This window comes from Leucobacter chinensis (genome assembly GCF_019049105.1).
GTDB classification, from domain to species: Bacteria; Actinomycetota; Actinomycetes; order Actinomycetales; family Microbacteriaceae; genus Leucobacter_A; species Leucobacter_A chinensis.
The window spans coordinates 1-57,671 of sequence record NZ_JAHQZR010000008.1 but is presented as its reverse complement, the minus strand read 5'-3'; the positions used below and the strand labels follow the sequence as shown (position 1 = coordinate 57,671).

General features: G+C 61.6%; 49 protein-coding genes (1 of these 49 running past the window's edge). 14 read left to right on the top strand and 35 right to left on the bottom strand.

Annotation, left to right across the window (positions count from 1 at the left end):
* On the top strand, window positions 1-711 hold the 3' portion of the coding sequence (locus KTJ78_RS09845; protein WP_217135201.1) for a class II fumarate hydratase. The gene continues 693 nt to the left of window position 1, outside the view; 711 of the gene's 1,404 nt are visible here — the last part of the coding sequence; its start codon lies off the left edge, out of view; the stop codon is at window positions 709-711.
* Between the two features lie 70 nt (window positions 712-781).
* On the opposite strand, the gene KTJ78_RS09840 is transcribed toward KTJ78_RS09845, so the two are convergent.
* Window positions 782-1,837, bottom strand: coding sequence for an AsnC family transcriptional regulator (locus tag KTJ78_RS09840; protein WP_217135199.1), 1,056 nt, complete (start codon window positions 1,835-1,837; stop codon window positions 782-784).
* Between the two features lie 108 nt (window positions 1,838-1,945).
* On the opposite strand from KTJ78_RS09840, the gene KTJ78_RS09835 reads away from it, so the two are divergent.
* Window positions 1,946-3,241, top strand: coding sequence for an amidohydrolase family protein (locus tag KTJ78_RS09835; RefSeq protein ID WP_217135197.1), 1,296 nt, complete (start codon window positions 1,946-1,948; stop codon window positions 3,239-3,241).
* Window positions 3,242-3,280: 39 nt separating this feature from the next.
* Entirely contained in the window at window positions 3,281-4,723 is a 1,443-nt protein-coding gene (locus KTJ78_RS09830) for an MFS transporter (protein WP_217135195.1), read from the top strand.
* 68 nt (window positions 4,724-4,791) lie between these two features.
* On the opposite strand, the gene KTJ78_RS13970 is transcribed toward KTJ78_RS09830, so the two are convergent.
* Window positions 4,792-5,955 carry an acyl-CoA dehydrogenase family protein gene (locus tag KTJ78_RS13970; protein WP_217135193.1) on the bottom strand — a complete coding sequence of 388 codons (1,164 nt, stop codon included), beginning with the start codon at window positions 5,953-5,955 and terminating at the stop codon, window positions 4,792-4,794.
* Window positions 5,956-6,260: 305 nt separating this feature from the next.
* Here KTJ78_RS13970 and erm point away from each other — a divergent pair, with 305 nt between their 5' ends.
* On the top strand, window positions 6,261-7,028 hold the full coding sequence (gene erm / locus KTJ78_RS09820) for a 23S ribosomal RNA methyltransferase Erm (protein ID WP_217135191.1): 768 nt from the start codon (window positions 6,261-6,263) through the stop codon (window positions 7,026-7,028).
* Here the strand turns inward: erm and phoH2 are convergent.
* Both phoH2 and KTJ78_RS09810 read right to left on the bottom strand, forming a co-directional pair.
* Window positions 7,025-8,353, bottom strand: coding sequence for an RNA 5'-3' helicase PhoH2 (gene phoH2 / locus KTJ78_RS09815; RefSeq protein ID WP_369808064.1), 1,329 nt, complete (start codon window positions 8,351-8,353; stop codon window positions 7,025-7,027). The genes erm and phoH2 overlap by 4 nt on opposite strands.
* 213 nt (window positions 8,354-8,566) lie before the next feature.
* Window positions 8,567-9,355, bottom strand: coding sequence for an isoprenyl transferase (locus KTJ78_RS09810; RefSeq protein WP_217135185.1), 789 nt, complete (start codon window positions 9,353-9,355; stop codon window positions 8,567-8,569).
* A 105-nt stretch (window positions 9,356-9,460) separates the two neighbouring features.
* On the opposite strand from KTJ78_RS09810, the gene trhA reads away from it, so the two are divergent.
* Window positions 9,461-10,147, top strand: coding sequence for a PAQR family membrane homeostasis protein TrhA (trhA, locus tag KTJ78_RS09805; RefSeq protein ID WP_217135183.1), 687 nt, complete (start codon window positions 9,461-9,463; stop codon window positions 10,145-10,147).
* Between the two features lie 25 nt (window positions 10,148-10,172).
* Here the strand turns inward: trhA and KTJ78_RS09800 are convergent, their stop codons facing one another.
* On the bottom strand, window positions 10,173-10,487 hold the full coding sequence (locus KTJ78_RS09800) for a hypothetical protein (RefSeq protein ID WP_217135181.1): 315 nt from the start codon (window positions 10,485-10,487) through the stop codon (window positions 10,173-10,175).
* Window positions 10,488-10,515: 28 nt separating this feature from the next.
* On the bottom strand, window positions 10,516-11,388 hold the full coding sequence (gene mca, locus KTJ78_RS09795) for a mycothiol conjugate amidase Mca (protein WP_217135179.1): 873 nt from the start codon (window positions 11,386-11,388) through the stop codon (window positions 10,516-10,518).
* Window positions 11,389-11,476: 88 nt separating this feature from the next.
* Between mca and KTJ78_RS09790 the strand changes: the two genes are divergently transcribed.
* Entirely contained in the window at window positions 11,477-11,899 is a 423-nt protein-coding gene (locus KTJ78_RS09790; protein ID WP_217135177.1) for a DUF4307 domain-containing protein, read from the top strand.
* A gap of 117 nt (window positions 11,900-12,016) precedes the next feature.
* Here the strand turns inward: KTJ78_RS09790 and greA are convergent, their stop codons facing one another.
* From greA to KTJ78_RS09760, 6 genes are all read right to left on the bottom strand, one after another.
* On the bottom strand, window positions 12,017-12,508 hold the full coding sequence (gene greA / locus KTJ78_RS09785) for a transcription elongation factor GreA (RefSeq protein ID WP_217135175.1): 492 nt from the start codon (window positions 12,506-12,508) through the stop codon (window positions 12,017-12,019).
* Window positions 12,509-12,599: 91 nt separating this feature from the next.
* Window positions 12,600-13,838, bottom strand: a complete 1,239-nt coding sequence (ilvA, locus tag KTJ78_RS09780; RefSeq protein ID WP_217135173.1) for a threonine ammonia-lyase — start codon at window positions 13,836-13,838, stop codon at window positions 12,600-12,602.
* Window positions 13,835-15,076: an AI-2E family transporter gene (locus tag KTJ78_RS09775; protein ID WP_369808061.1), complete on the bottom strand. Its 1,242-nt coding sequence runs from the start codon at window positions 15,074-15,076 to the stop codon at window positions 13,835-13,837. Before KTJ78_RS09775 ends, ilvA begins: the two co-directional genes overlap by 4 nt.
* Window positions 15,077-15,158: 82 nt before the next feature.
* Complete coding sequence (locus tag KTJ78_RS09770) at window positions 15,159-16,556, bottom strand: aldehyde dehydrogenase family protein (protein ID WP_217135171.1); 1,398 nt, start codon at window positions 16,554-16,556, stop codon at window positions 15,159-15,161.
* A 32-nt stretch (window positions 16,557-16,588) separates the two neighbouring features.
* Entirely contained in the window at window positions 16,589-16,879 is a 291-nt protein-coding gene (locus KTJ78_RS09765) for a hypothetical protein (RefSeq protein ID WP_217135169.1), read from the bottom strand.
* Window positions 16,876-18,207, bottom strand: coding sequence for an inorganic phosphate transporter (locus KTJ78_RS09760; RefSeq protein ID WP_217135167.1), 1,332 nt, complete (start codon window positions 18,205-18,207; stop codon window positions 16,876-16,878). The genes KTJ78_RS09765 and KTJ78_RS09760 overlap by 4 nt, the downstream gene beginning before the upstream one ends.
* 191 nt (window positions 18,208-18,398) lie before the next feature.
* Between KTJ78_RS09760 and KTJ78_RS09755 the strand changes: the two genes are divergently transcribed.
* Window positions 18,399-18,662, top strand: a complete 264-nt coding sequence (locus KTJ78_RS09755) for a mycoredoxin (RefSeq protein ID WP_217135166.1) — start codon at window positions 18,399-18,401, stop codon at window positions 18,660-18,662.
* Window positions 18,663-18,684: 22 nt separating this feature from the next.
* Here KTJ78_RS09755 and KTJ78_RS09750 read toward each other — a convergent pair whose 3' ends face one another.
* The 6 genes from KTJ78_RS09750 to truB form a co-directional block, all read right to left on the bottom strand.
* Window positions 18,685-19,719, bottom strand: coding sequence for a 6-phosphofructokinase (locus KTJ78_RS09750; RefSeq protein ID WP_217135164.1), 1,035 nt, complete (start codon window positions 19,717-19,719; stop codon window positions 18,685-18,687).
* Window positions 19,720-19,745: 26 nt separating this feature from the next.
* A complete protein-coding gene (locus KTJ78_RS09745) occupies window positions 19,746-22,037 on the bottom strand; it encodes a DEAD/DEAH box helicase (RefSeq protein ID WP_217135162.1) in 2,292 nt (763 codons plus the stop codon).
* A gap of 159 nt (window positions 22,038-22,196) precedes the next feature.
* A complete protein-coding gene (locus tag KTJ78_RS09740) occupies window positions 22,197-23,126 on the bottom strand; it encodes a bifunctional riboflavin kinase/FAD synthetase (RefSeq protein ID WP_217135160.1) in 930 nt (309 codons plus the stop codon).
* The gene (locus KTJ78_RS09735; protein ID WP_254259582.1) at window positions 23,123-23,506 is read right to left on the bottom strand and encodes a hypothetical protein; all 384 of its coding nucleotides are present in this window, start codon (window positions 23,504-23,506) and stop codon (window positions 23,123-23,125) included. Before KTJ78_RS09735 ends, KTJ78_RS09740 begins: the two co-directional genes overlap by 4 nt.
* Before the next feature lie 101 nt (window positions 23,507-23,607).
* Complete coding sequence (locus KTJ78_RS09730; RefSeq protein ID WP_217135157.1) at window positions 23,608-23,982, bottom strand: hypothetical protein; 375 nt, start codon at window positions 23,980-23,982, stop codon at window positions 23,608-23,610.
* Window positions 23,979-24,980: a tRNA pseudouridine(55) synthase TruB gene (gene truB, locus KTJ78_RS09725; protein WP_217135155.1), complete on the bottom strand. Its 1,002-nt coding sequence runs from the start codon at window positions 24,978-24,980 to the stop codon at window positions 23,979-23,981. Before truB ends, KTJ78_RS09730 begins: the two co-directional genes overlap by 4 nt.
* Before the next feature lie 94 nt (window positions 24,981-25,074).
* On the opposite strand from truB, the gene KTJ78_RS09720 reads away from it, so the two are divergent.
* Window positions 25,075-25,962, top strand: coding sequence for an iron-sulfur binding domain-containing protein (locus KTJ78_RS09720; RefSeq protein WP_217135153.1), 888 nt, complete (start codon window positions 25,075-25,077; stop codon window positions 25,960-25,962).
* A gap of 8 nt (window positions 25,963-25,970) precedes the next feature.
* Here the strand turns inward: KTJ78_RS09720 and rbfA are convergent, their stop codons facing one another.
* The 6 genes from rbfA to rplJ all read right to left on the bottom strand — a co-directional run bounded on the left by rbfA (window position 25,971) and on the right by rplJ (window position 32,148).
* Complete coding sequence (rbfA, locus tag KTJ78_RS09715) at window positions 25,971-26,399, bottom strand: 30S ribosome-binding factor RbfA (protein ID WP_217135152.1); 429 nt, start codon at window positions 26,397-26,399, stop codon at window positions 25,971-25,973.
* Between the two features lie 69 nt (window positions 26,400-26,468).
* Window positions 26,469-29,264 carry a translation initiation factor IF-2 gene (gene infB, locus KTJ78_RS09710; protein ID WP_217135150.1) on the bottom strand — a complete coding sequence of 932 codons (2,796 nt, stop codon included), beginning with the start codon at window positions 29,262-29,264 and terminating at the stop codon, window positions 26,469-26,471.
* Window positions 29,265-29,340: 76 nt separating this feature from the next.
* Window positions 29,341-29,601: a YlxR family protein gene (locus tag KTJ78_RS13965; RefSeq protein ID WP_369808060.1), complete on the bottom strand. Its 261-nt coding sequence runs from the start codon at window positions 29,599-29,601 to the stop codon at window positions 29,341-29,343.
* A gap of 12 nt (window positions 29,602-29,613) precedes the next feature.
* Complete coding sequence (gene nusA / locus KTJ78_RS09700; RefSeq protein ID WP_217135146.1) at window positions 29,614-30,609, bottom strand: transcription termination factor NusA; 996 nt, start codon at window positions 30,607-30,609, stop codon at window positions 29,614-29,616.
* A gap of 576 nt (window positions 30,610-31,185) precedes the next feature.
* Window positions 31,186-31,569, bottom strand: a complete 384-nt coding sequence (gene rplL, locus KTJ78_RS09695; RefSeq protein ID WP_217135144.1) for a 50S ribosomal protein L7/L12 — start codon at window positions 31,567-31,569, stop codon at window positions 31,186-31,188.
* Window positions 31,570-31,638: 69 nt separating this feature from the next.
* Window positions 31,639-32,148 (bottom strand): 50S ribosomal protein L10, encoded by a 510-nt coding sequence (rplJ, locus tag KTJ78_RS09690; RefSeq protein WP_217135142.1) that lies wholly within the window; start codon window positions 32,146-32,148, stop codon window positions 31,639-31,641.
* A gap of 216 nt (window positions 32,149-32,364) precedes the next feature.
* Here rplJ and KTJ78_RS09685 point away from each other — a divergent pair, with 216 nt between their 5' ends.
* On the top strand, window positions 32,365-32,526 hold the full coding sequence (locus KTJ78_RS09685) for a hypothetical protein (RefSeq protein ID WP_217135140.1): 162 nt from the start codon (window positions 32,365-32,367) through the stop codon (window positions 32,524-32,526).
* Here the strand turns inward: KTJ78_RS09685 and KTJ78_RS09680 are convergent.
* Genes KTJ78_RS09680 through KTJ78_RS09660 form a run of 5 tightly spaced genes read right to left on the bottom strand, consistent with a single transcriptional unit; the run spans window position 32,523 to window position 35,944 of the window.
* On the bottom strand, window positions 32,523-33,218 hold the full coding sequence (locus tag KTJ78_RS09680; RefSeq protein ID WP_369808059.1) for a response regulator transcription factor: 696 nt from the start codon (window positions 33,216-33,218) through the stop codon (window positions 32,523-32,525). The two genes, KTJ78_RS09685 and KTJ78_RS09680, sit on opposite strands and share 4 nt — an antisense overlap.
* A 2-nt stretch (window positions 33,219-33,220) precedes the next feature.
* The gene (locus KTJ78_RS09675) at window positions 33,221-33,817 is read right to left on the bottom strand and encodes a YqaJ viral recombinase family protein (protein ID WP_254259575.1); all 597 of its coding nucleotides are present in this window, start codon (window positions 33,815-33,817) and stop codon (window positions 33,221-33,223) included.
* Between the two features lie 10 nt (window positions 33,818-33,827).
* Window positions 33,828-34,307: an SgcJ/EcaC family oxidoreductase gene (locus tag KTJ78_RS09670; protein WP_217135132.1), complete on the bottom strand. Its 480-nt coding sequence runs from the start codon at window positions 34,305-34,307 to the stop codon at window positions 33,828-33,830.
* A 45-nt stretch (window positions 34,308-34,352) separates the two neighbouring features.
* Window positions 34,353-35,072 (bottom strand): PH domain-containing protein, encoded by a 720-nt coding sequence (locus KTJ78_RS09665; RefSeq protein ID WP_217135130.1) that lies wholly within the window; start codon window positions 35,070-35,072, stop codon window positions 34,353-34,355.
* 14 nt (window positions 35,073-35,086) lie between these two features.
* Window positions 35,087-35,944 (bottom strand): biotin--[acetyl-CoA-carboxylase] ligase, encoded by an 858-nt coding sequence (locus KTJ78_RS09660; protein WP_217135128.1) that lies wholly within the window; start codon window positions 35,942-35,944, stop codon window positions 35,087-35,089.
* A gap of 114 nt (window positions 35,945-36,058) precedes the next feature.
* Between KTJ78_RS09660 and KTJ78_RS09655 the strand changes: the two genes are divergently transcribed.
* Genes KTJ78_RS09655 through KTJ78_RS09645 form a run of 3 tightly spaced genes read left to right on the top strand, consistent with a single transcriptional unit; the run spans window position 36,059 to window position 38,738 of the window.
* Window positions 36,059-37,654, top strand: a complete 1,596-nt coding sequence (locus KTJ78_RS09655; RefSeq protein ID WP_217135125.1) for an acyl-CoA carboxylase subunit beta — start codon at window positions 36,059-36,061, stop codon at window positions 37,652-37,654.
* 35 nt (window positions 37,655-37,689) lie between these two features.
* Window positions 37,690-37,965, top strand: a complete 276-nt coding sequence (locus tag KTJ78_RS09650) for a hypothetical protein (RefSeq protein WP_217135123.1) — start codon at window positions 37,690-37,692, stop codon at window positions 37,963-37,965.
* Window positions 37,966-38,006: 41 nt separating this feature from the next.
* Complete coding sequence (locus tag KTJ78_RS09645) at window positions 38,007-38,738, top strand: NUDIX hydrolase (RefSeq protein ID WP_217135121.1); 732 nt, start codon at window positions 38,007-38,009, stop codon at window positions 38,736-38,738.
* A 113-nt stretch (window positions 38,739-38,851) separates the two neighbouring features.
* On the opposite strand, the gene KTJ78_RS09640 is transcribed toward KTJ78_RS09645, so the two are convergent.
* From KTJ78_RS09640 to KTJ78_RS09625, 4 genes are all read right to left on the bottom strand, one after another.
* Window positions 38,852-48,733: an isopeptide-forming domain-containing fimbrial protein gene (locus KTJ78_RS09640; protein WP_217135119.1), complete on the bottom strand. Its 9,882-nt coding sequence runs from the start codon at window positions 48,731-48,733 to the stop codon at window positions 38,852-38,854.
* 230 nt (window positions 48,734-48,963) lie between these two features.
* Window positions 48,964-50,586 carry a chaperonin GroEL gene (gene groL / locus KTJ78_RS09635; RefSeq protein WP_217135117.1) on the bottom strand — a complete coding sequence of 541 codons (1,623 nt, stop codon included), beginning with the start codon at window positions 50,584-50,586 and terminating at the stop codon, window positions 48,964-48,966.
* Between the two features lie 164 nt (window positions 50,587-50,750).
* Window positions 50,751-51,350, bottom strand: a complete 600-nt coding sequence (locus KTJ78_RS13610; protein ID WP_217135115.1) for a LytR C-terminal domain-containing protein — start codon at window positions 51,348-51,350, stop codon at window positions 50,751-50,753.
* A 50-nt stretch (window positions 51,351-51,400) separates the two neighbouring features.
* The gene (locus KTJ78_RS09625) at window positions 51,401-52,531 is read right to left on the bottom strand and encodes a heme/hemin ABC transporter substrate-binding protein (RefSeq protein ID WP_217135113.1); all 1,131 of its coding nucleotides are present in this window, start codon (window positions 52,529-52,531) and stop codon (window positions 51,401-51,403) included.
* A gap of 137 nt (window positions 52,532-52,668) precedes the next feature.
* Between KTJ78_RS09625 and KTJ78_RS09620 the strand changes: the two genes are divergently transcribed.
* Both KTJ78_RS09620 and KTJ78_RS09615 read left to right on the top strand, forming a co-directional pair.
* On the top strand, window positions 52,669-53,733 hold the full coding sequence (locus KTJ78_RS09620; protein ID WP_217135111.1) for a FecCD family ABC transporter permease: 1,065 nt from the start codon (window positions 52,669-52,671) through the stop codon (window positions 53,731-53,733).
* Between the two features lie 2 nt (window positions 53,734-53,735).
* Entirely contained in the window at window positions 53,736-54,554 is an 819-nt protein-coding gene (locus KTJ78_RS09615) for a heme ABC transporter ATP-binding protein (protein ID WP_254259574.1), read from the top strand.
* A gap of 49 nt (window positions 54,555-54,603) precedes the next feature.
* Here the strand turns inward: KTJ78_RS09615 and KTJ78_RS09610 are convergent, their stop codons facing one another.
* Together KTJ78_RS09610 and KTJ78_RS09605 are read right to left on the bottom strand one after the other, a co-directional pair.
* A complete protein-coding gene (locus tag KTJ78_RS09610; RefSeq protein WP_217135109.1) occupies window positions 54,604-55,554 on the bottom strand; it encodes an HtaA domain-containing protein in 951 nt (316 codons plus the stop codon).
* 26 nt (window positions 55,555-55,580) lie between these two features.
* On the bottom strand, window positions 55,581-57,671 hold a 2,091-nt coding region (locus KTJ78_RS09605), incomplete at its 5' end, for an HtaA domain-containing protein (RefSeq protein WP_217135106.1).

Here is a 57,671-nt window from a genome sequence, read left to right as displayed (position 1 = left end):
ATCAACACCCCCATCGGGTTCCCCGAGAAGGTCATCGCCGAGATCGCCGCTTCGAGCGGCCTGCCCATCACCCAGGCGCGCAACCTCTTCGAAGCCCAGTCAAACCGTGACGGCCTCGTCGAGGCATCGGGCGCACTGCGCACCATCGCCGTTTCACTCACGAAGCTCACCGACGACATTCGCTGGATGGGCTCAGGCCCGAACACCGGTCTCGGCGAACTTCACATTCCCGACCTGCAGCCCGGCTCGTCGATCATGCCCGGTAAGGTGAACCCCGTTGTTCCCGAGGCCGTCATGATGGTCTGCGCCCGCGTCATCGGTAACGACGCAACCGTCGCATGGGGTGGCGCACGCGGCAACTTCGAGCTCAACGTCATGATTCCCGTCATGGGCACCGCGCTGCTCGAGTCGATTCGTCTGCTCTCGAACGCAACCCGCGTACTCGCCGACAAGACGATCGCTGGCCTCGAGGCAAACATCGAGCGCATGGCAACCCTCGCTGGCATGAGCCCCTCGACCGTGACCCCGCTCAACCGCCTCATCGGCTACGAAGCTGGCGCGAAGATCGCAAAGCACGCCGTCGCCGAGGGCGTCACCGTGCGCGAGGCAACCATCGCACTCGGCTACGTCGAGCGCGGCGAACTCACCGAGGCCGAGCTCGACAAGGCGCTTGACCTGCTCTCGATGACCCACCCGGGCGTCGCGAAGTAACGCACCGTTCAACGAAAGCTCGAGGGGCGCGGATCACGATGATCCGCGCCCCTCGTCTTTTTCTGAGCGATTAAAACATCGGTACGCCGAAAAATGCAGGAGCGCTCCCCTGCTCCTCAATGGGGTTAGGCACTTCGCCCGCTGCTGACCGGCGTCGACCCCGCTGATCAAGCAGAACGCCCAACCGCTTACGGGCGACGATCTGAGGCCACCGGTCGAGCACGTTCACGGCAGGAACCGACTTCACGAGCACCTGCTCAAATACCGAGATATGGTCGAGGCCAGGCAGCCAAACCGAGAGCAGCACGTTCGATCGAGAGACCACTGGCATGGCGAGCCGAACACCGTGCGAACGGCGCACGAAACGCATGAGGTCGGGCAGGTGCACAGCACTGCATTCCACCCAAAAGTACACCGCGGTGAGACCAAAATCATTGACCGAAAAGTCGATACGCGACATGTACCAAGGAGCCGACTGCAACACCGCTATTTGCCGCTGCACGTGCGCACGTGAAAGCCCCGTCTCACGCGCAACTTCTGCCGCCGGGCGACGCACGTCGGCCGCAAGGCTCTGAGCGATCTCGATTTGTGAAGGCGTTGGTTGAGTCGAAATGTTTCGCCTGGGTGGCACCAATGAACCAAGCTTGCTCGACTGTTGCTCGGTCAGGTCACCAAGCCGAAAGGCCGAACCCTCAACAGCAACACCGCTCACATAGGTTGTCAGCGCCCGCTCGACCCCCTCAATCGTGACCACATGCTCGTGAATGTATCGATCCATCTCGAGCATTGACTCGCCAGCGACCATCACCGCGAGGTCGTGTGCGCCCGCGCAGATCGCAATGCTGAACACGTTAGGCAGCTTCGAGAGCTCATGAATAACTGACTCCCTCGTTCCTGTCACACAGCGAATCTCGATAAAACAGCCTTGTCCAAGCAACAACGGGCGGTCTGGCAAGATACCCGAGCTTGTCCACACCACCCCATCTTCAATGAGCTGATCCCAGCGGCGCGAAAGGGTGCTCTCTGACGTTTGCAAAACCGGTGAAAGCTGCGCCCAGCTCGCCCGCGGATAAATCTGTAGCGCACTCACGATCGAACGATCGAGCCAATCAATATCTCTTTTCATGCATCAGCCTCGTTGTTAAAGATACTTTCTTGCAAGCTTACTGTCTGATCACACACATTCCCATTGCCGAGGATAGCCTGCCTGGAGTCACAACAGAAAGGCCTGATCATGACAACCGCACGCATTCCACAGGTTCCGACCAACGAAACGCCTCTTCGCATCGTTGGCGCGACAATTATCGACGGCACTGGAAAAGAGCCTCTGCCCAACGGTGAGGTTGTCATCATCGATGGCAAAATTGACTATGTCGGGCCACGCCGTGACACAGCGGTCGAGGGTGCAACAGAGGTCGATCTGACCGGCAAAACGATCATGCCCGGCTTCTTCGACGTTCACGTGCACATGGGCATGGGCATCGAAACCGGCTTTGCCACCATGGCCGCACAATTTGCCGAAGAGCGCCACTACGCGGCAGCAGAGACCATGCGAGATACGCTCATGGCCGGCGTCACGACGATTCGTGACCTCGGCGGGCTCACCCCTGGTTTCCGGAACCTCGTCACGAAGGGCAAGCTCCTCGGACCCCGCGCTCACCTCGCAATCTCGGTCATCTCTCCCACCGGCGGACACGTCGATTTTCACCTCGCCAACGGCAACCAGATGGTTCCGATGGACGAGGGCTTTCGCATCGTCGACACCGATGACGAGATGCGTGTAGCGGTTCGTGAGCTTATTCGCACCGGTGCCGATGTCATCAAAGTGTGCACCACCGGAGGGGTTTCAAGCCCGTCAGACACCCCGCACGACCTCGGCGTACCTGCGCACCAAGTGGGTATCGCCGTCGAAGAAGGCAACCGTCGCCAGGGCCAACCCGTCACCGCGCACGCACAGGGTTCGGCAGGCATTCTCGAAGCGATCCACGGCGGCGTCGCGAGCGTTGAGCACGGCTACGAAATCGATGACGAGGGCATTGCTCTCATGATCGAAAAGGGCACCTATCTCGTACCAACGCTGAGCTCAGCGCTTCGCGTTCCCGACCCAAAACTCGTGCCGCCCTTCCTCTATGCGAAAAAAGTCGTGTGGTCAGACATTGCTCGTAAGCATGTAGCAAAAGCCATTCAGGCAGGCGTCAAGGTCGCCCTCGGAACCGATGCTGGCGTGTGCCCGCACGGAACTAATCTCACCGAGCTCGGCCACATGGTGTCACTCGGCATGGCCCCTATCGATGCCATCACAGCAGGCACCTTGAACGCGGCAAAGCTCATGCGTGTCGACGATGCGCTCGGTTCACTCGAGCAAGGCAAGCTTGCCGACCTCGTCATCACCGATGTCGATCCACTCGCCGAGATCGATCGTCTGGCTGAACCGAGCGAGATCAAGGTCGTCATTCAGGGTGGCCGCGTTGTCAAAGACCTCGATAATGCCATGCCTGTTGCCCGCGCTCACTCAGCGCTCGCCTCTTAGCGTTTCTTCACCCCAACCCACATCACAGAAAGACACGACATGTCAGAGCGTCCAAAGGCGGAGGCCCATTCGATTGCCCCAGAGACGAAGGGAGTCGCCGCGATCGTCGGCTTCTTGCTTTTCGTCGAATTGAGCAGTGGCTTCTTGCAGGGGTATTACACCCCGCTCTTCTCTAATCTCACCGAGCACTGGGGCATCACCGATGCCTCGATCACCTGGTTCGTTACCGTGCAAACCCTGGCCGCGAGCGTGTGCGTTCCGGTGCTTTCAAAGCTCGGCGATATTTTTGGCCACCGCCGTATGCTGCGCATCGCCGTCATCGCGGTCGCCGTCGGCTCACTCCTCGTCGCGCTGGCTCCTTCATACCCGCTGGCACTCGTTGGTCGTGTGCTCGTCGGTCCTTTGGCGGTTTGGCTACCGCTAGAAATTGCGATCGTGCACAGCCGTCTCACGCAGACCTCAGCTCGACGCGCGATCGGCATGCTCGTCGCGAGCATCACGGTCGGAGCGATTCTCGGCTCGGTCGTGGCGGGAGTAGCCGGCGGACTGTCGAGCATGACGATGATTCTTGCCATTCCTGTCGTCATTCTCATTCTCTGTGTCATCGCCGTGTTTGTCGCCGTTCCTGAATCGACCGAGCGCGCACGCCCGAAGATTGACACGATCGGTTTCATCGGACTTGCCGTGACAATGCTGCTCATCATGGGTGGCCTGCAGGTGGCAAGCCGTCAGGGCTTTACACTCACCGCGATCCTGCTCATCGTCGCAGCGCTGGCGATCGGCACCGCCTGGGTGTGGTGGGAGAAACGCGTCGAAGCACCAGCAATCGACATTCGTATCGTGACCCAGCCGCAGCTGTGGCCCGCGTACCTCATCTCGTTTGTGCTCGGCATGATGGTGCTCGGTTCACAGACGATCCTGATGACGTTCATGGGCGCAAAGCCCGAGGTCGCCGGCTATGGTTTCAGCTTCGCGCCGTCACAGCTTGCCATTGTCACGATCGCTTCGGTCGCCCCGGCAACCATTGCATCGTTCCTCATTGCGAGGCTCGCAAAACGTATCGGTTTGCTCGGTGTGCTCACGACGGGCCTCGTACTCGCGATTGGCGGGCACCTCATGCTGATCTTCTTGAACGGCTCGCTCATGCTCATCATGATCGCAATCATGGTCAACGGTTTCGGCAGCGGCTTCCTACTCGCGGCCCTGCCCGCACTTATCGCAGAAGAATCACCAGCAGACTCGACCGGCATCGCAACGGGCATCTACAACTCGTTGAAAACGCTGGGTGGAGCACTCGCGAGTGCCGCATTCGGCATGATTCTGGCATTCTTCACGCTTGAGGGCGTAGGTGCATCGTCACGAACGGGCTACGTAACGATCTGGGTTGTGAGTCTCGTCGCGGTAATTCTCGCGCTGCTCAGCCTCGCGACGATCCGCAAGAGCCGCCCGGTCACCGCCTTCGTCAGCGTGCCCGAAGAGTAAACCGGCACCAAAAACCGCCCGGGTGAGATGCGCATGAGCACTGAGCATCTCACCCGGGTTTTTCGTTATTAGCTGATGAGTGAGGCGCGCACCGCGGCCGCGAGCGAGCGAGCCGAGCGCGGGTGGAAAATGCCGGCAACAACGTCGCGGTACATGCGAGCAAGCTCGTGGTCAGCGTTGAAGGCGCGAGCGCCAAGGGTGCGGATCGCTGCCTCGACCGCATCCCTCGCTTCATCGGTGACCCGATTTTTCACGGCGGCGATCGCGAGCGACCAGTCGTCGCGCGGCGCTTCGGCGTCGATGTCACTCGCGATGAGCTCAAGCATGTCGACCGAAGCTCGGTGCTCGAGTACCGCCTCAGAAACCATCTGTGCGACCTGCGGATCGTCGAGCTTGATACCGTCGCCCATGGGCTCGTTGACGGCCTCGCGGGCGATCTCCAGCGCGCGGTCACCAATGCCCGCGTACACCGAAGTGGTCAAGACGCCAAAGGTCAACGAGACCGCGCTGATGATGAGGTCTTGCATGTCATACGGCTCGTAGCTCGTGACGACGTCGCCGCCCAGTAGTCGCGCGTCGGTCAGCTTGGTGTTCCAGCTCTGGGTGGCACGCATGCCGAGGGTGTTCCAGGCGTGCGGGTATTCGATGCCCTCGCCACCGTTGTCCTGGCTGCGCGGCTGCCCGCCCTCGAGCGCCTCGCGCCTCATGAAGCCGACCACGATGCGTCCGTTTTCTCCCTCAGTACGGGCATGCATTCCAAGCCGCGTCCACACCGGCGAGAGCGTCGTGAAGATTTTCATACCGTTGATGAGGTAATCGTCACCGTCAGCGGTTGCCGTACTGCTCGAGTCGAGAAGCACAGAGTCGTTGCCAGCCTCAGAGATACCGAAGGCGAAAATCTCGCCGGCGACCATGTCGTCAAAGACCCAGTCAAGGCGGCTGTCGCCACGGTCGCTCATAAACTTGGCCACCGCGCCCCACAGAAGATGCATATTGACGGCGAGCGCCGCGGCAGGCGATGCCCCGGCGAGGCGTCGCTGAGCAAGTGAAAGCTCCGAGAGACTGAGCCCCCCGCCGCCGCGTTCGGCCGGAACGCCGGCCTTCAGATACCCGGTCGCTTTCAACGCGAGCAGGTCATCAATGCAGAATTCGTTGCGCTCGTCGTAGCCGCGGGCACGGTTTCTGATCTCGGTTAGTAGGTCGTCTGGCAAAAGCTCGTTGATTCCACTCACACCCAGCAGTCTACTTCGCTGAACTCAAGAGGTCACGATGTTTACAGAGCCACGGTGCATCAAAGCGTCAAACGTTGCCAGCCCACTGCAGGCGATGGTATGGTTTGCGCGTGATGACATTGATTAACGCTCAGTGCGGCTCGTTCAGCGCCGCAGTGCGTTTACGTAACCGCTAAGCGGGCTTTCGCGCACTCGCGAATAAACGATCCGCACCTCCGAGACCCATGCGCCTCGGCAGGTTTACTGAGCATACGCTTGTTATCACCTTCTTGGGGCGCTCCCCTCACGTACTCTGGAGCGCTATTTTGCACCGTTCTCTTCACGGCGGCCGGCACGAACTCGGCCAAAACTTCCTTACCCACACCCCGACCATCAAACACCTCACAACGCTCGTTGCTGCAACCGAAGGCTCAATCATCGAAATCGGAGCGGGCGGAGGTGCGCTCACCCGCAGCCTGGCAACGCTCAATCGGCCACTCACAGCAATCGAACTTGATGAGCACCGAGCCAAAGCACTTTCGGCTTCACTTCCCGGCATCACGGTCGTGCGTGCTGATGCCCTCGCGACACGCTACGATCAACCGGTCGTTGTGGGCAACATTCCGTTTCACCTCACCACCCCACTCTTACGGCGACTGCTCACCACTGGCTCTTGGAACGACGGAATCGTCCTCACCCAGTGGGAGGTAGCACGCAAGCGGGCCGGCGTAGGCGGGGGCACCCTACTGACCGCCCAGTCCTGGCCGTGGTTCGAGTTTTCGTTGAGCGGTCGCGTCGCTGCGACCTCTTTCACTCCGCGCCCCAGCGTCGACGGCGGCATTCTTGTGATGCGAAGGCGTGCGCAGCCACTCGTGCCCCAGCACGAGCGAAAGGCCTATGCTGATTTCACGCATGCAATGTTTACCGGACGAGGCCAAGGCTTGACCGGTATCGTGCAGCGGTACCTCCGGTGTAGCGCTGCAGCGTCTCGCAACGTAGTCGGTCTCGCGGGAGTCTCCCGTTCAGCGCTCCCGCGAGACCTCTCAGCACCTCAGTGGGCTTCACTGTGGCGCGAGGTGAAAAGGGAGAGTTAAAACTCCAGCCGCTCACTCACGAGCGCCGCGATCGCGCTTCGTTCTGAACGCTGCAGGGTGACGTGGCCGAAGAGGCTGTGTCCCTTGAGGCGCTCAATGACGACCGAGATGCTGTCGTGGCGGCCCACCATGAGGTTGTCCCGCTGGGCAATATCGTGGGTGAGCACGACCTTTGACTGCTGGCCGATACGGGTCAGCATCGTCGTGAGCACACCGAGTTCGAGCGATTGCGCCTCGTCGACGATCACGAAGGCATCGTGTAACGAGCGACCTCGAATGTGGGTGAGCGGCAGGACCTCGATGAGGTTGCGCTCGGCAATTTCTTCGCGCACGTTCGGCGAGACGATTGACCCGAGGGTGTCATACACTGCCTGGCTCCATGGACCCATCTTGTCGTCGTGATCACCTGGCAGGTAGCCAAGTTCTTGGCCGCCCACCGCATAGATGGGCCTGAACACCAAGATCTTGCGCTGCTCTTGACGCTCGAGCACCGCTTCGAGCCCCGCGGCGAGCGCGAGCGCCGACTTGCCCGTGCCCGCACGACCGCCGAGTGAGACGATACCCTTCGAATCGTCGAGCAGGAGGTCAATCGCGAGACGTTGCTCAGCGCTTCGACCGGTGACCCCAAAGACCTCCCGGTCGCCCCGTACGAGCGTGAGCGAGTGGTCAGCTTGCACGCGCCCGAGCGCCGAGCCTCGGGGCGACTGCACGATCACGCCCGTGCCTGCGAGGAAGGCCTCGCTCTCCTGCGTTGCGGGCAGCGCCCCATCGCTCCAGAGGTCGTTCATCGCCTCCTCTGAGACGCTGAGTTCAGCGACACCCGTGTACTCGCCGCTGGAGGCACGCTTGTGTCGGTACTCTTCGGCATGGAGGCCGAGCGCCGAGGCCTTCACCCTCATCGGCAAGTCTTGCGACACCACCGTGACCTCTTGCCCGTCAGCGGCGAGGGCGAGTGCAACCGCGAGAATCTTCGAGTCGTTGTCTTGGAGCCGCATGCCCTGCGGCAGCACCGTCTCGTCTCCGTGCACGAGCTCGATGCGCAGGGTTCCCGGAGCATCGCCAATCGCGACGGGAAAATCGAGCCTGCCGTGTTCAGCCCTCAGATCGTCGAGCGTGCGCAGGGCGCGGCGCGCGAAAAATCCGAGTTCGAGATCGTGGCGCTTTTTCTCGAGTTCGGTGATGACAACGATGGGAAGCACGATTGAGTGCTCAGCAAACTTTGTCAGCGCGGTTGGATCGCTGAGCAAGACCGAGGTGTCGAGCACATAGGTACGTACCTCAGTCTCGGCTCGGTGGCGAACCGCGTCGGTGATGTTTGCTTGGATATCTGCCGCAGTGTGAACGGTATTCACGACGGTGTCTCCTGCCCCGGGTCTCAAACCCGATATACAAGACGACCAGTGTTTCGAGGGACTCTGGTCGCCTCGATCGAGTACCGTACTCGATGCTCTAACGATAAGCCGCGTCGCCTCCGTACGCCGCAAACATGAGCATTGTCACAGGAAATTCTTGGGCCGTTCAGCCACCGTCTACCTCGGCTAAGCGCCGAAGCGGCGCGAACGTTTCGAGTAGTCGCGCAGGGCACGCAAGAAATCGACCTCACGAAGGTCTGGGTAGAGTGCCTCGACGAAGTAAAACTCTGAGTGCGCCGACTGCCAGATCATGAAGTCGCTGAGTCGTTGCTCGCCCGAGGTACGAATCATGAGGTCGGGGTCTGGCTGCCCCTTGGTCCAGAGGTTTTCACCAATCGTTTCGGGGCGAATCACCTCGGCGAGCGATTCGAGCGTGCCGCCCTCGGCCCTGTGCCGCTCGACCACCTGGCGCACAGCCTCGATGATCTCGCTACGGCCACCGTAACCGACAGCGAGGTTGATGTGCAGGCCGTCGCGGCCGCGACTCGTCTCTTCTGCGAGGTGCAGTGCAGCCTTCAGATTCTCAGGCAAGCCCTGTGTCGAGCCCACGTGCTGCACGCGCCAGTTTTCGTGAGAAACGAGTTCGCCCGCAAGATCGGCGATGATGTCAAAGAGATCATCAAGTTCTCCGCCATCGCGATTCGACAGATTATCGGCCGAGAGTAAGTAGAGCGTCACCACTTTGACGCCGAATTCTTCGCACCACCCGAGAAACTCCGGCACTTTCTTGGCACCGGCGCGATGTCCATACGAGGCACGTTCCATAAGCCGTTGCTTAGCCCAGCGTCTGTTACCGTCAACGATCATGGCGATGTGGCCGGGAACCCGCTCGGGGTCAATCTCACGTCTGAGGCGCTGCTCATAGATGCGGTACAGCAGACCGTTGGCCTCTGCTCGTCGCTTTTCACCTCTCACATGCCTATATTACCCGTCATTCATCGGTATCACCCGCACGACCTCACTCATGCACACCCTACATATATTCCTCATCAAATCTGTGCGCTCACTACACTGTTTGGTATGAAGCAGGCTGCCCAAGACAAGCACTCATTCACCGTTCCCGCGGTCATCAAGCCCCTACTGCGGGGCTGGCTACACCTCGGTACGGTTCCCATCGCCCTCGCGGGCGGGATCGTGCTGGTGGTTCTCGCGAAAGGCCCCATTGCGAAGTGGGGCGCAGCTGTCTATTTCGCAACGAGTCTGCTGCTCTTCGGCGTTTCTGCGCTCTATCACCGTGTGAACTGGAGCCCCAAGAATTACGCGATGATGCGGCGTTTCGACCACGCCAACATCTTCCTGCTCATCGCGGGCACCTACACGCCACTCGCGCTCGGCACGCTACCGCTCGACAAGGCAAAGGTGCTCCTCATCGCTGTCTGGAGTGGCGCTATCGTCGGCGTGCTGTTTCGCATGTTCTGGCTTAACGCACCCAGGTGGATCTACGTACCGCTCTACATCGCCCTCGGCTGGGCGGCGGTGTTCTACCTCAAGGACATCGCAGAAGGCAGCTTTGCAGCGATGATTCTCGTGGTGATCGGCGGGCTGCTCTACACGCTCGGCGCGATCGTGTACGCCTTTAAATGGCCCAACCCGTCACCAAAGAACTTCGGCTTTCACGAGATCTTTCACTCGTTCACGGTGCTCGCCTTTTTCTGTCACTGGGCAGCGGCACTGCTCTCGGTACTCTCGCCCGTGTACCTGCGGTAGCGAACCGGCCCGGGCAGCAGGAGCCCTACTCGGCTTTCGGCGCCTCTGCTGATGCGCTGTGAGCGTCACCTTCGGCCCCGGAGCCTGCCTGCTCGGTGGCCCCCTGCGCCCCGGCGTCTTCGCTCGCGAGCTCGTCGGCGATCTCTGCTCGCACCTCTTCGCGGTACTGCATGCGGCGAATGCGGCGGTACATGTCAACGCCAATGAAAATCACGGCGACGGCAATGGCGAGCGTAAACGCAAAGCCAACGATGCCCGGTGTCACGTCATCAGGGTTGATGTCGGTCACGCTCGACTCGTCAGCAAAGCGAATCGAGAGGGCAGTGAGTTCAGCAAACATGCGAGATACCTTTCAGGGCTTTGGCCTGTTAATGATGTGACGATTCTTGGATGCCCGCGAAGAGGTCGTCTTCAGGCATCTGCGTTTCAACACGGCTCTCAGCGAGCCGGTAGTCTTCGAATGGCCATGCCTCACGCAGCAGGTCGTTTGGCCAGAAGAAAAATGGGTGGTCGGGCTCAACCTGCGACGCGTGAGCGCGAAGGGCTTCATCGCGGCTTTCGAAAAAGCTACCAACGTTTACGCTCGTGGTGTGCGAGACCGGACGATCTTTCACTCGCTCGACATAGCCGTTGAGCATCTCGACGAGCGCCGACTCAGGCTCTCGTTCGCGAACGACTTCGAGTACGCGTTCGGCCCGGCTCAAGTTAAAGATCTCTTCATAGTAGAGCTTCAGCGGTTGCCAAGCCTCGCCCGCTTCGGGGTACACCGTAGGGTCACCAGCGACCTGCCAGGCCCGATACGAGATCTCGTGGCACCGAATATGGTCGGCGTGGGGATAGCCGCCCCGTTCGTTGTAGGTCACGATCACGTGCGGCTTAAACTTGCGAATGAGCGCTACCAGTGGCTCCGTCGAGACGTCGATGGGTATGCTGCCAAAAGAATTAGGGGGCACGGGGTCGCCCTCGGGAACGTAGCCCGAGTCTTCATAGCCGAGCCAGCGGTGCTCAAAACCGATGATGCGCGTCGCGTTGGCCATCTCTTCGCGTCGCTGCCCGGCAAGATCAAAGCCGCTCTTCGGGTGCCTCGCGGCAAGCTCATTGAGCATGTCGCCGCGTTCGCCGCCCGTGCAGCTAACCACCATGACCTCGGCGCCCTGGTTCAGGTAGTGAGCGTAGGTTGCCGCTCCCTTGCTCGACTCGTCGTCAGGGTGAGCGTGCACCGCCATCAATCGCAAGGCCATGAGCCGACGACTCCTCTCATCTTTCTTTTCGCCTGGTCGACTAACCTGGCAACATCAACAGTCTATGTGGTTGTTTGGAAAGGATCCTGTGGTTCACAACGCTCCTCCTCAGGTGTCAGACCGGTACGGCAAGACCCGCAAGAAGCGGCTTGATCTGTGGATCGGCGGTGTCTTTGCCGGCGTGCTCGTTCTCGCCGGCATCGCTTTCCTCGCCTTCGGCGGGCTCCCAACCAGCGACACGTCAATCGAGTTTCGAGACATCGCTCACACCCTTGATGACTCAGACACGAAAGCTTCGCTGACCTTCGAGGTCACGGCGCCCGTGCAGCACGAGGTCGTGTGCCAGGTTGAGGCGCTCAACCCGAGCTACGCCGTCGTGGGTTCGCAGCTCGTTGAGCTGCCCCGTTCTGACGAGCGCACCCGAATCATGGTGCAAGAAGTACGCACGCACAACCGCCCGACGACGATCACCGTGAAAGACTGCTGGATCCAGCCGAACGACGAGCGCTAGGCTTTCTGGCGGGCGCGGGCTGGTAGCCAGCGCGATCCGCCGCAATGTACGCCGCTGCGTACTGCGCGGGAGCAGTCCCGAGGGAGCGGCGAGAGCCACCCGCCCCGGGACTCAGGCCTAACCCTCGTAGGTGTTGACCGCGATAATCTCGACGGGAATGTCTTTTCCGTTGGGCGCGACATACGAGGTCTTCTCGCCTATTTTCAGGCCGAGAATAGCGGCGCCGAGCATGCTGTCGCCGCTGTACACGTCGAGGTCGCCGGTGCCCTGCTCGAACTCGCGGTTCGCGAGCAAGAAGGTCTCTTCGTCGCCGAAGATATTGGCGGTGATGACGGTGCCGAGCTCAACGATGCCCTTGCTCTGAGGGGCCTCGCGAACCTCAACATTCTTGAGCTTCTCTTCGAGGTCGCGAATGCGCGCCTCCATCATGCCCTGCTCATCTTTCGCAGCGTGGTAGCCGCCGTTCTCTTTCAGGTCGCCCTCTTCGCGTGCCTCTTCGATGCGCTTCGCAATTTCTTTGCGCCCGTTCGTCTTGAGGTTTTCGAGCTCAGCAGAAAGTCGGTTGTATGACTCTTGGGTGAGCCAGTTTGCGCTGGGTGTCGACGACATCGTGTTCCTTTCGGACGTGAAGCAGCGCATTCGCGCTGCAATGTATACACCCTATCGAGATTATCAGGTGCTCTTCATAACGATCTTGATGCTAGTAACGGTCTTCCAGGCGCACCTCGTAGCCGTCGGCGCTGAGCGCCGCGACGACGGCCTCACCGTGTTCACGGCCGCGCGTTTCGATGTGCAGCTCAAGCTCGACATCGCTAATGGGCAGCCCGGTGCCGTGCCGCGTGTGCAGCACCTCGATAACGTTGGCGTCGTTTGCGGCAACGATCTGCGCGGTGCGTACGAGCTCGCCCGGGCGGTCTGGCAGGAGAATGCGAAGCTTCTGGTACCGCGAGGCTGCGGCGAGGCCGTGCCCGATGACGCGCTGCAGCAGAATCGGGTCGATGTTGCCGCCAGAGAGCACCACCGCGGTCTGGCCAACGGCTTTCACCTTGCCCGCGAGAATCGCGGCAACGGCTGCGGCACCGGCCGGCTCAACGACCATCTTCGCCCGCTCAAGCAAAATGAGAATGGCTCGCGCAATGTCGTCGTCTGACACCGTCACGATCTCATCGACGTACTGCGCCACGACACCGTAGTTCAGCATGCCGGCCCGTGCGACAGCGATACCATCGGCGATCGTCGGGGTTGCCTTGATCGTGACGGGTTCGCCGGCGCTCAGCGCGGGGAGGAAAGCGGCCGTCGTCTCGGCCTGCACCCCTATCACACGCATCGGCTTGCCCTCACGGGCAGCCCACTGCTTCGCGGCAGCAGCAACGCCAGAGATGAGCCCGCCACCGCCAATCGGCACGATGAGCGTTTCGATGTCGGGCTCGACTTCGAGCACCTCGAGGGCGATTGTGCCCTGCCCCGTAATGATGTCTTTGTCGTCAAAGGGAGGAATAAAGAGGGCGCCTGTCGTCTCTGAGAATTCCTTCGCCGCTTTGAGCGCTGCCTCGACATCAGTACCCTGGAGCACAACATCGGCCCCGTAGCTTCTCGTGGCCTGCAGCTTCGGCAAGGCCACGCCAAGCGGAGTGAAAATCGTGGCCTTGATACCGAGTTCACGCGCGGCGAAAGCAACACCCTGCGCGTGGTTACCGGCAGAGGCCGCGACCACACCACGGGATCGCTCCTCGGGTGAAAGCTGCGAGAGCTTGTTGTAGGCGCCACGAATCTTGTAGGCCCCGGTTCGCTGAAGGTTCTCACACTTCATGAAGACGCGCGGCACCTCGAGCACCTCAGCGAGGTATCGTGACGACTCGAGCGGCGTCGGCTGGGTTACCTGGTGTACTACTTCAAGAGCTTCTTCGAACTCTGCAAGTGTGGGGCTCCACACGGTCATTCTTGTTCCTTCGGTTCGGCCACAGGCTCTGGTTTCGGCCTGGGCTTCTTTTGCAACTGCTTCATAACCTTGTTGCGCAGCTTCGTCTGCACTTTGAGGTCTTGTTTTGCGGCGTGCTCTGCGTGAAAGAGTGCCACGGGGTCTGGGTCGCCTCGCCACTTGCCCTCGACGAGTGTGTTCACCATGGCGTTCAGCGCGGCGATAATCGGCACCGCGAAGAGGGCTCCAGGAATACCCGCAACAAGAGCACCCGTTGTGACACCGACGACAACACCAAGAGGGTGAACACGAACCGCATTGCCCATCACGAGCGGCTGCAGCACGTGGCCCTCGATCTGGTTAACCAAGACGACGATGAGCAACATGATGAGCGCGATGCCGGGGCCCGCATACACGAGCGCGACAAAGGTCGCGAGCATGCCCGTCAGGATTGCGCCGAGGAAGGGGATGAACGAGGCGAGGAACACGAGAATCGAGAGAGGCACGACCAGAGGCAAGCCGAGAATCGCAGCGCCGATGCCGATGCCGAGCGCGTCGACAAAAGCCACGAAGATCTGTACTCGCACGTACTGGCCGGTCGATTCCCAGCCTGCTTTGCCCGCTGCGTGTGCGCCAGCATGCGCGCGTGCCGGCAGGAAGCCGAGCACCCACATCCAGATGCGTTCGCCGTCGATAAGCAAAAAGAGCGTGGCGAAGAGACACAGGAGTGTGCCCATGAGGAACTGCCCGACGCTCGTACCAATTTCAAGCGCCCCCGTCCACAACACCATGTTGTCGACGCTCAGCAGCTTCATGCCCTGGTCGAAAAGGTCACGCAGGCTGTCTGACGAGAAACTGATGCCGAAGGCACCGTTCTCAAGCCATGACGAGAGCTGGTTCACCGCCTTAATGGTCGCGTACTTGAGCCCTCCAAACCCGCTCTGGAAGCGGGTGAACACGAGATAGGCGAGAAACGAGACCGAGAAGAGCAGAGTGAGCAGGGCCGCAAGCACTCCGACACCCTTGGGGAGCCCGATCTTCATCACCCAGTTAACCATTGGGCGCAGCAGGGCCGCGAGCAGCACCGAGACGAGCAGGGGGATCACCACGATGCGCACCTGCACGATGAGCCAGAGGAGCGCCCCTACCGCGAGACCGATGATAATGAGACGCCACGCCCAGGAAGCGGCGATACGCATGCCGAGCGGAACATACTCAGATGCGTCATCGCGTTCGGGTTGCGGAGTCGATACATTCACGATTTCAGTCTAGCGATGGGGTTCTGCAAGAGAGGCATGGCCCACCCACCTGAAAGCAAATTCTCGGGCTTTCCCGAAACATTCACCGCAGCTTGCCGAGCACATCGCGCACGATGCGCTCTTTCGCTTCGGTGAAGGGCGGCATGATCGTGGGGCCGAGGGTGTCTGGCTTGAGCGGCTTCGAAAGCACCGGCTTCGCGTGACTCATGAGGTCGAATGAACGCTTGCCGTGGTACGCCCCCATGCCGCTCTCGCCAACACCACCGAAGGGCAGCTCAGGAACGGTCAAGTGCAGCACTGGCGCGCCGAAGGTGAGCGCCCCCGATGAGGTCTCTGTTTCCCACCGCTTGCGCGTCTCGGGGTCGGTGCTGAACACGTAGGCGCTGAGGGGCGAGTCGCCCTCGTTCACCAGGTCAATGGCATCGCTGAGGTCGCTCACCTCGATCAGCGGCAGAATCGGGCCGAAAATCTCTTCGCGCATGACCGGGGCATCGCGCGGCACGTCGGCAAGGACGGTGGGCGCAATGAAACGGTCACTCAGTCGGTACGAGCCGCCCGTCACTACCCTGCCATCGCCGAGAAAGTCGATGAGCCGCTCGCAGTGCCGCTCGCTCACGATTCTCCCGAAATCCGGATTATCGTGGATCGCAGTACCGTACATGAGCTCGACCGCCCGGGCGAGGTGAGGCTCGAGCGCGGCCAAGGTTTCTCGTGACCCGAGTACGTAGTCAGGAGCCACGCACGTCTGGCCCGCGTTCATAAACTTCGCCCAGACGATACGCTTTGCGGCAGCGGCCAGCGGCACGCTCTCATCGATGTACAGGGGCGATTTGCCGCCCAGTTCGAGCGTTGTTGGCGTGAGATGCTCGGCCGCAGCACGCGCAATAATGCGCCCCACCCTGCCGTTGCCCGTGTAAAAGATGTGATTGAAACGGTGCTCAAGCAGCTCGGTCGTCTCTTCAACCCCACCCTCGATGACCCGCACGGCCCGCACGTCAAGGTACGTGACGAGTCGCTCTGCAATCACACTCGAGGTGTTCGGTGCAAGCTCACTCGGTTTCACGACCACGCAGTTACCCGCGGCGATCGCTCCAATGACGGGCGAGAGGGCCAGCATGAGCGGGTAATTCCACGGCGCGATCACGAGAACCGTGCCGAGAGGCTCTGGGGTGATCCACGCGGTCGCTGGCATGACCACCGCTGGCACAGAGACTCGGCTCGACGCCGCCCACGAGCGCAGGTGTTTGAGCGCATACGCAATCTCGGTGCGCAAGAACCCGATTTCGGCGACCTGCGATTCAACCGGCGACTTCCCGAGATCGGCGAAGAGCGCCTGCTCGATCTCGGCCTCGCACTCGACAAGCATTCGATCTAACGCTCGAAGCTGCCCCTCGCGCCACGACAGCGGCCGTGTCACTCCGTCACGAAACGTGTTTCGCAGAGCGTTGACGTGTACTTGGATCGGGCGCTGATCGTTCATGGCCCAAGCCTACGCGAGAAGCCTTGGGTTCGTCAGTGAAGCGCTGGAACGATGAGGTAGATGCCCACGACGACGCACAACACCGAGGCGATGAAGCACACGTTTGCGGCAACGGTTGCCCATTTGGGGCGACCAATCTCGACCACGTCATCGTCTTCGTCGTCACGGGCTGGGCCGTCTGGTTCGAACGTACCGTCTTCACGAATGACCTTGGGCCCCGGCATGGCGAGAAAGCGAATACCCAACGAGTAGAGAGCAACGACTCCCGAAGAAGCAAGAATCGCTGCGAGAAACACCTGGATAAAGGCGAGCCAGTCGATCATTTGTTTGTACCGTTCTGCTTACGTTCTTTTTTCTCGCGCTTCGCAGCTTCTTTCGCGGCCTTCTGCGCAGCTTTCAGAGCACGCTTGCGCTCCTTGTCTTCGGTCGCTGCCGACATTGCGATGTTCGTGAGCGGGGGCAGCGTGCCGGTCTCGGTCTTCACGCGGCGAACCTTCGCCTGCTTGATGCGAATAGCGTGGCCCGACTCGGCAACGTCTGGAACGGGAACAGCGTTTCCAGCGTGCACCTTGTTACGGCTCGAGCGCCAGAAGATGAACAGGATTACACCGAGTCCAATCACCGCGTCAATGATCAGACCGACGGTACCAAGATGGGCGATCAGCGCCGCAATGGCGCCAATGGCGGCCGAAGCGGGAAGCGTCATCAGCCAGCCGAGGCCAATACGGCCCGCGGTGCGCCAGCGAACCGTTGATCCGCGGCGGCCAAGGCCCGAGCCGATCACCGAGCCTGAGGCGACCTGCGTGGTCGACAGAGCGAAACCGAGGTGGGTCGAGGCAAGAATCGTCGCTGCCGTCGAGGTCTCAGCCGCAAAGCCCTGAGCTGGTTTCACCTCGGTCAAACCCGAACCGAGCGTACGAATGATGCGCCAGCCACCCGAGTACGTGCCGATGGCAATAGCGAGGGCACAGGCGACGATAACCCAGAGGTGCGGGCCCGTTCCTGCCTCTTGGTGCCCCGACGCAATGAGCGTGAGGGTAATGATGCCCATCGTCTTCTGCGCATCGTTCGTGCCGTGGGCAAGCGCGATGAGTGACGACGAGGCGATCTGAGCGTAGCGAAAGTGGCCGCGCCCGTCGGGCTTACCGTCGTGACGCCGAGTGATGGCATACGCGACCTTCGTTGCGGTGAAGGCAACGAGCCCCGCGGTGAGCGGCGCCGCAACGGCGGGAATGAGCACCTTTGAGAGCACGCCGCCACCGTTAATCGCGGTGACACCGGCGCCAACAACCGCGGCACCAATGAGGCCGCCGAAGAGGGCGTGTGAAGAGCTCGAGGGCAAGCCGTACAGCCAGGTCACGAGGTTCCAAACGATCGCGCCCAGGAGGCCTGCGAAGATGAGCTCGGGGGTGATCAGCACTCCCCCATCGCCCTCGTTGATGATGCCACCCGAGATCGTCTTCGCGACTTCAGTAGAGAGGAACGCACCAATAAGGTTGAGCACCGCGGCTAAGAGCACCGCCGTTTTGGGTTTCAGCGCACCGGTCGCGATGGGGGTAGCCATCGCATTCGCGGTATCGTGGAATCCGTTCGTGAAGTCAAAAAACAGGGCTAGCGCAATAACTAGCAGCACAATGAGTGTGAAATCCAACGGTATCTTTCGTGTGGCAAGTAACCTAGCGATCGGAACTCTTGAATGAATGGCGAGTGAACACCAGGCATACCAAAAGGAACCTCTGCACATATTCCCACCTCACTAAGCGGTCGGTCAAGCTGGAACCACGTACCGAAGGTGAACAGTAGGTAAACGAAAAAACCAAGGCTACAACCTAGGAGCAAATCATGAGTGAAGTCAACGATTTTCTGCCCGAACAGGGCGCCATCACGATGTTCTCAACCGACTGGTGCGGCTACTGCAGGCGCCTCAAAACGATGCTCGACCACGAGGGCATCGGCTACACCGAGGTGAACATCGAGCACACCCCCGGCACACCCGAACTCGTCGAAGCCCTCAACGGGGGCAACCAGACGGTGCCCACCGTCATTTTTGCCGACGGAACCGCAGCGACGAACCCCTCGCTCGCAGAGGTAAAGGCACGCATCTAGCGAACCCGGCCTTGCCGAGTCGCTAACCGAACGTGACCCGCACCTCGTCGTAGCGCTCGTCGGGAACCGTCTTCGTTCTGCCAGAGACCTCGGCGAGGGGTGTGAGCACGATGCGGTCACCCTTCAGCGCCGTCACGACGCCCCACTGGCCGTTCTCGGCGGCGTCAGCTGCGGCGATGCCGGTGCGCGTCGCGAGTACGCGATCAAAGGCGCTCGGCGATCCGCCTCGTTGTACGTGGCCGAGCACCGTCGCTCGCGTCTCAATACCGGTGCACTGCTCGATGAGCGGAGCGAGCACCTCGCCGACCCCGCCGAGGCGTTCCCTGCCAACAGCGTCAGCGCCCTGCTGCGTCACGGTGTCGTGACCCTCGAGCGTAAAGCCCTCGGCAACAACCACGAGCGGGGCGCGGCCACGATCATGCACGTGCTGCACCCAGGCACAGACCTGCTCGAGCGTTTCTGGCCGCTCTGGGATGAGCATGAGGTGCGCACCGCCGGCGATGCCAGAGTGCAGCGCGATCCACCCCGCGTTTCGACCCATCACCTCAAGAACCATGCACCGCTTATGCGACTCACCCGTCGTGCGAAGCCGGTCGATCGCCTCGGTCGCGATGCCAACCGCGGTGTCAAAACCAAACGTCGCGTCGGTACCCTCGAGATCATTATCGATCGTCTTGGGCAGGCCAATGACGGGAATGCCGTTGCGGTGCAGCATGCCAGAAACCGTTTGCGTGCCCTCGCCACCGATGAGCATGAGCGCGTCGACACCCGAACGGCTCATGAGGGAGCGAATGCGGTCGTAGTCTTCGGGTTCACCCTCCCACGAGGTGAAGGGGTTCACACGACTCGTGCCGATGATGACACCGCCGAGAGGCGAGATACCCCTCACCGCGCTACGATCAAGCACGATCTCGTCGCCGTCGAGAAAACCACGCCAGCCGTCGCGAAACCCGACCATTTCATGGCCGTGCCAATCGACGCCGCGCAAGACCGCGCCTCGAATAGCCGCGTTCATTCCCGGGCTATCGCCACCTGAGCAGAGAAGACCAATTCGCATACCACGAGCTTAGCCCCACGCCAGCGTTATCTGGCGGCGATAGCTTGCTCGAGCACGCTCATGAGCGTGAGCAACTGCACCGAATCGTCGTCTTCGCTCTTGGCCTCGGCCCCATCGAGCGCACGCGCTGCGAGGCCCGCCTTGCTGTCGATGAGCTCGGCGATGCGGGCATCGATCGTTTGCGCCGCGACGATACGCCATGCGGTCACGGGCTCTTCCTGCCCGATGCGGTGCACGCGGTCGATCGCCTGCGTCTGCTCTGCGTCGGTCCAGCTGAGTTCTGCAAGCACCACGTTCGACGCCGCTTGCAGGTTGACCCCGACGCCAGCCGCGGTGAGCGAGCAAACGATGATTTGCACCTCTGGGTCGTTATTGAAGCGGTCAATCGCCTCTTGGCGTGCCTGCGCGGTCTGGTCACCGCGAATCGTCGTCGTGCCGATGCCGCGCTCGGCGAAATCGTGCAGGGCTCGATCCATCACGTCGATGTGCTTCGCAAAGAAGACGACCTTGCCAACCGAGCGCGCGAGCTGCGCCGCATAATCGGCGGCGAGCCCGGCTTTTGCCTGGCCGATCTCGCGCACCATCGTAAACACGTTGAGGCCGCTCTGTGCGTTCGAGTCTTCAAGCTCCTGCGCACAGATCATGCGAATGATCGAGGCGTCACTGAGTTCTGCCCCGAGACGGCCCGACTTCGTACGGTCGTAGTTTGCGAGCAGACGATCGCGCAGCTGCGCCTCGGCCGCGAGAATGCCCTTGCCCTCTTCTTCATCGAGTTCGACGGGCATGTCGACGATGCGCTTGGCGGGAAGGTCAGTCGCGACATCGATCTTGCGACGGCGCACGATGCCCATTTCAATGACCTGTTCACGAGCGTTCGGGTAGAAGGCCGAGTCGGCCGGCGTGTAGCCGAGGTGCTCGAGGCGAGCCATAAGTTCGGGGCCCGGCTTTTCAGCGTCGGTCCACCCCAGGAAGCGCCAGATGGCCCTGAAATCGTCAACGTCGTTGATGAGCGGGGTACCCGTGAGGGCGATGAGCAGCGGGTTATTGCCCGGCGTGCGCTCCTTGATGCGTTGGGCGATCGAGAGCACGTTTCGTGAGCGCTGCGACTGCGTGTTCTTGATCATGTGCGCCTCGTCGACGACCATACCCTTGAACCCAAAGTCCTGAATCCAGCTGAGGTGGCGATCGAGAATCTCGTAGTTCACGATGAATACGTCTGCGAAGGCGTCGACCTCTTTGCCGTCACCGTGAATCACGGTAGCGCGTCGATTCGGGGTCCACCGTTCAACCTCGCGTGCCCAGTTCATTTTGACGACGTTTGGCACCACGACGAGCAGCGGGTAGGCGTCAGCGACCGAAGCCGCTATGGCCGACTGCGCGGTCTTGCCGAGGCCCGGCTCATCAGCAAGTAAGAAGCTTCGATGGCCCTCGCGCACCGACTCGACAAAGCGTGACTGGTGCATCATCAGTTCGAGGCCACGGGGAGAAATATGATCGACCACGGGCGCCTCTGGCAACTGCATGCAGGCGTACCCGCCGCCGCCCTGCTCGAAGCTCTTGAGCAGTGGCCCAAGCAGCTCCCAGTTCGCGAGCCGCACGGCAGGCGTTGGCTTCGCTTTGGGCTCGAGATCGGGAGCAAGAAACGGGCTCGCGAGCAAACGCTGCTCGATTCCCTGTGGCCGCACCTGCCGCTCGACAAGCTCTTCTGGCACGAGCCGCTTCTTTGGCTCAACCTTGAGATCTTCTTCAGGCACCGGTGAACCAGCCTGAACGAGCATCTTGCGCTTGAGCGCACGCGTCGCGTCAGAGACGGGAGCGTCTGGCTCAAGCAGCGTGATGAGACTCGTGTCGCGCGCCGCTGACTTCGCGAGAATACCGGCGACCCCATCAAGCCGCTTCAGGGTCTCGGCGCGCTCGGCGTCACTCACGCTCTCGTCGCTGCGCACCCGACTGAGCTCTTCGCGCATAAGCAGCGCGATGACGTGAAACTTCGTACGAATTTGTGCGTTTGCTTTGCCGCGTTGAGCACCGGCCTCGACCTCGCGCACGGCACGGGCAAGCAACGGAATAATGCCCTCGTTGTGGGTGTGCTTGCGCTTCGTTGCCTTCGCGTTCGACGAGTTCTTCGTCTGCTGGTTCGTCTGGCGGCCGCCCTGACGCGACCTTGAGCGTGCGCCCTGGTCGGCCTTCGCGGTTTGCTCCTCTTTCGGGGTCTTCGAAGCCCCTTCCCCGGTACCCGCGGCAGCCGCGAGTTCACGTGCGAGCGAATCAACTCGTTCTTCGACTGAGGGTTCGACCGCTTCGGGTTTGTCAGACATACGTCTCCTGATGCTGTGGTGCGAGCGTGCGTGACACAAAACTTTGTCACGAAAGAAAGAATGAGCGCCCTGGCCTGACTCGTTCGTCGAACGGCGACCAGGAGGGTCGCATTCAGCTTACAGGATACGTCACCAACTTGGGCGAGTGATCAGGAGCGTTTAGTCTTCGTGTTCAAGCTCGAACTGTACGAGGTCGCGCACCCGAGCAACATCGTTGTTCATCGTTTCGATGAGCGCTTCGATGCCCGTAAAGGCGACCATGTCACGAATGCGGTGCGTGAAGTCGATGGTGATCTCTTCACCGTAAATATCGCCCTCGAAGTCGAGCAGATAGGCTTCGACCCGCGACTGCCCCTCGGGGGTAAACGTCGGGTTGTTGCCAACCGAGATTGCAGCAACCACGGGCTCACCCTGAACCATCGCGATGCCGCCATACACGCCGTCGGCAGGCACATAGCCGTCGACCTGTGTAGCCCCGTCAAAGGGACCCAAGTTCGCTGTCGGAAAACCGAGTTCACGCCCACGGGCATCGCCGTGAACGACAAGGCCACGAACCTGGTGCGGCGCACCCAGCAGTCTGGCCGCAAGCTCGACGTCACCCTCGTCGAGCGCCTGGCGAATGCGGCTCGATGAGATACGGCCAAACTCGGCGTCGGCAACCTCATCAATAACCTCGACGCTGAAGCCAAGCTCTTTTCCGAGCTCGGCGAGCACCTCGGGCGTGCCGGCTGCCTTTGAACCGAAGCGAAAGTCATCGCCAACGATCACGTGAGTGACGTGATTTGCCCCGACGAGCTCCTGCTTCACAAAGGCTTCAGGGCTCAGCGTCGCAAAGGGCTCGTCGAAATCGACCATGATCACCCGGTCGATGCCAACATCAAGCAACGTCTGGGCCCGCTGTTCGGGGCTCATGAGTGGCTTCGGGCACTTGGCCGGGTTGAGGTAACTCAGGGGGTTTTGCGTGAATGTAAACACGACCGCCTCGGCGTCGCGCGCTGCCGCCTCTTCAATGAGCCGAGCAAGAATATGCTGGTGGCCTCGGTGCACGCCCTCGAACTTGCCTATTGCAATGACGCTCGAACGGGTCATGAACCACTCTTTCTTGTGCGGGCGAGCCAAATGAGGCCGAGCACCGGCAGCACCAGGGGAATATAGCCATAGCCAGAGCCGAAGCCAGACCAGACCGAGGGGTGAGCAAAGAGGCTCGGGGCCGTCACGCTCAGAACACCCACAACAACGACACCGATGAGCTCGAAGCTCAGCGCGACCCAGGCGACCTTGCGCCACACGCCACGGCGTTTAATGAGCGCGATCGATGCCACGATGTACACCACACCGGCAACGGCCGAGAGCACGTACGCGAGTGGGGCTTCGTCGAACTTCGTCAGGATTTGGTAAACCGATCTGAACGTCGCGGCAACCGCCAGCACAAGGTACACGGCAATGAGCACCTTGGCCAGCCCGGTCAACCGTTCGGCGTCAGAACCCTCGCCCTTCTCGTGTGAGTGCGGCTCGTTCTGTTGCGAAAGGATTTCAGATGACACGCCCCAAGTGTAACGCTTCTGTGTGTTTAGAAGCCTGACGGTGTTCCAAACCACAGTACGAGCATGCGCCACGTCATCACGAGCACGGCAAGTTGCATGACCGACAGCACAAGATTGGCCCACTTCGTCTTGTCAACGAGCGCCCAAATACCGGTACCGATGGGAAGCGCAACGGCAACGATCATATACATCCAGATCTCGAGCATGTCGCCCTCGGCAGGGTTGCCGGTGAGCGGTGCGACGATCATGATGATCACTTGCACAACGAGCAGCACCGCGGTCGCGACGACCGGCAAGATCGAAAAGTCATTGGGCCCCCGCTTCGTGGTGAACACCCCGAGTGAAAGCACCGCGCCGATGAACGAGACGATCATCGTTATCACGGCATACCAGTGGATCATTGCTGGCCTTTCTCATTCGTTGACGGCGCTGGAAAGTTGGTCACCGCTTTGATTCTGCCCTTAACCACCGACACGAGGCCAACGAGCCACTCTTCCGGTCCTATCGCAGCCGCAAGCGCAACATCGTCGCGATCCGCATCGGGCCGCTTGCCATTCGACAGGTCGATCGCACGCTGCTCATCAAGCTCGATGACGTCAAAGAGCGCTCTCGCGACCGCTGTCGGCGTGACCGCGCTCTCAGCCCCGTGCCCGTCAGCGAGGCCCTTGGTCGTGACAGCGTCAACCGTGACGGGGGTACGCCGTGACGCCCGCGCTTCGTCGCCGAGCAGAGGGGCTTCCAGTTCACGGTGGTCTGCCAGGCGAAACGGCCCCACGGCGGTGCGACGCAGCGCCGTCAGGTGCCCGCCAACCCCGAGCTCTGAGCCCAGGTCGCGTGCGAGCGCCCGAATGTAGGTTCCTGACGAGCAGTGCACCGTGACGTCGAGATCGAGCACGGGCTGGCCGGCCGATCCTTTTGCCTGGCGCAACTCGTGAACAACGAACGCGAAGATCGTGACGGGGCGGCCTTTGAGCTCGACCTCTTCGCCAGAGCGCACCCGGTCGTACGAGCGTTTGCCATCAACCCGAATGGCGCTCACTTTGCTCGGAACCTGTGTAATATCGCCACGCAACAACTCGACTGCGGCTTCGATCCGCTCGGCGGTAAGGGCTTCGACAGCCCCTTCTGGCGCGGTCTCAGTCACCTCGCTCATGCGGTCATCGCTCAACGTCGCCTCACCCAAGCGAATCGTCGCCGTGTAGGTTTTGTCGAGCCCGACCATGTGGGTGAGCAGCCTCGTTGACGGCCCCGCCCCGAGCGTGAGCAGGCCGGTGGCCATGGGGTCGAGCGTGCCCGCGTGCCCGACCTTGCGGGTACCGAGCACCCTTCGCGCTTTGGCGACGGCGTCATGACTCGTCCACTCCTCATCTTTATCGACGAAGAGAATTCCGTTGACCATCGCGGCTCCGTTCACACTCGTTTGTACCGGTGTCGATGGTATCGCACGCAGCACCTGACAGGCCAAGACGGCGCCCACGCAGTAGGGTAGTTGCGTGCTTTCTGATGACGACCTTTCACAGCGCCTGAACACCTGGTTTCGCGCTGAAGCGAGGCCCCTGCCCTGGCGTCACCCCGAGGTGACCGCGTGGGGTGTGCTCGTTTCAGAATTCATGTCGCAGCAGACACAGGTCGAACGCGTCGCGCCGCGATGGCAAATGTGGATCGAGCGCTGGCCATCTGCTGCCCAGCTCGCGGCCGAGGCGCCGGGCGAGGCGGTCAAAGCGTGGGATCGCCTCGGCTACCCGAGGCGAGCGCTGTGGCTTCACCGCACGGCCGAGATCATTGCGACCGAGCACGACAACGTGGTGCCGAGCGACGTCGAAGCCCTCCTCGCGCTTCCCGGCGTCGGCACTTACACGGCCAGGGCCGTGGCAGCCTTCGCTTACGGCGAGCGTCACCCGGTCGTCGACACGAACACACGCAGGGTGCTCGCAAGAGCGCGGCACGGCATCGCGCAGGCAGGCATGCCCGCCGACCGCGATCTCGCCGACCTCGAAGAGATTTTGCCTCATGACCGTGCCGAAGCGGCCACCTTCAACGCGGCCATCATGGAGCTCGGTGCCGTCATTTGCACGGCACGCGCGCCACGCTGCGAGGTCTGCCCCATTGCCGATTCGTGCCGCTGGGCTGCAGCTGGCTACCCAGACAACGCGCCAGAGAAGCGCCCAAAGCAGGCCCGCTTTGACGGTAGCGACCGGCAGGTGCGAGGCCGCATCATGGCGCTCATGCGAAAGGCCTCGGCCGGGGTCTTCCCAGCCGAGGCCCTCGAAGCGGCCCGTTCGGGGCCGCTCAGCGACGACGAGCAGCCAACGCGCGCCCTTGCATCACTCGTGAGCGATGGGCTCATCGTGCGTCAGGGCGAAGAACTGCAGCTGCCGTAAGTCGCGTTCTAGTCGTTCTCGGTCTCGTCGCTCTTGTACGCGTGCTCATCGCCCGCGTATGAGGCGTTCTTTGCAAGCTCTGCCGCCTCTGCGTCGCGGCGCTTCGCCTCGTCGAGCAGCGTCGTCATCTGCTGCGCGTTTTCAGGCAGCTCGTCGGCGATGAACTCGAGCGTGGGCGTCAGACGAATGCCGAGCTCTCGGCCGACCTCGCTGCGCAGCATACCGGTCGCCGCTTTGAGGGCCGCGGCCGAGTCTGCACGCTCTTCGTCGGTACCGTACACGGTGTAGAACACGCTCGCGTGCTGCAGGTCACCGGTCACCCGCACGTCAGTGATGGTGACGAAGCCAAGCCTCGGATCACGAAGACCCTTTTGCAGGCGAAGCGACAGAATCTGCTGAATACGCTCAGCAACTTTCCCTACGCGTGGGCTAGTCATTGCTGTTCTCCTATCTGAGATAGAAAAAGAGGGGGCGGGGCGGTGTGCCCCGCCCCCTCTCAATCGTGATTAATCGCGGGGCTTCTCAACCATCTCTGTGGTTTCGATTTCGTCACCCTCTTGAATGTCGTTGAAGGTGCCGAGGCCGATACCACATTCGTAGTCGGTCTTCACCTCAGTAACGTCATCCTTGAAGCGACGCAGTGACTCGATCGCGAGACCGTCGGCGAGAACAACGCCGTTGCGAATCACGCGAGCCTTGGCATTTCGAGTGATGGTGCCGCTGCGCACGATAACGCCGGCAATGTTGCCGAACTTCGATGAGCGGAACACTTCGCGAATCTCGGCGACGCCCGACTGCACCTCTTCGTATTCTGGCTTCAGCATGCCCTTCAGCGAGTTCTCGATGTCTTCGAGAGCGCTGTAGATCACGTTGTAGAAACGAATGTCGATACCCTCGCGTGCTGCACGCTCGCGAGCCTTGACGTCGGGGCGCACGTTGAAGCCGATGACAATGGCGTTGTCGATCGTTGCAAGGTCGATGTCGCTGGCGGTAATCGCACCAACACCGCGGTGCAGAATACGCAGCTGAACCGAGTCGTCGACCTCGATCTTCATGAGCGACTCTTCCAGTGCCTCAACAGCACCCGAAACGTCACCCTTGATGATGAGGTTGAGTGCCTCAACCTTGCCATCTTCAAGTGCCTTCGTGAAGTCTTCAAGGCTGATGCGCTTGCGTGCCTTCGCGAGCTGTGCGTTACGCTCTGCAGCCTCACGCTTCTCAGCGATCTGGCGTGCGGTGCGGTCTTCGCTCGTCACGATGAACGAGTCACCAGCGCGTGGCACGGTCGACAGGCCCTGAACGAGCACGGGGCGTGAAGGCCCTGCCTCGAGCACGGCGTCACCGTTCTCGTCACTCATGGCGCGCACACGGCCGTAGGCCATGCCTGCGACGATCGCGTCACCAACGCGCAGCGTACCCGACTCGATGAGCACGGTTGCAACAGCACCGCGGCCCTTGTCGAGCTTCGCCTCAATCGCGACGCCACGAGCCTCTTTATCGGGGTTCGCGCGCAGGTCGAGACCAGCGTCGGCGGTGAGCAGCACTGCGTCGAGCAGTTCGTTGATGCCCATGCCCTGCTTCGCCGAAACGTCGACGAACATGACGTCGCCACCGTACTCTTCAGCGACGAGGTTGAACTCGGTGAGCTGCTGACGCACCTTGGCTGGGTTTGCACCGTCTTTATCGACCTTGTTCACTGCGACAACGATCGGCACGCCGGCCGACTGCGCGTGGTTCAACGCCTCAATCGTCTGCGGCATGATGCCGTCATCGGCCGCAACCACGAGGATCGCGATGTCGGTAACCTGGGCACCACGAGCACGCATAGCGGTGAACGCCTCGTGACCCGGGGTATCGATGAAGGTGATCGCACGGTCGTTGCCGTCGTGCGTGGTGTGCACCTGGTAAGCACCGATGTGCTGGGTGATGCCACCGGCCTCGCCGCCCCCAACGTCTGCCTTGCGAATCGCATCGAGCAGGCTCGTCTTACCGTGGTCAACGTGACCCATCACGGTCACGACCGGTGGGCGTGCCTCGAGAACGTCGTCGCTCTCTTCTTCAAGCTCAGCCTCGATATCGATGTCGAAGCCCTCGAGCAGCTCGCGGTCTTCGTCTTCTGGCGAAACGACCTGAATCTTGTAGCCGAGCTCGTCTCCGAGAATCTCGAAGGTCGACTCGTCAAGCGACTCGGTTGCCGTTGCCATTTCACCGAGGTGAAAGAGAATCGTCACGAGGTTTGAGGCGCTCGTATCGATCTTGTCAGCGAAATCGGCAAGTGATGCGCCTCGGCGAAGGCGGATCGGAGTTGATCCGTTGCCGCGTGGTACCTGAACGCCACCAATCGACGGTGCCTCGCGCATCTCAAATTCTTGCCGCTTTGCCCGCTTCGACTTGCGCGCCTTGCCCTTCGACCCGCCACGGCCAAACGCGCCAGCGGTACCTGCGCCACGGCCGGGACGGCCGCGACCTGGGAAGCCGCCGCCTGGGCGTGGAGCGCCGAAGCCACCGGGGCCACCGCCCTGACCTGGGCGTGCGCCCTGGCCCTGCCCCTGACCCTGGCCTTGTCCCTGCCCTGGGCGCGGAGCACCCGGGCGTGGCCTGCCGCCGCCACCCTGACCGGGGCGTGGAGCGCCGGGGCGAGGTGAACCTGGGCGTGGAGCCTGTGGGCGCGGAATGTTTCCGGGGTTCGGGCGCTTGCCCATGCCCTGGCTCGACGAGAACGGGTTGTTACCGGGACGCGGCGGGCGAGGAATCGCCATACCCTGGTTCGTCGAAAACGGATTATTGCCGGGACGTGGTGCCTGCCCCTTGGCATCAGCTGGCTTCGCAGCGCCGGGCTTTGCAGCCGCGGGCTTCGGGCCGCCTGGCTTCGGAGCGGATGCCTGTGCGTCAGCCGCAGCAGGCTTCTGTGCGGCAGGCTTTGCCGCGGGAGTTGCTTTCTCAGCGGGCTTCTCGGCAGCCTTGTTGGCTGCCGCGGGGCTCACTGGCTTCGCGTTTGCGGGCTTGGCAGCGGCTGGCTTTGCGGCACCGGGCTTCGCCGACCCGGGCTTCGCAGCGCCAGGCTTTGCGGCACCGGGCTTCGCGGGGCTTGGCTTTGCCTGTGGCTTTGCCTCGCCTTGAGCGTCTGAACCGCTCGTGACGCCCGATTCTTTCAAAAGGTTTTTGACTTTGCGTGCAACCGGAGGCGCAACGCTGGAAGAGCTCGCTTTCACGAACTCACCCATCTCTTCAAGTTTTGCTAGTACGACCTTGCTTTCAATGCCCAATTCGGCAGCAATTTCGTGTACGCGTGGGTTTGCCACTTCTCTCCTGTCTAGGTGGTTCACGCTAGACAGCAGCGGGAACCATAGTTATTTGACGGGCCTCATTTTGAGCCACTCATGAGTTGTCCATCATCGTTTCTAGCCTGTTCTCTAGTTCGGCGGTGTCGAGTTTGACTGACACCCGCAACGCCCTCGGGAAGCCCCCGCGGGTCATCGCTCGTTCGATACATGCTCGGCTGCGGTGAAGCCATGCGCCACGACCAGGAAGACAAGCCCCCTCATCGATCACTACACGGCCATTGCGCTCCACGACTCGGAGCAAAGAGCCCCTCGAAGCGCGCACACCGCACCCAACGCAAGATCGGATCGCTTCCATCGTACCAGCTACTTATTCATCCATCACTGAGTCTGGCTGAATGTCGATTTTTGCCCCGGTCAATTTCGCGGCGAGACGGGCGTTCTGCCCCTCTTTGCCGATCGCGAGCGAGAGCTGGAAATCGGGCACGAGCGCGCGAACCTGTTTGAGGTCTTCGTTCAGCATGAAGGTGTCGGTCACCTTTGCCGGCGAAAGCGCGTTAGCCACGAAGGTCGTGAGGTTCGGCGAGTAGTCGACAATGTCAATCTTCTCTTCGCCGAGCTCGGCCATGACGGCACGCACGCGACGCCCCATCTCGCCGATGCAGGTTCCCTTAGCGTTGATCGCAGGATCATTCGACTTCACGGCAACCTTCGAGCGGTGGCCTGCCTCGCGCGCGAGCGACACAATCTCAACCGTGCCGTCGGCAATCTCGGGAACCTCCAGTGCGAAGAGCTTGCGCACGAGCTGCGGGTGCGTGCGCGAAACGATCACCTGCGGGCCCTTCAGCCCCTTGGCGACCGACGTGATGTACACGCGAATGCGCGCGCCGTGCGAGTAGTCCTCACCCGGCACCTGCTCTTCGGGAGGCAAGATTGCCTCGATCGTGCCGAGATCAACGTGCACCATGCGCGGGTTTGGCCCCTGCTGCACGACGCCCGAAACGATCTCGCCCTCTTTGTTGCGGAACTCGCCGAGCACAACGTCGTCGGCGATGTCCCTGAGGCGCTGCGAGATAACCTGCTTCGCGGCCCCCGCGGCGATGCGCCCGAAGTCATCCATGTTCACTGGAGCCTGGCCAATGACGTTCTCGTCAGCGTCGCGCTCTGGAACGAGCACGCTCACGGCGCCGCTCTTACGGTCGACGGTCACGCTCACGTCTTCGGCATCGATGGTGCCGAGCCCACGCTCGAGTGCGTGCTTGACGTATGCCTGCTGAATCGCAAGTTCAATAATTTCGATGAGTTCACCGAAGGGAATCTCACGCTCGCGTTCAATTCCCCTGAGCTCTGTGAGCGGTATCTGCACGGTGGCCTCCTAAGTATTCAAATGTTGCCCGCTGCGCCATGCGCCGCCATCGTGACCTGCGGCGCGGGGCTGCATCCCAGCGGTAAGGTGAAAAGTCTACTAGATTTTGGCACCCCGTGGTTCTAAACCCTGGACGATGCCGGCGGCCCGGCGGCCCCGCAACCCGACTGCCCGGCGGCCCCGCGACCCGGCGGCCCCGCAACCCGGCGGCCCGACTGCCCCGCGGCCCGGCACGCGGCACGCGGGTCATAGTGGCACGGGACACGCTGCGACGCTCAGCGTGCAGGTTTTTCTGGCGGATCCGCTTCAGCTCCGGGCCAACCCGCCTTTCTCACCCCGATGCGTCATCGAGTGGTCAAAAAGTGTCGATTATCGGGGATAATTTCGACACTTTTTGACCACTCGATGGGTGGAAGTGACCACACGACGGGGGCGGGAGGGCGAAGAGCGCGAAGGGCACGAAAGGCACGAAAGGCACGAAAGGCACGAAGGGCGAGACGGGGTACGGGTGCCCCGGGCAAAGAAAAAGGTGGTGCCCCTTTCGGAGCACCACCCGTTATCGCGTGAAGCGAAAACTTATGCAAGCTTAACGCCAGCGCCAGCCTCTTCGAGCTTGGTCTTAGCAGCTTCTGCATCTTCCTTGCTTGCGCCCTCGAGCACAGGCTTCGGAGCCTCTTCAACGAGAGCCTTTGCCTCGCCGAGGCCAAGGCTGGTGATCTCGCGAACAGCCTTAATAACCTGGATCTTCTTGTCGCCAGCTGATTCGAGAATGACGTCGAACTCGGTCTTCTCTTCAGCAGCAGCCTCGCCGCCACCTGCAGCAGGTGCAGCAGCAACAGCTACGGGAGCTGCAGCCGAGACCTCGAAGGTCTCCTCGAATGCCTTAACGAACTCTGAGAGCTCGATGAGGGTAAGCTCCTTGAACTGCTCGAGCAGCTCTTCAGTTGACAGTTTTGCCATTGTTTTCTCCCTTAAATGGTGCCCTGAAGTCGGGCTAAATTGTTGCTTGTTCTGCGTGAGCCGTAGGGCTTACGCATCCTGCTTGTCACGCAGCGCGCCGAAGCCGCGAGCGGCCTGTGCGAGCGGGGCGTTGAACAGTTGTGCAGCACCGAACAGCGATGCCTTCATGGCGCCGGCGGCCTTGGCCAGCAGCACCTCGCGGCTCTCGAGCTCGGCAAGCTTGTTGACCTCGTCGGCAGAGATGGGGTTTCCGTCGAAGAAACCACCCTTCACTACCAGAAGAGGGTGTGCCTTGGCGAAGTCGCGCAGACCCTTTGCAACAGCAACCGGATCACCGTGAACGAACGCGATGGCCGAAGGGCCCTCGAGCTGGTCGTCAAATGCGGTGATGCCTGCGTTGTTTGCGGCAATCTTGGTCAGCGTGTTCTTCGCCACGGCGTACGATGCGTGCTCACGAATGGAGTTGCGCAGTTCACGCATTTCTCCAACGGTGAGACCGCGGTACTCGGTGAGCAGGACAGCGGTTGACTCTTCGAATTTCTTCTGAAGAGCCGCTACCGAAGCTTCCTTTGTCGCCATGGCGCTCCCTAGCTTGTCGAAACACGAACAACGGGTGTCGTTCGCGGGCCGCGGACCGAAACTAAAAAAGCTCCGGCACGCATGCACGGAGCTTCCGATTGCACCACAGAGGGAGAATCATCACTTTCGTACCTGCGCTGGTCTTCACTTGCGTGAACGTTCCGAGATCGTTGCGGATCACTACCGGCGGTCTTTGGCCAAGGATCAGAATACACGATGCGCGGCAGCGTGCGCAAGCTCGACCCCGAGCCCGGAGCCCGGAGCCCGGAGCCCGGAGCTCAGACCTCGCAGCCCGCAGCCCGCAACCCGCAACCCGCAACCCGCAACCCGCAGCCCGCAGCACACTGCCACACCCGCAGCCAGGAAGCGGGGCGCTAGCCCTCGCCCTGCGGCGTGCGCAGCATGTACCCTGATCCGCGCACCGTGCGGATCATCGAGTCGCGCCCGGCGTCGATCTTCTTGCGCAGGTACGAGATGTAGAGCTCGACAATGGTCTGCTTGCCCTCGTAGTCGTAGCTCCACACCCGGTCGAGAATCTGGGGCTTCGAGAGCACGCGGTCGGGGTTGCGCATGAGATAGCGCAAGAGTTCGAACTCGGTCGTTGAGAGTTCGATGGGGTCGCCGCCTCGCGACACCTCGTAGGTTTCTTCGTTGAGCACGAGGTCGCCAACCCGTATCACGGCGTCGTCGGGGTCGCCGAAGCGCCGCGCACGCCTCACGACCGCGCGGAGTCTCGCGCTCAGCTCTTCGAGGCTGAAGGGCTTCACGACGTAGTCGTCTCCACCGGCGGTGAGCCCCGCGACCCGGTCTTGTACGTCGGTCTTGGCGGTGAGAAACACGACGGGCACCTCACTGCCCGATGCGCGCAGCTTCGAGAGCACCTGCATGCCGTCGAAGTCGGGCAGCATGATGTCGAGCACGATCACGTCGGGGGCGAATTCGGCCTCTTTGACGATCGCCTCGGCACCGGTCGCGGCCGTCTCGACGATGAATCCCTCGTGCCTCAGCGCGAGCTCAAGCAGGGTGCGGATCGAGGCCTCGTCATCGACAACGAGCGCTCTGAGCGGCACGTTCAACTCGTTCTCACGATCAGCGTTCGAATGACCTGGTCGACGAGGCCGAGCAGCCGCTCGATCTCGGCGTCGTCGCGATCGACCCAGCGGCACTGCGGGTCGCCGACGGGCACGAAGTCACGATGTTCCTCCCACACCATGAGGGTTCGCTCGGCGCCGAGCACGTACTGCTGCCACCAGATTTGGCGCAGGTAGTGCTTCGGAATCGAGCGCCAGGGCTTGTTCGTGGTCTTAATTTCGGCGAGCTCAAGCGCCCCGCCATCGCGCTCACCGATGCCGTCGGGCGTCGCGAGGTGACGCATGTCGGTTGGCGCGTGAAAGAGCGCCTGGCTCGAGGTGATGTCGTACTCCTTGAGTACCCAGTCAGCGATCTCTGGCTCCCTGCGCTTGCCGTGTTCGGTGAAGGCGTTGCCGGTGAAGCCCGAGCCGTACAGCTTGTTCCACGCGACTTGCTCGACCGACTTCGGGGTCGAGAGCTTCGCCGCGTCGGTGGCCGTGATGCCCCGTGATCTCGCACGCAACCACTCGGCCCGGTTCGTGCCATCGGCTACGACACGGTCAAGGTACGAACGCGACTTCAGAGGCTGGGTATTCATCAGAGCCATCTTATTGCTGAGATGGTGAGGAGTCGCTGACCGAGCGCTTTTCACGGTAGTGCACGGTCGAGCGTTCGCCTTCCCGGTTCACGTGGGTCTGGGTGCCGGGCACGATGTCGGTGTTGTGGGCGGTCACCGTGATCCACCCCGCTTGCCTCCGTTCGACGACGAAAGTGAAGATGCCGTCGCGCGCCCCCGCCTGCTCGCCCTCTGGCGAGACCTGGCCAGCAAGGCTCCACTTGCTCTGCACAACGGCGGCGTCTGGGCCGAGCTCCCGCACGCGAGGCTCGCCCATCTCAATCACCGAGCCAGGAAAAATCTTCGTGAACCCGAAGTGGTGCTCCTCGCGAATACTGTCACGATCATGCCACCAGAGCCCGACGACGTTCACGAAGTCAGCGTCTTCGGCGAAGAGCTGCGAGAGCTTCTCGGCATCGCCGGCGTTCCACGCCGCCTGCCATTCTGAAACGACCATTGCTGGTGACTGCATGGGTGCCCCTTACTTCTTTGTTGCTGTTCGTCTGCCGCGTGCCCGTTACCCCTGGGCGAAACTCACCGGCGATCCGCCGTCGTTTGCCGATGTCTGCCCCTGGCCGGGGTACGTGTTGCCCGGAAAAGGGTGACTCGGGTACGGGTAGCTTGGGGCGCCATAGCCCTGGCCCGCATACCCTGGGGCGCCGTAGCCGGGAGCGCCATACCCTTGACCGCCTTGCGCCGCGAGAAACTGCTGCGAGGCATACTGCCACTCGACGAGCTCCTGCAACGACTGCGCGACACTCTTAACCCTGGGCACGTTAAAGAGCACAAACGGATCGGCGCCTGCCGACTGCAGCACGATATTGCCCGCGCCAAAGATCCGCTGAAAAAGCCCGCGCTTTACGGTGAGTTCACGAATCTGCGTGAACGGCACCTCGCTGCGGTCGCGGGAGAGCACACCGGAGCGCACGATCACACGCTTCGTCGTTACGACCGTGGTGCGGCCAAGCCAGCGGAAGAACGGAACGAGCACGAAGAGGAAGACCACGAGTGCTCCTCCGCCGAGCACCGCCCAGTTTTTCCACTCTTCATTGAAGCTGCCCGCGTAGAACGGAACCACGCCGCAGGTCGCGATCACAATGAGTGCCGACCAAAAGAGATGCCTCGCCTGCCTGCGCAGGGTCAGTACCTTCAGCTCGCCCAGCTGCATGTGTGCGGGTGCAGCCAGGACCTCGTCGAGGCGCTGTGCCACATCGCTGGCGGGAGGCTTAGAACTCATGATGCCATTCAACACTAGTTGGCTGAAGCCTCGCGAACATGTTCAACATCACCCGCGTGCACCGTGAGCAGGCCACCATCGTCGCGCGCTACCGTGAGTGCCCCGTCGCTCTCGAGCGCCCTTGCTCTTCCCACAACCTGCTCGCCCCCCGGCAGGTGAACGCGCACCCGGGTACCCAGGGTCGCCGAGTGTCGAGAGACCTCGTCGATGAGCGCCGAGGGGCGGGTTCGCGCGAGCGAGACGAGCCTACGAAGCTCGGTGAGGTAGCGCACGAGGTATTCGTCGGCGATGCGCTCGCCCTCGGCATCGGCCAGCTGCGTTGCGCCGCGTAATTCGGCCCCCTCGGATAACCATGAGCCGGCCCGCTCGGTCGGGAGCTCCTCGTTCGTGAGAAAGAGGTTCGTTCCCACGCCAATAATCGCGCTGCCATCGGGCAGAAGCTGACAAAGGATGCCGTTGAGTTTGCTCCCGAGCCGCATTTCGGTCTCGGCTGCCGCTCCGGGCGCATCGATCTCGACCTCGCGCATCATGTGCACGTCGTTCGGCCATTTCACGGCAACCCGACGCTCGCTCGCGAAGACCGGCTCGGTGGCCAACACCACCGCTGCCCCCGCGACGAGCGGCAGCCAACTCGCTTCGAGGCCGACGAAACCGCGCACGAGCACAGAGGCGGCGAGGCACTTACCGGGAGGCGTCTGCCAGCCTCGGCCTTGCCTGCCCCGTCCCGCGGTCTGATGCCCCGTCAGCACGAGCGCACCGTCTGGCAGTGCATTGTCGTCGCGCCACAACGCTTCGAGGGTCACGTTGGTCGATGGAGTCTCGTCAAACCAGTACACGGGAGCGCCGAGCGCGCGGGTCTGCTGCAATTTCACGTTCACAAGCCTAGGGCTTCGACCTCATTTTTGTGGGCATCGACCAATGAAAACTCGAATGCTTGAGCGGTTCACTCCCCCGCGACGCATGGGCGCCACGGTAGGCTGGCTGACGTGAATGATGTGAACCCTACTCAGCCTCAGACCACGGCCGATAAAATTGCAGATCACCGTCGCAAGTACCAAGAAGCGGTAGGCGATCGTGACGCGCACGCTGCCGCAAAGCAGCACCCCCGCGGCAAGATGACTGCCCGCGAGCGCATCAATGAGCTTCTCGATCCTGGCTCGTTCGTCGAGTTCGATAAGTACGTGCGTCACCGCACCACCGCTTTCGGCATGGAGCAATCACGCCCCTTCGGTGACGCAGTGGTCACCGGCGCCGGCACGATTCACGGCCGCCAGGTTGTCGTCTATTCACAAGACTTCACCACCTTTGGCGGATCGCTCGGCGAGGTCGCCGGCGAGAAGATCGTCAAGGCGATGGAAAACGCGATGACGAATGGCGTGCCCATCATCGGCATTCTTGACTCGGGCGGCGCCCGCATTCAGGAGGGTGTCGTAGCACTCGGCAAGTACGGTGAAATCTTCCGCCTCAACACGATGGCTTCTGGCGTCATTCCCCAGATCTCAATCGTCATGGGCCCAGCGGCCGGCGGCGCGGTCTACTCACCGGCCCTGACCGACTTCGTCATCATGGTCGACAAGACGAGTCACATGTTCGTGACGGGCCCCGACGTCATCAAGACGGTCACGGGCGAAGAGGTCGGCTTTGAAGAGCTCGGCGGCGCACGAACGCACAACGAGACGAGCGGTGTCTCGCACTACCTCGCGAGCGACGAGCATGACGCGCTCGACTATGCGCGCAACCTGCTCGGCTACCTGCCCGACAACAACCTTGCAGAGCTGCCGATCTACGACACCGATACCGCGCTCGAGATCACCGATGCCGACCGCAAGCTCAACATGGTCATTCCCGACAGCCCGAACCAGCCCTACGATATGAAGACCATCATCGAGGCGATTCTCGACTCGGGTGAGTTTCTCGAGGTTCAGGCGCTCTTCGCCCCGAACATCGTCATCGGTTTCGGCCGCGTCGAAGGCCGCACGGTTGGCATCATCGCCAACCAGCCCAACGCGATGGCGGGAACGCTCAACATCGACGCCGGCGAGAAGGCCGCACGCTTCGTTCGCTTCTGCGACTCGTTCTCGATTCCCATTCTCACCCTCGTCGACGTGCCCGGCTACCTCCCGGGAACCGAGCAGGAGTGGTCTGGTGTGATCCGCCGCGGTGCCAAGCTGCTCTACGCCTATGCAGAAGCAACGGTTCCGCTCGTCACGATCATCACCCGTAAGGCCTACGGCGGGGCGTACATTGTCATGGGCTCGAAGCAGCTGGGCGCCGACATCAACATTGCCTGGCCCACCGCCGAGATCGCCGTGATGGGTGGTCAGGGTGCCGTGAATATTCTGTACCGTAAAGAGCTCGCGGCCGCCGAGGCCGAGGGGCGCGACGTCGAGGCGCTACGCAAGGAGCTCTCAGACGCGTACACCTACAACGTGGCAAGCCCCTTCCTCGCGGCAGAGCGCGGTGAGCTCGACAACGTGCTCGAACCAGCCGGTACTCGCCTCGCCGTCATCAAGGCGCTGCGCGGCCTGCGCGGCAAGCGCACCGAGCAGCCAGCGAAAAAGCACGGAAACATTCCGCTGTAACCCGCACGCCAACGTTTTCGAAAGGCTTGAGAGTCATGTCTGACCTGACCCCCATGGCGCCCGACGCCGCCGAGCGCGATGCGCTCAGGCGCGAGCTCATCGACACCGGTGACGACGTCATTCGGGCAGACGATGTCGAGTTCGTGACCAAAAATCTGAGCGATGAAGAGCAGGCCGCGGTGCTCGCGGTGCTGCTCGCCATGCGCGAGGAGGAGCGCGATCGCGTGCGCCTCGTGGCACGCCGAGACCGCGAGCCGTGGACCCGTTCGCAGCGCACGCCCGAGGGAATCGGCGAGCTACTCAACGGCTAAACCGCGGCTCGCGTGTCAGGGGCCGGTGTTACAGTAGGCATATGGGCCCCAAGGAAGAACTCGAAGCACTGCTCGCGCGAGGCATCGACCTCTCTGTCGAACCACAGGGCCCAGAGGGCGACAGGCCCGTACGCCAGTCGGCCGTGCTGATCTTGTTCGGGCAACTCGATCCGATCGAAGCCGAACCCCTCAGCACCAAGGTCATTACGCTGCCCGACCCAGACAACCCACCGCCCGCATTGACGGTGCCAGCAGACCTCGACGTGTTGCTGCTGCAGCGAGCGGCGCGCATGCGGCACCACCCGGGGCAGATCGCGTTTCCCGGCGGGGGCCTCGAGCCTCAGGACGATGGCCCCATCGACGCGGCACTTCGCGAGGCCGAAGAAGAAACCGGCCTCGACCCCTCCGGCGTTGAGGTGCTCGGCACACTCCCCCAGGTACCGATTCCCGTGAGCAATAACCTTGTCACGCCCGTCGTTGGCTGGTGGTCGCGCCCGAGCGAGATCGCCGCGGTCGACAAGACCGAGGCCGCGAGCGTCTTTCGCGTGCCCGTCGCCGAGATGCTCGACCCACTGGCACGCGCCACCGGCGTTGTGCGACGTGGCGACGTCACCCACCGCTCGCACGCCTTCGAGCTCAGCCCCCGCCTCGGCGGCCACATCGTTTGGGGCTTCACGGGCATTCTGCTCGCGACCCTCTACGACGAGCTCGGCTGGACGATTCCATGGAACCCACGACGTGAGCTCGAAATTCCCATCAGCCAGGTGGGCTAAGCCCTAAACGCGGCAACACCCGCAACTTTCAGAGCACCTCGCCCGTTGTGAAATCACGGTGCGCAGAAACGCAGGGGCCGCAAGCCGCACAAAGCGCTTGCGACCCCTGCGTTCTATGCGGTGCGGCGCCTGCGCTCTGAACGGGCCAGCAATGCCGCGCCCCCGAGCAGGAGCAGACCGGCGAGCACGAGCAACAGGCCAAACTGGCCCGATGCGCCCGTGTTCGGCAGCTCATCGCCCTGGGCTACGGGGGCCGTTGCCGAGTCGTCGAGCTTCGAGTCGGGCGTTACCTCGGTCGGGGTGTCGATCGTGACGACGTTCGTGACGCTCGGGTATGCCTTCTTGCCCACGGTCACGCCGACCGTGAATGACGTACTCTCGCCGGTGGCGAGCCCCTCTTCGAGCGACCAGGTGACCGATTGGCCCTCGACTGTCACCGGTTCAAGCGATGCGTCAGCGTACGTGAGGCCCTCGGGTAGCACGTCGGTGACGGTGATCGGGCCGGGATCGGCGGTTGGGCCATGGTTCGTGACCGTGATCTCGAACGAGGCGTGCTCGCCGACCGTGAAGGTTCCGATGGCCCGCTTTTCGACCTCGAGGGTCACGAGTGGTGGCACTGTGACAGCATCTTCGGCTCGGTTCGGGTGCTTCGAATCATCTTCGGGCTCTGGCTCGGTTGCCCGCACCTCGGCCACGTTCGTCACACCGGGGAACGCGTTCGCCGTGACCAGCGTCTCAATCGTGAGCGGGGTTGCCCGCTCACCCGGGTTCAAGGCCGCGTCGTAGCTCGCGGACACAACGGTCGAACCGTCGACGTCAGGGGTGACACCGGTAATGATCCACCCGGTATTCTCACCCTGCTCGGTGAGAACGGGGCCGGCCTCGCTCAACACGTCAAGTCCCGCCGGAACGGTGTCGGTGACGACGATACCGGTTGCCTGCGAGGGGCCGTGGTTAACGACATCGATGATGAAGGCGAGCGGTGAGCCGACCTTGACAGCGCCTGCCTCGTGCGTCTTCTCGATACCGAGATCGATCTGACGTGCGACGGCGACAACCGCCTCGTCACCGTCGGGCGCCTCACGGCCGGTCTTGGGATCACCGTTCGGATCGAGTGTCTTCTGAGTATCAAGTGCTGCCGTGTTCGTAAGCTCGATTGCGCTGCCTTCGGCGTCGTGTGTTGGCGCATCGGCTGCGAGCCTCACCTCGTACACGAGCTCAACGCTCTGCCCGTTCAGCAGGGTGGTCTCAGCCTCGTTCGTGAAGACGGTGTGGCCCGGGGTGTCTTTCGAGACCTCGGCCTTCCAGGTGTCTACGCTCTCGGGCGCGAGGCCCACGAAACTCATCCCCTCCGACAGCTGGTCGTTCACAACGAGGGGCCTTGTGGCATCGCTCGGGCCGTGGTTTGCAACCACGATGCGGTACCACGCCGTGGTGCCAGCGACGTGCGTGCCGTTGGGCTCGTACGTGACCGTTCCATCATCTGAAACAACCCGCTTGAGTGCCTCTTTCTCGAGGCCAAGGTCGGCGATACGGGAGACCTCGATTGCGGCCTCGTCGCGATCACGCTTCTCGCCTTCGCTGTCGTGCCAGGTCAGCACGGCCTCGTTGGTGAGCGGCTGAGGCAGCGCCGCCGCGCTCTCTGAAATCGCTGCCACGACAGTAATTTCTGAGACGATCGGGGCGTCGGCGGTTGAGACCGGCACGAGACCACCGTTTGCGGTGTACTCGCACGAACCGCTGGTGGCACTCTGCGTCACCGCGTCGCACTGCCAGTCGGCCCCGTCAATCGAGATGAGCGTGAGGCCAGCGGGCAGCTGGTCGACCACCCGAGCGGGAGCCGCCGAGGGGCCGGTGTTTTCGACACTCAGGGTGTACTCGACCTCGGTTCCCGCGACCCATGGGCCTTCGGCAACGGTCTTCGTAATGGCCATCTCGGCGCTCGTGACCACATCGATGAGATCATCGGCGTCGTTGTTGCTGCCGTCGATATCTTCATCTTGAATGACCGTTGCGAGGTTGCGCACCCCTGTCTGGGCACGCATGGTCGAGGCGACATTTGCGGTGTACGCGATCTCGATCGTTCCCGTGACGGGCAGGTCGGCCCCGCTCGTCAGGTCACTCCACACAAGCTTCTGCCCCACGACTTCGGGCTGCTGCACAGCAACCTCTTGGCCGTTAAGCGTGATGCGCTGCACCTGGCCGAGGCTCAACCCCGCGGGCAGAGTATCTTCAACCCGCACCTCAGACGTTGCAACACTCGGGCCGTGGTTCGTGATGCTGAGCAGGTAATCAACGCTCGAACCGGCAACCGCTGCTTCTCCCGCAGCGGGCGAGGTGTGCGTCTTTGCGATCGAGAGGTCGACCGCGCGGTTCGAGCTGCCGTTGTCACGATCTCGCGGCTTATCGTCGGTGTTTTCTGCCGAAGCCTCGGCCTCGTTCACAACCTGTTGGCCGTTCGCGAGGTGCGGTGCCACCTGGTAGGTCACGACAAAGCTCTCGCTTTCACCCGCGACGATGGTTGCGGGGTCTTGGAGCCCGAAGGTATCCCACCCTTCATCGGTCACGCCCGCGGCGTTCGTGCCACCGGCTGCGCGGCTCCAATCGGCGCCGTCAACTCCCTCGTGTCGCAGGTACGTCAGTACAGCTGGCGACTCCTCGACAACCTGAACACCTCTCGCATCAGCTAGGCCGCTCGTGCGCACGGTGATGCGGTAACTTACCTCGGCACCCGGGGTAATCGGCGCAACCTCATCTTGTACAGAAGCCGGCTGCCACACACCCGCGACCTTGACGACGCGAGTCTTGGTGATGCCAATCGTCGTTTCGTTTCCTGGCTCAAACGTCACCGAGTCTTCGTTCGGCTCGTTCGGCTTGGGCTCAGGCGTCACACCAGGTTTCACCGTCGCAGTGTTCGTGATCGCACCGATGTGCGAACTCTTGACCGTGCCGCTCAGCGTCAGCTCGCTCGCCGCGCCTACGGGCAGCGCGGCACCCTGGTAGGTCCAGGTCACGACGTCGCCAGCCTTCGCCGGGAACTCGCTCGGCTTGCCCTCGCGCTTAACGGTAGCGATCCACTCGCCATCAACTTCAGAGGCAGTTACGCCTACGACGCCCTCGGGAACCGTGTCGCTCACAGTGATGGGCGCGTCAGCGCTCGCATGCGAGGGAGACGGGCCAAGGTTCGTGACGGTGAGGCCCCAGGTGACCGGTGAGCCGGCGACCGCAGCCGCCGAGTTCACGGTCTTCGCGATTGTGAGGTCGGCAAACGGGGTCAGCTCTTTGTGCACCGTCGCAGTGTTGGGGTTTTTCGCGTTCTCTGGCAGGTTGCTCGGTGCCTCGTAGGTGCGTCCTAGAACCGATGCCGTGTTCGAGAGTTCGGTGCCGCTTGCGACGGCCCCAGGTTCGACGGTCACATCGGCGACGAGCACGATGCGCCCCTCACCCTCGGCATCAAGCATGGTCTGCTCGTCACCAACGGTAAATTTCTCGCCGTGGTAACGACCAAGAACAGAACCGTTGGTGCCCTTTTCGGCATCATTCTCGCTCGGGTAGTAAGTCGCGACCCACTCGCCCGTCGTAACACCGCTCGGCTCGGTGAGCTTCTCGGTGATCGCGAAAGGGCCGTAGCTATCGTCAGGGCCAGTGTTGCTGACCGTGACGCGCCACTGAGGCTGCTCATAGCCATCGCCTACACGCTGCCCGGGAACCCAGCTGCCCTCAGCGATCGTTTCATCGCCAACGAGCGCGATCGATTCGGTGGTGCCACCAATCGCCTGCTTTTCGAGCAAGAGATCGGCCTCGCGCAGGAACGCGTTGTCACTTGCCTCAGGGCCCGTGTGCTCGCGACTCTTCGTCGCTGTCTGGCCGTGACCGTCGGTGGTTACCGCGCTCACGGTGTTCGTGTGCGGCTTCGATGCGCCGACGCCCGGTTTCGTGGTGGCCTCGGGGTTCTGAGGCACGGCCGTGTAGCGGATCACGATCTCGCGTGCCCCCTCACCAGCGCCGCTCGTGGTGCCCGGCAGGATGGCAGCGGGCTGGGTGCCCGATTCAGTCTCGCTCAAAGCGGTACCAAACGACCAAATCAGCGATCCATCTTTGCCTTTTTCGGGTGCGAACGGCGTGACTGGTTCGCCGCCGACGGTCATGCTCACGACCTCGCCGAAGGCCCAGTTTTCTGGTAGGGCATCGCTCAGCGCCACGGTTTGTGCGTTACCCGCACCAACGTTCTTGGCGGTGATGCGCCACTCGAAGGGTTCGCCGACGTAGGCGGTTCGCGAGTCATCGACCGCAGTTTTCGAGAGCTCGACGAAGGGAAAACGTGTCTCGGCTTCAGCCGTGTCACGCACGCCCTTGTCATTCACGTTCGGGGTGTACTCGCGACCGGCTGGCTTGCCCTTGTCGTCGCGTGGCCACGACTCGTAGCGTTTGACGAGCGCCTCGTTCTTGAGCTTCTCACTCAGGTGCTTCTCGTTGCTCGTGAGCGTGTTCGAGGGGGCAAACGCGCCCTCATAGGTGAGCGTCACTGCGTTTTCAGCGCCGGGAGCAATCGCTCGGTGAAGCTTCCACGTGATGGTCTGGCCATCTACCTGAACCTCACCGTCGGCTGGTTTTTCACCGTTGATGCGAATGCTCTTGGCGTTGATCACGAGACCATCGTGAGCGGTATCGGTTACGACGCTCTCGTACGCAGGGGTTGTGCCACTGTTTTGCACAACAACGCGATACTGCAGCGTTTCGGCGACCTCGGCGCTGACCGAGTCGCGCCACGTACCCTCGCTCGCGAGCGCCACGTTCTTCGTGAGGCTAAGCTTCGGGTCAACAATCGCGACGTCTGCGCTGCCGCGACCGGTCTGCTTGCGCTCAGTGCCGGTCTTGCTGACGTTCCAGCCGAAGACCGCCTGGTTCGTCAGTGTCTTTTGCGCGGGAGTCACGCCGGTGCCAAGGTGCACCTGATAGGTGAGGCGCAGCGTTCTGGCTTCAGCCGACGAGGCGATGTGCCCGTCGTAGGCCCAGGTATGTTGCTGCCCCTTACTCGTGTGCTGCCACTCGCCTCCGAGCACCGTGCCGCCTGAAGCGATCTCGGGACCGCTCACCTTCGCGTCGACGAGGGTGACCCCGGCCGGCAGAGTATCGGTGATAACGGGTTTGTAGTAGCTAATGTTCGGTCGCAATGCAACGTCGACGCGGTACTCGACCGTCTCGCCGACCGGCGCGGTGACCTTGTTCGTAAACGACGAGTCTTCGTCGCTCGCGATGCGCACCTGCTTGCTGAGTTCGGCAGTCGTAGCCGTGATCGTCGCAGAGTTTTTTGCGGATCGATCTCCCCTGCGCACGTCTTTCGCGTTTGTATCAGCAGGGTCGCCAGCATCAAGCGTTTCGGGAAGGGTGAAGCCACGTACCGTTGCCTTGTTGGTAAAGGTTTGGCCCGCTCCCGTTTCTGGCGCGATCTTCGCCGAGTAGGTGAGCTTGGCGCTTTCGGGTACGACCTTGAGCGCTTCGATGGTTTCAGGGCTCCAGGTGATGGTGCCACCTTCGCCGTCGAAAACGTTCTTCGTGAACGTGAGGTCGCTATCGGCAATCGCCTGACCGTTCACCGCGAATGATCCCTTTTCGATGAAGAGCCCCTCAGGAACCTCGTCGACGACCGTGTTGTCGTAACTTGCGACCCTGCCGTTCTCGTTCGCCACGGTGAGGGTGTACTTCACCGTGTCAGAACCGCTGACGTTGACCGACTTGTTTGCGCCCTTGGTGATTTTCAGGGCCGGCTCGAGGTAGGTTACTTTGGCCGTCGTAGAGTCAGCAGTGATCTTGTCTGAGTTCGGCTGAGCAAACTGGTACCTGGCGGTGTTGGTGAGCGTAGTTTTGTTTCCGAGGTTTGGCTTGCGGTCAGCATGCGAGGCATCGGCGTCTGGAACCCAGAGGGTCACCTGAACGCTGAAGGTCTCTGGCTTGCCCGAGTTGTTCGTGTAGCTTTCAGGAAACACGAGCGTTCCGGGTCGCTTGTCGCCCTGCTGCGTTTCATGAAGCGTGAAGCCTTTGCCCACGAAGTCGTAACCTTCAGTCGGGCCAGCGAACACCGCGCTGCCCTCGACGAACTCGTACTCAAGGCTGCCTGACGAAGGTGTCGAAGAGCTGCTGGACCAGGTCAGTGTTCCGTCGTCGGCAAGCTGCGAGCGCTTGACCGTCGTGTTGGCGGGAATCGTGACCGAGTATTCGAAGGTCGCGTGCTCGCCCTGCACGATGGCGTCGTCTGGCCTGTTTGATACGGTGCCTGAGGGGCCTGATGTGTTACTTGGGTCGGTTACAGCGCTGTCGTGTGGCTTCACCTCGGTCGAGACCAGTTTCTTGGCTGTCTTCACGCCGGGCACGACAACGTGCGACGGGTCGGTCGCGAAGTCTGCTGGCACAGGGTACTGACCGTCCTGTGCCGTGCGCTTCACGACTGGCTCACCCTGATCGGGGCGACTGGTAGCAACCGTGTTGCCGCCGTATTGCACTTTGCCCTGAGCGGCACTCTCTGAGACCGTCGGCACGAGTTCGGTCGTGCCTCCACCGTTATTGCGCGCCGAATACTGCGCTACCGAGGCTACGTTCTCGTAGTTCTGAGTGATCTGAGCAGCACGCTCAGCATCGGTCTGTTCGGTGGGCACGACGAGCGTGTAGCCCAGGGTAAAACCGCGCTCGGTTCGTTCTTTCTCACCCTGCGCTTGGGTTGAGCCGGCAACCTGAGCCGACACCTGCCACACGACGAGGCTCCGCTTTTCATCGGCAAGCCCGGGTGAGACCTGGCTCTGAAGGTCTGCCGGAATGTTCTCCCAGTCATACGCATGGGCCGTGAACTCTTCGCCCTGCTTCCACGCGGTCGGGGTCTCGCCCTCGGCCGCGCTCCACAAACCGCCGGTGCCCGTGACCGTGTGATTGGCCGCGTCATAGCCACTCAAGTCAGAGGCGCTCACTCCAGCGGGTAGAAGATCCCACACCTCGTAGTCCTGGGTCGTGGCAGCGGGCGCCGTCACATCGAGACGGTACGTTACTTCGCTGCCCTGCACGACGTTTTGGCCGTCAACATTGCTATTGACGGTTTGCGCATCTGGGTAAACGGGCTTACCGGTCTCGACGCTGTAATCGTTTCGTTCGATGCCCTTGATGAGTCGCACCGACATGTCCTGCGTGACCTCGGCATCGTCCCGCATGAACGAGATCTGACCGTCAACGTTGGTCTGCTGGTACTTCGCAAGGTTCTGCACGACATCGACGTCGCCAAAGGCCTGCGCTTGGACGACCGTGACCTTGAGATAAATATCGAGATCGACCCCGGCCGGCCAGAAGCGATCGGCCGACTCGTGGGGGCCCTGGCCTGCGGGATAGCAGTCGTTCGAGCCAAACTTCCAAGTCAGGTTTCGGGGGTCTTGTTCGTCATCGAGCACGACCTTGCCATTGAAGAGTTCAATGGCCGCTGCCGCGTTTGTGTCGTTCGTCAGGTCAAATGTGCAGGGCCCCAGTTTTGCTGTGGTAATTTCTGAGCCGTCGCGTTTCTTCGGAACCACGCGAAGGTTCTCTGAAGCTTTCCACTCGTTACCCTTCGCGAGACCCGCAGGGTCAAATGCCATACCCTCGGGCAAAAAATCAGTGAGCTGCGGGTTACGCACGTCGGCGCCAGTGGCCGACTGCCAGTGAATCTTGTACCAAACCTCGTCGCCTACCGCGACAGGGGTCTCTTTGCGTTTGACCCACTCGAGATTGGCGTTGGTGATATCGCTGGCCGAAACCGTATCGCTGTTCAGCACATGCTTCGAGATAATCGTATCGGCGGTGCGAACCCTGGCTTCTGAGTCGTCAGACACGTAAAAACCATCGCCCACCGTCGAACCACCGGCGTTGTGAAGACCAGCGATCTCGGGCCGGGGCGTCGTGAGCGCTTCAATTTCAACGCTATTTCGCACGGTGTCGCCTGAGGTCGTCGCACCATTTTTCCCGTCTTTCGAGAGATAAGCACTATTCTGACGCACCGAGTACACTACCGAGGCCTCGGCATTCGGGTTGGCGAGCACCTGCTCATTCTTCTTATCAAACACAAGGTCCTGATAGAAGCGTCCGGTTTCAGGGTCAAAGGCAATGCCGCTCAGTTCTGCCCCCGAGAACGTTGCGTCATCGGTAAACCACTGCTCACCCCACTGGCAGCCGTCAAGACCGGCTTCGGCCAACTTCGTATTCCAGGTCTCCAGGTCGACGTAGTCCCGGCCCTCGAGCGTGTTCGGATCGCCAATCAAGAAGTTGGGTTGCCCTTCACTCCCGTTGACCGCGGCCGATGAGATGTTCTCGGTAATGTCACGCGGGTACGCGGGGCACAGTCCGTTTTCAAGATCGTCGACAAGTCTCGTCGGGCGATCATTCAGCTCTGCACCGACGTACTCGCTCGTTGCAACACGCAGGCGGTAGTCGACGACGCTGCCCTGTGTGAACGAAGCCTCGGAGCCCCAGTCTGAACCTTTGACGCGCACGTCTTTGCGCACGCGCACATCGACAACCTTGACACTCGTTGAGCCTGAGTCTTCGATGCGCTCATCGAGGGCGCTCTCAGGCAGCACACCGTTCCAGGTGCCCTCGGCGATGGCCGTGTTGCGCAGCGTGTTTGCTTTTTTCGCGTCTCGGTTATCTGCATCGGGAGAGCCGTGCCGAGTCGATGCGCCAAGGTTGTTGTCGAGATTTGCTCCCTGCCCCTTCGCCCCAAGCGCCTGCGCTTGTTCTTCGGTGAAGAGCGTGTTCTCAAAGAGCGGTACGCCTGCCCTGTAGCGGATCACGGTCGAGGCCGCTTTACCAGCCCCACCACTCGCGGCTTGCGTGATCGGCGCAACACCGGTGTCTTGCTGGGTCGCGAGCCATTCGCCTACGTTCCAGGTGACTTTCGTGTACACGCCAGCACCCGGAAGGCCGAGCGATTCAGCCTCAGCCGCACTCGCCTCGATCGTTTCGATGCTCTCTTCGTCGAAGCAGTTGTCACCTACCGCTCCGGTCGCAAGAGCACCGGACCCTTCATATTCAGCAGCCCCCTGACCGTTACCCGCGTCGCTCGTACTGTCGGCGATGTCACATGAACCCAGGTACTCAAGACCAGCAGGAAGGTAGTCAACGACAACCGCATCGTGCAAGTTACCCTCTGCCGTATGGTGAACGGTGAGGGTGTAAATCGTGCTCTGCTCATGCACTCCGCGAAGCAGTTCATGTTCGGGGCTTGGTTCAGACTTCGTGACCCTGAGGGCGTTGACCTTTGGTGAAGCCTCGGCTACTGAGCGTGGCGAGGTAACAGCACTCGCCTTCGCGCCTCCCACCGAGCTACTACCCGCAAACATAGGCTTGTAGCGCTCGTTGCTCGAGGCGAAGAGGCTCATGCTGAGCTCGATGTTGTCGCCCACAGCGAAGCCCTTGGCGATCTCTCCCGTGTCATTGGAGTCGACGAGGGGGCGAAGTCGCAAGTTTGTTGAGATTGAAGCCTTCGCGGGCAAATCAGAGAAATTTTCGAATACCGCAAGCTGTTTACCCTCAGGCACGATGCAATGACCCGAGACAGGACCGTCGAGCCCTACGCTCTTGCAGGTGTCGCCAGCTGCGGGGGTGCCTGGCAGTGTGTCGCCTGCCCGATATGTCGCGGTCGGAATAAGCGTCAGCGCGTTCAATGACGCTTCAGGCGCGGTCTCGGCGCTCACAAGTTCAACAGTTGCCGGCAGCAGCAGGCTCGCACTGAGGTTGTAAGTCGCATTGGCGCCTTCAGGGTTTGAGAACGTGACATCAACCGTAAGGTCTTCACCCAAGATGTGTGTTTCTTGCGGCGTGAGTATGACCTCTGGCCGCGGCTCGTCAGCGAGCGCACGCTGAGCGCCGACCCCGGCAGTTACAAGCGTTCCCGCCACGATCGCAGCGATCGAAGCTCCGGCAATAGCCGAGCGGACAGCATTCTTTTTAGGCGCCGTGATAGCGCCAGTATCTGTATGCAACAAAAAGCATTCCCCTACGTTTGTACGCGCGAGAAAACACCCTGTCTGACGGAGCGCTCAACCCTTGTAACGCTCTGGTGAGGCCCCGCACTAAACCCGACAATATTCTACAGGCGTTTCGTAACCACGCAAGGCATATGCGCAATATTTCTGCGGGGTTCCCAGGAACCACAAGAGGGCCGCCTCTCGGAAGAGACGGCCCTCTCGGGATAGTGCGAAAGTGCTCGGGCTTAGAAGCCCATGTCACCTGCACCGGGATCCATTGCCGGAGCACCTGCTGGCTCTGGCTTATCGGCAACCACTGCCTCGGTGGTGAGGAAGAGGCCTGCGATCGATGCAGCGTTCTGCAGCGCCGAGCGGGTTACCTTTGCCGGGTCAAGAATGCCCTGGGCAACGAGGTCACCGTACTCACCGGTCGCGGCGTTCAGGCCGTGGCCGTGAGGCAGGCTTGCTACGCGATCGGCAACAACGCCAGCTTCGAGGCCCGCGTTGGTAGCAATCTGGCGCAGTGGCGCTTCGATGGCCTTTGCAACGATGCGAGCGCCGACTGCCTCGTCTTCGTCGAGCTCGAGGCTCTCGAAAGCGTCCTGGCCAGCCTGCACGAGTGCAACGCCGCCGCCGGGCAGAACGCCCTCTTCAACGGCCGCCTTTGCGTTACGAATCGCGTCTTCGATGCGGTGCTTGCGCTCCTTGAGCTCGACCTCGGTTGCAGCACCCGCCTTGATAACGGCTACGCCGCCAGCGAGCTTCGCGAGGCGCTCCTGCAGCTTCTCACGGTCGTAGTCGCTGTCGGTGTTCTCGATCTCGCGGCGAATCTGGGTAACGCGACCCTGAATCTGCTCTTCTTCGCCTGCGCCCTCAACAATGGTCGTCTCATCCTTGGTGATGATGACCTTGCGTGCGCGGCCGAGCATCTCGAGCGTCGTGTTCTCAAGCTTGAGGCCAACCTCTTCTGAGATGACCTGGCCGCCGGTGAGAATCGCGATGTCCTGCAGCATTGCCTTGCGGCGGTCGCCGAAGCCGGGAGCCTTGACGGCGACCGACTTGAAGATGCCACGAATCTTGTTGAGCACGAGGGTTGCGAGTGCTTCGCCCTCGACGTCTTCAGCGATGATGAGCAGCGGCTTGCCCGACTGGCTCACCTGCTCGACAACGGGAAGCAGGTCTTTAATGTTCGAGACCTTGCTGTTAACGACGAGAATGTACGCGTCTTCGTAGACCGTCTCCTGACGATCAGCATCGGTGACGAAGTATGCCGAGAGGAAGCCCTTGTCGAAGCGCATGCCCTCAGTGAGCTCAAGCTCGGTGCCGAAGGTGTTTGACTCTTCAACGGTAACGACGCCCTCTTTACCAACCTTGTCGATGGCCTGAGCAATCAGCTCACCAATCTGGGGGTCAGCAGCCGAAATCGAAGCGGTTGCTGCGATCTGGTCGGTCGTCTCGATCTCTTTCGCGTTTTCGAGCAGCTTGGCCGAGACTGCCGCAACGGCCTTCTCGATGCCGCGGCGGATCGCGATGGGATCGCTGCCGGCTGCAACGTTGCGCAGACCTTCGCTCACGAGCGCCTGTGCAAGCACGGTAGCGGTCGTGGTGCCGTCACCGGCAACATCGTCGGTCTTCTTCGCAACCTCTTTAACGAGTTCTGCGCCGATCTTCTCGAATGGATCCTCGAGCTCAATCTCTTTAGCGATCGAAACACCGTCGTTAGTGATCGTGGGGGCGCCCCACTTCTTCTCGAGTACGACGTTGCGACCACGGGGGCCGAGGGTTACCTTGACTGCATCAGCGAGGATGTTGAGACCACGCTCAAGCCCTCGGCGTGCTTCTTCGTCAAAAGCAATAATCTTTGCCATGTTTCTGTCGTCCCTCCTGGACGTTGGGCGAGCTATGCCGCGCCGGTACGCTGTGGGAAAGAGCCCGGTGACCCGAGGCCCTTAGCACTCAGCGTTGTCGAGTGCTAAAACAATTCTGGCACTCTGCGCCTGAGAGTGCAAGCGCATCGCGTGGAGGTCAGCGACTACTCAGCCTCGCTAGCTGACTGCTTAGCCTCTTCAAGCCCTGGGCCACTGTAATCGGCGCCGAGAAGCACCGTAAGCTGGCTCCCCTCGGTGACGAAACTCGGGTTCTGGTAATACGAGATGCCGCCAAGCTTTTCGCCGAGCCCTTTCGCGAGGCCCTCACTCGCTTCGTCCGTGTAGAACACGGCTGAAATTTTCACGTTACGATCTTCAGCGTTTCCCGCGAACGTTGTGGTTCCCCACCCCTCGGCTCCAATCGCGGTATCCACAGCGAAGGCCAGATCGGCAATGTCGGTTCCGTTGAGCACAGCCACGGTCGTCTCGGGGTCAATCTCGGCTACAACGGGGGCAGGCCCCTTAGCGTCCGGGCCAAGCTGTTCAACGAACGAGACACTCGAAGGAATAAGGGTGTAGAGCAGAATGCCAACTGCCGTGAGAATCAGAGCGATGAGTGTTGAAACAAGCACCCAGGCACCCGGTGAGCCGGGACGTTCGACAGCTCGGTGCGCACCAACTCGAGACGTACGCTTCACGCCGTCAAAGCGGTCACCCTGCTTTGGGGCGACGGTTTGTTCTTCGTGGGGCCGTGTCGTGATCACTGGATCGCTTCCTTGGTCATACTGCCTGAGATTCCAAGCGTACTCTACGTCTACTGAAGAGAGTCTGGCGCGTACAGCGCGCGGGCAAGGCCGTCAAGCACGTCAGCTGTTCGTGTACCTCCCGCGAGCACGAGCGTGTCGTCAACATCAATGATGCGCCGGTTCTTGCCGGCTTTCGTCTGCGCGACCCCTGAAAGGTCGGCGATAAGCGAGTCAACCCCGCCAACCGACTCGAGCCCCTTCGACATGACGAGTATCGCGTCAGGATCCATCGCCACCAGCGCCTCGGGAGTAACCTGTTTTTCTCCCTTCCAGCCTTGCTCCGTCGCGATATCAACTGCACCGACAGCATTCAGTAGCGTATCGATGCCGCTGCCTTCACCGAACATGTAGTAAACCTTTGATCCGCGTAAGTATAAAAAGACGACCCGCGGCAAACGCTCGACGTCAGCGGGCTTCACTGTCTCTTCAATCTCGACGATCTTGTCGTTAATTGAAGACTCAATGGCGGCGGCCAGTTGTTCTCCCGACTCGGCGAGCCCGAGGGCAGCGCCGACATCACGGGCAGCTTGGTAGCTCGACTCAAAGTCAGTAATACGATCGACCGCAACAACCTCAACGCCAGCCTGGCGGAGTTGGATACGCACGACGTCATCGGGGCCAAGCGAACCATCGGTCAGTACAAGCGTGGGCTCCAGCCCGAGCACACCTTCGACGTTAACCACGTGGCCAGAGCCCGTCACGAGCGGGAGGTCTTCGGTTCCCGGAGCGCTCGTCGCGGTGTCTTTACCCACGAGATTATCGCCGAGGCCAAGGGCCACGACGTAATCGGCGAGCGTCCCGGTAATCGAGAGCGCGATGATGCGCGAGGTATCGGTGACGGTGACTTCTGGGGTTTTACCGTCGAGGTCTTTCGAGAGGACCGTCGCTGGGAGGTCGGGCTCAGCCGCTTCGCTCGGGGTCTCGAACGAGGGCCCACCCACCTGTACGTGCGTTGGGCCGGTCACCGCACGAGGGTCGCCAACGGGGGTGAGTTCACTGAGCGGTGCCAGCTCGACCACTTGAGCATCGCCGCCACCGGTGTTCCCAGACTGCGCCGCCTGGCAGCCGGTCAAGAGCATCGAGACCGCGATGAGCAGAGCTGCAGAACGAACAATCGGTTTGTGTCGTGTTCTGTTCATTCCTCGGCGCTTCTCCCCTCAACGGCACGGGAGTCGATAGACTCACACAGGTACGAGGAGTTAGCCTACCCTAAGATACTGTGTGCCAGACTTTCGCTTCCTGGCGACCCCACAGCGTAGAAAGCCCATGCACCCACATGCAAGATCAGACAGCTTCAATGCGTGGCCACAGGGCCGTATCGACGCTTCTTTTTGTCATGCTCTGGGCGGTACTCATCATCACCCTTCTCGTCTCGGCGGGTGTGGGCCAGCTCCCCATTCCCCCTTCTGAGGTACTCGGGTCGCTCTTCAGCAAAGTCGGGCTCGACTGGTTTGCTGACCCTACGACGCCGATGGCCGATGAGACGCTCTGGGCGATCCGCTTTCCTCGCGTTGCCATGGCCGCGCTCGTTGGCGCAGGCCTCGCCGTATCGGGCCTGCTGATGCAGGCAGTCTTTGGCAACCCGCTCGCAGAGCCCGGGGTCATCGGCATTTCGTCGGGAGCAGCTCTCGGCGCAGGCATCTCGATCGTGTTTGGCTTCACCGCTTTTGGCAGCTGGAGCACTGCGGTATTCGCATTTCTGGCGGGCCTCGCGGCCACCTTCCTCGTCTATTCAATGAGCCGTTCTGAAGGCAAAACCGAGGTCGTCACCCTTGTGCTCACCGGTATTGCCGTCAACGCCGTCGCTGGTGCGGGCATCGCCCTACTCACTTTTCTCGGTGACACGCAGTCGCGCGAAGAGATCGTGTTCTGGCAGCTCGGCTCACTTTCGGGCAGCCGCTGGGACCAGGTGAGCGTCGTCGCTCCCGTGATCTTCGCCGGCATCGTCGTTGCGCTGCTCATCGCGCACAAGCTTGACCTGCTCGCGCTCGGCGAGCGAAACGCAAGGCACCTCGGTGTGAACGTCGAAATGCTGCGAGTCGGCGTCATCGTGCTCGTCGCGTTGCTCGTTGGCGTCTCGGTCGCGTTCGCCGGCGTGATCTCGTTCGTTGGCCTTGTCGTGCCGCACCTCATGCGCATGATCTTGGGCCCCGCGCACCGCCCGCTCGTGTGGGCGTCGATGCTCGGTGGCGCAATTCTCATGACCCTCGCCGACCTTGCCGCTCGAACCGTCGTACCGATGGCCGACCTGCCGATCGGCATGCTCACCGGCCTCGTTGGCGGCCCATTCTTCTTCTGGCTGCTGCGCACGACACGCAAGCGCTCGGGAGGCTGGGGCTAATCATGAACGCGAAACACTTCATCGCACCGATGCCTCAGCCGGCGGGAACCCCCGTGTTCGAGGCTGTCGATATCACCGTCGAGCGCGGCGGTCGAAAACTGCTCGACGAGGTTTCGATTGAGCTGAGAGCCGGCGAAATTCTCGCGCTACTCGGCCCTAACGGAGCCGGAAAGTCAACGCTCATGGCCGCCCTCTCTGGCGATCTGCCTCCCGACGGCGGTGAAGTGCGCTTTACCGGGCAACCGCTCACCCAGTGGAACCTGCGCGAGCTCTCACGCCGTCGCAGCGTGCTCTTACAAGACAACCAGGTACTCTTTCCGTTTACCGTGCACCAGGTCGTCGAAATGGGCCGGGCGCCCTGGCGACGCACACCGCTCGAAGACGAAGATCCCGAGGCTATTTCCTGGGCGATCGAGGCGGCAAATATTCGACACCTCGGCAATCGCCGCGTACCAACGCTCTCAGGTGGCGAGCGTGCTCGAACCGCCTTCGCCAGGGTCATCGCTGGCCGCACCGGGGCACTCATGCTCGACGAGCCAACCGCGGCCCTTGACCTCGGTCACCAAGAAGAGCTACTTCAGCTCGTGCGCCAGCGGGCAGATGCTGGCGATGCCGTGCTCATCGTGGTACACGACCTGAACCTCGCGGCCTCATTCGCCGACCGTATTGCTCTGCTCTCGTCTGGCAAGCTGGTCACCTGTGGCAGTCCCGAGACGGTGCTGACCGAGTCGCTCCTCACCGAAGTGTATGAGACCCCGGTTGAGGTCATTCGCCACCCGGTGACCGGGCGCGGCATCGTACTGCCCCGTCGCGAAGCCTAGGCCGGGCAAAGTAAAGCGCGGAGGCCCGTAGGCCCCCGCGCGCAAGGAATTACTCGTTGCCGTGACCCTGATATGTCTCAGCATCGTCGGAGTCGCCCTCGGGCTCTGACGCACTCGGCTCGGTTTTCTTGCGGCCGGTGAACAGCATGATGCCAGCGCCAAGAATCACGAGCAGCGCGACACCGCCGATGACCACGGGCAACCACGGAAAGTCAGCCTCATTCTCGGTAGCATCGCTGCCCTCGTCGACCGGTGCTTGCTGGTCTGACGCATCCTCTTCTTCGGGCAACGGCGCCGGAACAGGCTCTTCGTCGCTGGCCACGAATGAGCAGCCGGAGTCACCCGTACTCATCGTGATGGTCACAGGGTCGACCTGCTCACCAGCCGAGTAAAAGCCACCAAATGCGGCCGCACCCTCGGCGGTCAGCTGACCTTCGAGTGCGTTGAAGGTCAGAGTATTGCCCTCAACCTTGCCCGATGCGGCGTTGAAGTCGAGCTTGACCGCCCGCTCCTGTTTTACCTCGATGTCGGGCTCGCCGCTCTGCTTCGTTGACGAGAGATCGAGCAGCAGGTAGGCCTCGGCCGGGTCAACGATCTCGAGCGTCGGGTTACCGAGCGTCACGTTCAATAGCCCATCGTGCCCCTCGAACACGACCGTCCCTTCAAAATTCACGCTGCCCGCCTCACCGGTTACAGCGACGATGCCCTCGCCCTCGCTCCACCGAAACTCGGGCAGCTCGTAGGCGACGTTACCGTCTTCAGACCACGAGCCCTGAGCAATGCTGCCCTGAATGTACGCACGCCACCGTTCGAGCGTGCCCCAGTTGAGCGTCGCATCGGTGATGTCGCACGCAGCGAGGCTCTCGGTGTGACGCGGCTCGGTCTGGCGCGCCTCGGCAGGGGCCGCCTGCGCAGTGGCTGGCGCGAGCAACAACGCGCCCGTGAGCGCGGTGAAACCAGCCGCCGCAACGAGTTTCTCAACAAAACGGTTCTTCATCATGTTCCTAACGTGAGGTCTCTGTCATATTAGGCCTGCTGCGCCTTACGACGCTGCGCAGCAACCAAGGTGACAGCGCCCGCGGCGACCACGAGCAGAGCAACGGCGCCGATCCACACCCAGGCATTGTTCGGGCCCTCTGCGTTGGTCTCAGCCACCGCGAGCGGCTGAGCTTCGGCAGCCTGAACTTGCTCGTCACGCTTCACCTCTAGCGTCTGCTTTTTCGATTCTGGCTTCAAGATCTCGATCTCAGTGCCAACCGAGATGCTTCCCTGCAGGGTCAAGGTGTGTTTGCCCGGTTCGATGTCTTCGGGCAGCTTACCGATCCATCGCACCACGCCGTTCTTGTCAGCGCTGGCCTCAGTGTCGAGCACGATCGGGTCTGAGTAGAGCACGACCATGATGCCGAATTCTTCAGGCTCGAAGCCCGACCCCTCAATCTCAATCGTCGCGCCTGGGCGCAATTTCTTAGCATCTGTGAGAACCTCGAGGCCCGTTGTCGCCGGAGGCTCTTCAGGAACCGCGCGGGTTGCTTGCGGAGATCCGGCTGTCTGCGCGCCGTACGATGCCGTGCTGGCCGAGCCAACCGTAAAACTGAGCGGATCGGCGCCGAGGCTATATGATCCGTAGGTGAAACCGCCACTCACCGGAACGCCGCTCCACGTCACCTCGCCGTTCGGACCAACCTGCTTCGAGGCTGCACCAAGGTTGAGGCCGAAGGTGCGGCCACTCGCGGTGAGCGTTGCGCTCGAAGCGTTGTGAACGGTAATCGTCGGGTTGGCGATCGGCTCTGAGAGCAGTCCCCCGTGCCCGGTGAAGAGCACGACACCCGAGTACTGAATCGAGCCAGTTTGGGTTTGTGGGTTCCAGCTACCGCCACCGGCTTGCGGGAACACAAAGCCGCCTTGACCGCCGCCAACACCCTGGGTCGAAATACCGCCCTTAGCAATCTTGCCCTGCACGTACGCAGCGAACGGGCTCGAGACGCCCCAGGTCAGCGAACCTGCGGCCGCACCGTTCTGCTGGCTGACGGCTGGCGGAGCGGGCTTCGGAAGGGGTTTCGGGGTTGGCTTCTTGATCGAAGGCTTGGGAGGCACCACGATTGGCTTCTCATCAGAGGCCGAGCCGACGGTGAAGGTGAGCTTCGAAAGCTCCTCACCCTCATCGTAGAACGTCGTCGGCTTTTCGCCGTCGAAAGCGTGACTAAAGACGTTCACGCCTTCTTTGTGTAGTTTCACTGGCGCGTTGCTCCAGGTAACGCTTCCGTCTTTCGCCTTCGTGGCCTTAGCACTTGCAAGGTCTACGTTTCCGATCGCAACCCGCTTGCCCTCGTAATCGGCCTTCAACACCGCAGCGTTCTTACTCTGAACAACAACCTGAGGGTTGGCAAGAGTCACGTTCAGAGCACCCTTGTGACCGTAGAAGGTAACTGCACCGCCGTAGCTTGCGGTGCCAGTCAGCGATTTTTCATCCCACTTACCGCCCGCGACCTGCGGGAAGTTGAATTGATCGCCCTTGCGGGTGGCCGGTTTGATCATCTTGACTGAGCCCTTAGCGATAGGGCCCTCAATGTAGTCAACGAAGTCTTTTTTCACGCCCCAGGTCAAACCGCCCTGAACCGGCTTGGGGATCTCCGGACCGACGGGAACCTCGGGCTCAGTCGATCCATCGGCAAACTTCAGCGTGGCCTTCGCATCCTGCGAACGATCATCCTGAGCCGTGTGATCAGCAGCAGTAAACAACGACGTCGCCCCACCACCAAGCTGCTTCACATTCATCTCAAACTCAAACGAACCATCAGCGGTGAACTTATTCTTCGACCAAGGAGCATTACCCACCGTCGCAGCACCATCGGTGCAGCCCAACGCATGCGTAAACAAATCAGTCGGCAACTCGGTATCAGCACACAAGAACACATAAATGCCCTGCTCAGGGTTATACCCCTCACCCTTCACCGTTACCGTGTCACCCGACGGATCCAAATCAAGATTCGGCGACACCGACAACTTCGGACCTGTCGAGGCCTTGGCAAACTTCAGCGCAGCCTTCGCATCCTGCGAACGATCATCCTGAGCCGTGTGATCAGCAGCAGTAAACAACGACGTCGCCCCACCACCAAG

Bases quoted from the DNA above. Each gene is read 5' to 3' on its own strand.
- ilvA (WP_217135173.1), bottom strand. From the start codon at position 13,838: ATGACCGTGTGGAGCCCCACACTTGCAGAGTTCGAAGAAGCTCTTGAA.
- KTJ78_RS09750 (WP_217135164.1), bottom strand. From the start codon at position 19,719: ATGCGAATTGGTCTTCTCTGCTCAGGTGGCGATAGCCCGGGAATGAAC.
- KTJ78_RS09755 (WP_217135166.1), top strand. From the start codon at position 18,399: ATGAGTGAAGTCAACGATTTTCTGCCCGAACAGGGCGCCATCACGATG.
- KTJ78_RS09665 (WP_217135130.1), bottom strand. From the start codon at position 35,072: ATGAGTTCTAAGCCTCCCGCCAGCGATGTGGCACAGCGCCTCGACGAG.
- KTJ78_RS09670 (WP_217135132.1), bottom strand. From the start codon at position 34,307: ATGCAGTCACCAGCAATGGTCGTTTCAGAATGGCAGGCGGCGTGGAAC.
- truB (WP_217135155.1), bottom strand. From the start codon at position 24,980: ATGGTCAACGGAATTCTCTTCGTCGATAAAGATGAGGAGTGGACGAGT.
- KTJ78_RS09620 (WP_217135111.1), top strand. From the start codon at position 52,669: ATGCAAGATCAGACAGCTTCAATGCGTGGCCACAGGGCCGTATCGACG.
- KTJ78_RS09650 (WP_217135123.1), top strand. From the start codon at position 37,690: ATGTCTGACCTGACCCCCATGGCGCCCGACGCCGCCGAGCGCGATGCG.
- KTJ78_RS09610 (WP_217135109.1), bottom strand. From the start codon at position 55,554: ATGATGAAGAACCGTTTTGTTGAGAAACTCGTTGCGGCGGCTGGTTTC.
- KTJ78_RS13965 (WP_369808060.1), bottom strand. From the start codon at position 29,601: ATGGAAGCGATCCGATCTTGCGTTGGGTGCGGTGTGCGCGCTTCGAGG.
- KTJ78_RS09685 (WP_217135140.1), top strand. From the start codon at position 32,365: ATGCGCGGCAGCGTGCGCAAGCTCGACCCCGAGCCCGGAGCCCGGAGC.
- rplJ (WP_217135142.1), bottom strand. From the start codon at position 32,148: ATGGCGACAAAGGAAGCTTCGGTAGCGGCTCTTCAGAAGAAATTCGAA.
- KTJ78_RS09830 (WP_217135195.1), top strand. From the start codon at position 3,281: ATGTCAGAGCGTCCAAAGGCGGAGGCCCATTCGATTGCCCCAGAGACG.
- trhA (WP_217135183.1), top strand. From the start codon at position 9,461: ATGAAGCAGGCTGCCCAAGACAAGCACTCATTCACCGTTCCCGCGGTC.
- greA (WP_217135175.1), bottom strand. From the start codon at position 12,508: ATGTCGTCGACACCCAGCGCAAACTGGCTCACCCAAGAGTCATACAAC.
- KTJ78_RS09745 (WP_217135162.1), bottom strand. From the start codon at position 22,037: ATGTCTGACAAACCCGAAGCGGTCGAACCCTCAGTCGAAGAACGAGTT.
- KTJ78_RS09675 (WP_254259575.1), bottom strand. From the start codon at position 33,817: ATGAATACCCAGCCTCTGAAGTCGCGTTCGTACCTTGACCGTGTCGTA.
- KTJ78_RS09800 (WP_217135181.1), bottom strand. From the start codon at position 10,487: ATGTTTGCTGAACTCACTGCCCTCTCGATTCGCTTTGCTGACGAGTCG.
- KTJ78_RS09835 (WP_217135197.1), top strand. From the start codon at position 1,946: ATGACAACCGCACGCATTCCACAGGTTCCGACCAACGAAACGCCTCTT.
- KTJ78_RS09740 (WP_217135160.1), bottom strand. From the start codon at position 23,126: ATGACCCGTTCGAGCGTCATTGCAATAGGCAAGTTCGAGGGCGTGCAC.
- groL (WP_217135117.1), bottom strand. From the start codon at position 50,586: ATGGCAAAGATTATTGCTTTTGACGAAGAAGCACGCCGAGGGCTTGAG.
- rplL (WP_217135144.1), bottom strand. From the start codon at position 31,569: ATGGCAAAACTGTCAACTGAAGAGCTGCTCGAGCAGTTCAAGGAGCTT.
- KTJ78_RS09840 (WP_217135199.1), bottom strand. From the start codon at position 1,837: ATGAAAAGAGATATTGATTGGCTCGATCGTTCGATCGTGAGTGCGCTA.
- KTJ78_RS09765 (WP_217135169.1), bottom strand. From the start codon at position 16,879: ATGATCGACTGGCTCGCCTTTATCCAGGTGTTTCTCGCAGCGATTCTT.
- KTJ78_RS09615 (WP_254259574.1), top strand. From the start codon at position 53,736: ATGAACGCGAAACACTTCATCGCACCGATGCCTCAGCCGGCGGGAACC.
- KTJ78_RS09625 (WP_217135113.1), bottom strand. From the start codon at position 52,531: ATGAACAGAACACGACACAAACCGATTGTTCGTTCTGCAGCTCTGCTC.
- rbfA (WP_217135152.1), bottom strand. From the start codon at position 26,399: ATGACTAGCCCACGCGTAGGGAAAGTTGCTGAGCGTATTCAGCAGATT.
- KTJ78_RS09645 (WP_217135121.1), top strand. From the start codon at position 38,007: ATGGGCCCCAAGGAAGAACTCGAAGCACTGCTCGCGCGAGGCATCGAC.
- KTJ78_RS09730 (WP_217135157.1), bottom strand. From the start codon at position 23,982: ATGATCCACTGGTATGCCGTGATAACGATGATCGTCTCGTTCATCGGC.
- mca (WP_217135179.1), bottom strand. From the start codon at position 11,388: ATGGCCTTGCGATTGATGGCGGTGCACGCTCACCCTGACGACGAGTCG.
- KTJ78_RS09770 (WP_217135171.1), bottom strand. From the start codon at position 16,556: ATGAACGATCAGCGCCCGATCCAAGTACACGTCAACGCTCTGCGAAAC.